Annotated in this window: 51 protein-coding genes (1 of these 51 running past the window's edge); 26 read left to right on the forward strand and 25 right to left on the reverse strand. The window is 59.3% G+C overall.

What is annotated here, in order from left to right; genetic code table 11:
• Window positions 1–154 precede the first annotated feature (154 nt).
• Window positions 155–1,354: a tyrosine--tRNA ligase gene (tyrS, locus tag ACM6IQ_RS15550; protein ID WP_017341083.1), complete on the reverse strand. Its 1,200-nt coding sequence runs from the start codon at window positions 1,352–1,354 to the stop codon at window positions 155–157.
• 211 nt (window positions 1,355–1,565) lie between these two features.
• On the opposite strand from tyrS, the gene ACM6IQ_RS15555 reads away from it, so the two are divergent.
• Both ACM6IQ_RS15555 and ACM6IQ_RS15560 read left to right on the forward strand, forming a co-directional pair.
• Complete coding sequence (locus tag ACM6IQ_RS15555) at window positions 1,566–2,984, forward strand: peptidoglycan DD-metalloendopeptidase family protein (protein WP_017341084.1); 1,419 nt, start codon at window positions 1,566–1,568, stop codon at window positions 2,982–2,984.
• A 3-nt stretch (window positions 2,985–2,987) separates the two neighbouring features.
• Entirely contained in the window at window positions 2,988–4,079 is a 1,092-nt protein-coding gene (locus tag ACM6IQ_RS15560) for an anhydro-N-acetylmuramic acid kinase (protein ID WP_414879254.1), read from the forward strand.
• Between the two features lie 73 nt (window positions 4,080–4,152).
• Here ACM6IQ_RS15560 and erpA read toward each other — a convergent pair whose 3' ends face one another.
• Window positions 4,153–4,503: an iron-sulfur cluster insertion protein ErpA gene (erpA, locus tag ACM6IQ_RS15565; RefSeq protein WP_007906865.1), complete on the reverse strand. Its 351-nt coding sequence runs from the start codon at window positions 4,501–4,503 to the stop codon at window positions 4,153–4,155.
• Window positions 4,504–4,670: 167 nt separating this feature from the next.
• Entirely contained in the window at window positions 4,671–5,705 is a 1,035-nt protein-coding gene (gene argC / locus ACM6IQ_RS15570; protein ID WP_017341086.1) for an N-acetyl-gamma-glutamyl-phosphate reductase, read from the reverse strand.
• A gap of 135 nt (window positions 5,706–5,840) precedes the next feature.
• Between argC and hemJ the strand changes: the two genes are divergently transcribed.
• The 6 genes from hemJ (at window position 5,841) to coq7 (ending at window position 10,519) form a co-directional block, all read left to right on the forward strand.
• Window positions 5,841–6,269: a protoporphyrinogen oxidase HemJ gene (hemJ, locus tag ACM6IQ_RS15575; RefSeq protein ID WP_017341087.1), complete on the forward strand. Its 429-nt coding sequence runs from the start codon at window positions 5,841–5,843 to the stop codon at window positions 6,267–6,269.
• 33 nt (window positions 6,270–6,302) lie between these two features.
• Window positions 6,303–7,271 carry an NAD(P)H-dependent flavin oxidoreductase gene (locus ACM6IQ_RS15580; protein WP_414879255.1) on the forward strand — a complete coding sequence of 323 codons (969 nt, stop codon included), beginning with the start codon at window positions 6,303–6,305 and terminating at the stop codon, window positions 7,269–7,271.
• Between the two features lie 93 nt (window positions 7,272–7,364).
• Window positions 7,365–8,342, forward strand: a complete 978-nt coding sequence (locus ACM6IQ_RS15585) for a DUF805 domain-containing protein (protein ID WP_414879256.1) — start codon at window positions 7,365–7,367, stop codon at window positions 8,340–8,342.
• 62 nt (window positions 8,343–8,404) lie between these two features.
• Window positions 8,405–9,193, forward strand: a complete 789-nt coding sequence (locus tag ACM6IQ_RS15590) for an SDR family NAD(P)-dependent oxidoreductase (RefSeq protein ID WP_017341090.1) — start codon at window positions 8,405–8,407, stop codon at window positions 9,191–9,193.
• A gap of 81 nt (window positions 9,194–9,274) precedes the next feature.
• The gene (locus ACM6IQ_RS15595) at window positions 9,275–9,613 is read left to right on the forward strand and encodes a histidine triad nucleotide-binding protein (RefSeq protein ID WP_017341091.1); all 339 of its coding nucleotides are present in this window, start codon (window positions 9,275–9,277) and stop codon (window positions 9,611–9,613) included.
• 258 nt (window positions 9,614–9,871) lie between these two features.
• Window positions 9,872–10,519 (forward strand): 2-polyprenyl-3-methyl-6-methoxy-1,4-benzoquinone monooxygenase, encoded by a 648-nt coding sequence (gene coq7, locus ACM6IQ_RS15600; protein WP_017341092.1) that lies wholly within the window; start codon window positions 9,872–9,874, stop codon window positions 10,517–10,519.
• Window positions 10,520–10,619: 100 nt separating this feature from the next.
• On the opposite strand, the gene speD is transcribed toward coq7, so the two are convergent.
• Both speD and ACM6IQ_RS15610 read right to left on the reverse strand, forming a co-directional pair.
• Window positions 10,620–11,414: an adenosylmethionine decarboxylase gene (speD, locus tag ACM6IQ_RS15605; protein ID WP_017341093.1), complete on the reverse strand. Its 795-nt coding sequence runs from the start codon at window positions 11,412–11,414 to the stop codon at window positions 10,620–10,622.
• 239 nt (window positions 11,415–11,653) lie between these two features.
• Window positions 11,654–12,076 (reverse strand): OsmC family protein, encoded by a 423-nt coding sequence (locus ACM6IQ_RS15610; protein ID WP_007941657.1) that lies wholly within the window; start codon window positions 12,074–12,076, stop codon window positions 11,654–11,656.
• Window positions 12,077–12,306: 230 nt separating this feature from the next.
• Here ACM6IQ_RS15610 and crp point away from each other — a divergent pair, with 230 nt between their 5' ends.
• A complete protein-coding gene (crp, locus tag ACM6IQ_RS15615; protein WP_017341094.1) occupies window positions 12,307–12,951 on the forward strand; it encodes a cAMP-activated global transcriptional regulator CRP in 645 nt (214 codons plus the stop codon).
• Here crp and ACM6IQ_RS15620 read toward each other — a convergent pair.
• The 14 genes from ACM6IQ_RS15620 to ACM6IQ_RS15685 form a co-directional block, all read right to left on the reverse strand.
• Window positions 12,948–13,649, reverse strand: coding sequence for a biotin/lipoate A/B protein ligase family protein (locus ACM6IQ_RS15620; RefSeq protein ID WP_017341095.1), 702 nt, complete (start codon window positions 13,647–13,649; stop codon window positions 12,948–12,950). The two genes, crp and ACM6IQ_RS15620, sit on opposite strands and share 4 nt — an antisense overlap.
• A 155-nt stretch (window positions 13,650–13,804) precedes the next feature.
• Window positions 13,805–14,641, reverse strand: coding sequence for an indole-3-glycerol phosphate synthase TrpC (trpC, locus tag ACM6IQ_RS15625; protein ID WP_017341096.1), 837 nt, complete (start codon window positions 14,639–14,641; stop codon window positions 13,805–13,807).
• On the reverse strand, window positions 14,638–15,687 hold the full coding sequence (gene trpD / locus ACM6IQ_RS15630) for an anthranilate phosphoribosyltransferase (RefSeq protein WP_017341097.1): 1,050 nt from the start codon (window positions 15,685–15,687) through the stop codon (window positions 14,638–14,640). Before trpD ends, trpC begins: the two co-directional genes overlap by 4 nt.
• 9 nt (window positions 15,688–15,696) lie before the next feature.
• Window positions 15,697–16,290: an aminodeoxychorismate/anthranilate synthase component II gene (locus ACM6IQ_RS15635; RefSeq protein ID WP_150634269.1), complete on the reverse strand. Its 594-nt coding sequence runs from the start codon at window positions 16,288–16,290 to the stop codon at window positions 15,697–15,699.
• Window positions 16,291–16,404: 114 nt separating this feature from the next.
• Window positions 16,405–17,886, reverse strand: coding sequence for an anthranilate synthase component I (gene trpE / locus ACM6IQ_RS15640; protein WP_017341099.1), 1,482 nt, complete (start codon window positions 17,884–17,886; stop codon window positions 16,405–16,407).
• A 71-nt stretch (window positions 17,887–17,957) separates the two neighbouring features.
• Window positions 17,958–18,776, reverse strand: coding sequence for a phosphoglycolate phosphatase (locus tag ACM6IQ_RS15645; protein WP_017341100.1), 819 nt, complete (start codon window positions 18,774–18,776; stop codon window positions 17,958–17,960).
• Window positions 18,773–19,447: a ribulose-phosphate 3-epimerase gene (gene rpe, locus ACM6IQ_RS15650; protein ID WP_008035979.1), complete on the reverse strand. Its 675-nt coding sequence runs from the start codon at window positions 19,445–19,447 to the stop codon at window positions 18,773–18,775. Before rpe ends, ACM6IQ_RS15645 begins: the two co-directional genes overlap by 4 nt.
• A 79-nt stretch (window positions 19,448–19,526) precedes the next feature.
• Window positions 19,527–20,675 carry an iron-containing alcohol dehydrogenase gene (locus ACM6IQ_RS15655; protein WP_414879257.1) on the reverse strand — a complete coding sequence of 383 codons (1,149 nt, stop codon included), beginning with the start codon at window positions 20,673–20,675 and terminating at the stop codon, window positions 19,527–19,529.
• Between the two features lie 203 nt (window positions 20,676–20,878).
• On the reverse strand, window positions 20,879–21,703 hold the full coding sequence (locus tag ACM6IQ_RS15660; RefSeq protein ID WP_253552217.1) for an ABC transporter permease: 825 nt from the start codon (window positions 21,701–21,703) through the stop codon (window positions 20,879–20,881).
• Between the two features lie 12 nt (window positions 21,704–21,715).
• Window positions 21,716–22,963, reverse strand: coding sequence for an ABC transporter permease (locus ACM6IQ_RS15665; RefSeq protein WP_017341103.1), 1,248 nt, complete (start codon window positions 22,961–22,963; stop codon window positions 21,716–21,718).
• Between the two features lie 196 nt (window positions 22,964–23,159).
• The gene (locus tag ACM6IQ_RS15670) at window positions 23,160–24,203 is read right to left on the reverse strand and encodes an ABC transporter substrate-binding protein (RefSeq protein ID WP_017341104.1); all 1,044 of its coding nucleotides are present in this window, start codon (window positions 24,201–24,203) and stop codon (window positions 23,160–23,162) included.
• A gap of 44 nt (window positions 24,204–24,247) precedes the next feature.
• The gene (locus ACM6IQ_RS15675; protein ID WP_017341105.1) at window positions 24,248–25,372 is read right to left on the reverse strand and encodes an ABC transporter ATP-binding protein; all 1,125 of its coding nucleotides are present in this window, start codon (window positions 25,370–25,372) and stop codon (window positions 24,248–24,250) included.
• Window positions 25,373–25,652: 280 nt separating this feature from the next.
• Window positions 25,653–26,282, reverse strand: coding sequence for a response regulator transcription factor (locus ACM6IQ_RS15680; RefSeq protein WP_017341106.1), 630 nt, complete (start codon window positions 26,280–26,282; stop codon window positions 25,653–25,655).
• Between the two features lie 103 nt (window positions 26,283–26,385).
• A complete protein-coding gene (locus ACM6IQ_RS15685; protein WP_414879258.1) occupies window positions 26,386–28,779 on the reverse strand; it encodes a PAS domain S-box protein in 2,394 nt (797 codons plus the stop codon).
• Window positions 28,780–28,852: 73 nt separating this feature from the next.
• On the opposite strand from ACM6IQ_RS15685, the gene ACM6IQ_RS15690 reads away from it, so the two are divergent.
• Window positions 28,853–29,842 (forward strand): alpha/beta hydrolase family protein, encoded by a 990-nt coding sequence (locus ACM6IQ_RS15690; protein WP_017341108.1) that lies wholly within the window; start codon window positions 28,853–28,855, stop codon window positions 29,840–29,842.
• A 71-nt stretch (window positions 29,843–29,913) separates the two neighbouring features.
• Here the strand turns inward: ACM6IQ_RS15690 and ACM6IQ_RS15695 are convergent, their stop codons facing one another.
• Genes ACM6IQ_RS15695 through ACM6IQ_RS15705 form a run of 3 tightly spaced genes read right to left on the reverse strand, consistent with a single transcriptional unit; the run spans window position 29,914 to window position 32,370 of the window.
• Window positions 29,914–30,681 (reverse strand): TerB family tellurite resistance protein, encoded by a 768-nt coding sequence (locus ACM6IQ_RS15695; protein ID WP_414879259.1) that lies wholly within the window; start codon window positions 30,679–30,681, stop codon window positions 29,914–29,916.
• Window position 30,682: 1 nt separating this feature from the next.
• Window positions 30,683–31,354, reverse strand: a complete 672-nt coding sequence (murU, locus tag ACM6IQ_RS15700) for an N-acetylmuramate alpha-1-phosphate uridylyltransferase MurU (RefSeq protein WP_017341110.1) — start codon at window positions 31,352–31,354, stop codon at window positions 30,683–30,685.
• Window positions 31,351–32,370, reverse strand: a complete 1,020-nt coding sequence (locus ACM6IQ_RS15705) for an aminoglycoside phosphotransferase family protein (protein WP_017341111.1) — start codon at window positions 32,368–32,370, stop codon at window positions 31,351–31,353. The genes murU and ACM6IQ_RS15705 overlap by 4 nt, the downstream gene beginning before the upstream one ends.
• A 130-nt stretch (window positions 32,371–32,500) precedes the next feature.
• Here ACM6IQ_RS15705 and ACM6IQ_RS15710 point away from each other — a divergent pair, with 130 nt between their 5' ends.
• From ACM6IQ_RS15710 to ACM6IQ_RS15760, 11 genes are all read left to right on the forward strand, one after another.
• On the forward strand, window positions 32,501–35,299 hold the full coding sequence (locus ACM6IQ_RS15710) for an LPS-assembly protein LptD (RefSeq protein WP_414879260.1): 2,799 nt from the start codon (window positions 32,501–32,503) through the stop codon (window positions 35,297–35,299).
• Entirely contained in the window at window positions 35,280–36,596 is a 1,317-nt protein-coding gene (gene surA / locus ACM6IQ_RS15715) for a peptidylprolyl isomerase SurA (protein ID WP_017341113.1), read from the forward strand. The genes ACM6IQ_RS15710 and surA overlap by 20 nt, the downstream gene beginning before the upstream one ends.
• Entirely contained in the window at window positions 36,593–37,582 is a 990-nt protein-coding gene (gene pdxA / locus ACM6IQ_RS15720; RefSeq protein ID WP_017341114.1) for a 4-hydroxythreonine-4-phosphate dehydrogenase PdxA, read from the forward strand. The genes surA and pdxA overlap by 4 nt, the downstream gene beginning before the upstream one ends.
• Window positions 37,579–38,397, forward strand: coding sequence for a 16S rRNA (adenine(1518)-N(6)/adenine(1519)-N(6))-dimethyltransferase RsmA (gene rsmA, locus ACM6IQ_RS15725; protein WP_017341115.1), 819 nt, complete (start codon window positions 37,579–37,581; stop codon window positions 38,395–38,397). Before pdxA ends, rsmA begins: the two co-directional genes overlap by 4 nt.
• A 121-nt stretch (window positions 38,398–38,518) precedes the next feature.
• Window positions 38,519–38,899: a Co2+/Mg2+ efflux protein ApaG gene (apaG, locus tag ACM6IQ_RS15730; RefSeq protein WP_017341116.1), complete on the forward strand. Its 381-nt coding sequence runs from the start codon at window positions 38,519–38,521 to the stop codon at window positions 38,897–38,899.
• Window positions 38,899–39,780, forward strand: a complete 882-nt coding sequence (locus ACM6IQ_RS15735; protein WP_414879261.1) for a symmetrical bis(5'-nucleosyl)-tetraphosphatase — start codon at window positions 38,899–38,901, stop codon at window positions 39,778–39,780. The genes apaG and ACM6IQ_RS15735 overlap by 1 nt, the downstream gene beginning before the upstream one ends.
• A gap of 33 nt (window positions 39,781–39,813) precedes the next feature.
• Window positions 39,814–40,143: a thiosulfate sulfurtransferase GlpE gene (gene glpE / locus ACM6IQ_RS15740; protein ID WP_017341118.1), complete on the forward strand. Its 330-nt coding sequence runs from the start codon at window positions 39,814–39,816 to the stop codon at window positions 40,141–40,143.
• A gap of 297 nt (window positions 40,144–40,440) precedes the next feature.
• Window positions 40,441–42,363, forward strand: coding sequence for a PrkA family serine protein kinase (locus ACM6IQ_RS15745; protein ID WP_017341119.1), 1,923 nt, complete (start codon window positions 40,441–40,443; stop codon window positions 42,361–42,363).
• A gap of 204 nt (window positions 42,364–42,567) precedes the next feature.
• The gene (locus ACM6IQ_RS15750) at window positions 42,568–43,839 is read left to right on the forward strand and encodes a YeaH/YhbH family protein (protein ID WP_007980218.1); all 1,272 of its coding nucleotides are present in this window, start codon (window positions 42,568–42,570) and stop codon (window positions 43,837–43,839) included.
• Entirely contained in the window at window positions 43,836–45,398 is a 1,563-nt protein-coding gene (locus ACM6IQ_RS15755) for a SpoVR family protein (RefSeq protein ID WP_017341121.1), read from the forward strand. The genes ACM6IQ_RS15750 and ACM6IQ_RS15755 overlap by 4 nt, the downstream gene beginning before the upstream one ends.
• A gap of 63 nt (window positions 45,399–45,461) precedes the next feature.
• Window positions 45,462–46,685, forward strand: a complete 1,224-nt coding sequence (locus ACM6IQ_RS15760; protein ID WP_414879262.1) for a multifunctional CCA addition/repair protein — start codon at window positions 45,462–45,464, stop codon at window positions 46,683–46,685.
• A gap of 89 nt (window positions 46,686–46,774) precedes the next feature.
• On the opposite strand, the gene folK is transcribed toward ACM6IQ_RS15760, so the two are convergent.
• Both folK and folB read right to left on the reverse strand, forming a co-directional pair.
• Entirely contained in the window at window positions 46,775–47,293 is a 519-nt protein-coding gene (gene folK / locus ACM6IQ_RS15765; protein ID WP_017341123.1) for a 2-amino-4-hydroxy-6-hydroxymethyldihydropteridine diphosphokinase, read from the reverse strand.
• Entirely contained in the window at window positions 47,284–47,640 is a 357-nt protein-coding gene (gene folB / locus ACM6IQ_RS15770; RefSeq protein WP_008027044.1) for a dihydroneopterin aldolase, read from the reverse strand. Before folB ends, folK begins: the two co-directional genes overlap by 10 nt.
• A 74-nt stretch (window positions 47,641–47,714) precedes the next feature.
• On the opposite strand from folB, the gene plsY reads away from it, so the two are divergent.
• A complete protein-coding gene (gene plsY, locus ACM6IQ_RS15775) occupies window positions 47,715–48,284 on the forward strand; it encodes a glycerol-3-phosphate 1-O-acyltransferase PlsY (RefSeq protein WP_017341125.1) in 570 nt (189 codons plus the stop codon).
• A gap of 23 nt (window positions 48,285–48,307) precedes the next feature.
• Here plsY and tsaD read toward each other — a convergent pair whose 3' ends face one another.
• Window positions 48,308–49,333, reverse strand: coding sequence for a tRNA (adenosine(37)-N6)-threonylcarbamoyltransferase complex transferase subunit TsaD (gene tsaD / locus ACM6IQ_RS15780; protein ID WP_017341126.1), 1,026 nt, complete (start codon window positions 49,331–49,333; stop codon window positions 48,308–48,310).
• Window positions 49,334–49,532: 199 nt separating this feature from the next.
• On the opposite strand from tsaD, the gene rpsU reads away from it, so the two are divergent.
• The 4 genes from rpsU to ACM6IQ_RS15800 form a co-directional block, all read left to right on the forward strand.
• Window positions 49,533–49,748, forward strand: coding sequence for a 30S ribosomal protein S21 (rpsU, locus tag ACM6IQ_RS15785; protein ID WP_002551877.1), 216 nt, complete (start codon window positions 49,533–49,535; stop codon window positions 49,746–49,748).
• A gap of 481 nt (window positions 49,749–50,229) precedes the next feature.
• Window positions 50,230–52,209 (forward strand): DNA primase, encoded by a 1,980-nt coding sequence (gene dnaG / locus ACM6IQ_RS15790; protein ID WP_017341127.1) that lies wholly within the window; start codon window positions 50,230–50,232, stop codon window positions 52,207–52,209.
• A gap of 67 nt (window positions 52,210–52,276) precedes the next feature.
• Window positions 52,277–54,124, forward strand: coding sequence for an RNA polymerase sigma factor RpoD (rpoD, locus tag ACM6IQ_RS15795; RefSeq protein WP_017341128.1), 1,848 nt, complete (start codon window positions 52,277–52,279; stop codon window positions 54,122–54,124).
• Window positions 54,125–54,245: 121 nt separating this feature from the next.
• Window positions 54,246–57,671: the 5' portion of a bifunctional diguanylate cyclase/phosphodiesterase gene (locus ACM6IQ_RS15800; RefSeq protein WP_414879263.1), read on the forward strand. The gene runs 321 nt beyond the window's last position; only the first 3,426 of its 3,747 coding nucleotides appear in the window; it begins with the start codon at window positions 54,246–54,248; its stop codon lies off the right edge, out of view.

Consider the following 57,671-nt stretch of genomic DNA (forward strand, 5'->3'; position numbering starts at 1 on the left):
CCGACCAACTCCTTCTGGACTTCGATGAACTGAAGCAACTCGCTGTCGAAAACTTCATAACTCGTTGTTTACCAAGGAGTTTTCCGTTTCGACTGCGCCGGAAGTGGGGCGAATTATAGACTTCCAGAATCTGCCGTCAACCCTTATTTCAGCCTTATTCGGATTTAAGCGAAATCCGCGCAAATGCCTTCTTCCCGGCCTGGCAAACATGGGTAGCGCCCAGTACATATATAAAGGTGCGATCGACAACCTCACCATCTATACGAACACCGCCAGAATTCAGGAGATCACGCGCCATCGCCGAGTTCTTCACGAGGCCGGCTTTATTAAGGACAGCCGCGATCGGCATATCTTCGGTAGCAGTCAATTCGATTTCCGGCAGATCGTCCGGCAGCTCCCCGTCCTTCATACGGTTACCCGCCGCACGGTGAGCATTGGCTGCAGCCTCCTCGCCATGGAAGCGTGCAACGATCTCTTCGGCCAGCTTGATCTTGATGTCACGCGGATTGGCACCCACCTCGACATCAGCACGGAATGCATTGATCTCGTCCATAGAGCGGAAGCTGAGCAATTCGAAGTAACGCCACATCAGCGCATCCGGAATGGAAACCAGCTTGCCGTACATCACACCCGGCGCTTCCTGAATACCGACGTAGTTGCCCAACGATTTGGACATCTTCTTTACGCCATCCAGGCCTTCGAGCAACGGCATGGTCAGAATGCACTGAGCTTCCTGACCATAAGCACGTTGCAGCTCACGCCCCATCAGCAGGTTGAACTTCTGGTCGGTGCCGCCCAGCTCGACATCCGCGCGCAAGGCGACCGAGTCGTAACCCTGAACCAGCGGATAAAGGAACTCATGAATGGCAATGGGTTGATTGGTCGTATAGCGCTTATCGAAGTCGTCACGCTCGAGCATGCGCGCAACGGTGTACTGCGATGTCAGGCGAATGAAGTCGGCCGGCCCCATCTGGTCCATCCAGGTGGAGTTGAACGCCACTTCGGTTTTCGCCGGATCAAGAATCTTGAAGACTTGAGTCTTGTAGGTCTCGGCATTCTCGAGAACCTGCTCACGGGTAAGTGGTGGACGCGTTGCGCTCTTGCCGCTTGGATCACCGATCATCCCGGTGAAGTCACCTATAAGGAAGATCACCTGATGCCCCAGCTCCTGGAACTGACGCAGCTTATTAATAAGCACAGTGTGACCCAGGTGCAAATCCGGCGCGGTCGGATCGAAGCCTGCCTTAATACGCAGCGGCTGGCCACGCTTGAGCTTTTCGATCAGCTCGGACTCGACCAACAGTTCTTCCGCACCACGTTTGATCAGCGCTAGCTGCTCTTCAACCGACTTCATAACAGACCCGCAAGGCTCGAATTCAAAGGGAACCAACCATACAAGATCGCGCGTCAAATACAAAGTTTGGCCGGCGCAATGACGCCAATCCGCTGGCAGAGTGACCACGGACTTGCTTCAGAGATGATTTGGTTATATTTTATACAGTTATTTCATCTTCATCATGTCATTCATCTTTTCCAATTCATCTTTTTCAAAGTCAAAATTACCTATGACCAAAGAATCGTCTAAAGCGCCACCGCTTTACCCGAAGACCCACCTGCTCGCAGCAAGTGGCATCGCCGCCCTTCTGAGCCTGGCGCTTCTGGTATTTCCTTCCAGTGATGTAGAAGCCAAAAAGACGACTCTGAGTCTTGAACTGGAAAGCCCTGCTGAACAACTGACACAAGATCAAGACGCCGCCGAAGCGGCCCAAGCCACAAATGAGTCCGCAACGTCCCCTTTCGCGCAAATCGAAAACAGCGCCGAAGATACCCCGGAAACCGCTCAGGCCGAACCTGTGCCAGTGGTCGAGGAAAAGAAGGCACCCAACCACAGGGAAGTGATCGTCGCCAAAGGCGATACGCTTTCTACGCTGTTCGAAAAAGTCGGACTTCCAGCTGCGTCGGTGCATGAAGTACTGGCCAGCGACAAGCAAGCCAAGCAGTTCAGCCAGTTGAAACATGGCCAGAAACTCGAATTCGAATTGAGCCCTGAAGGCCAGCTGACCAACCTGCACAGCAAGGTCAGCGACCTCGAAAGCATCACGCTGACCAAGAATGACAAGGGTTACGTATTCAACAGAATCACCGCCAAGCCTACCGTGCGCTCAGCCTACGTTCATGGTGTGATCAACAGCTCGCTGTCACAATCTGCCGCTCGCGCCGGCCTGTCGCACAGCCTGACCATGGACATGGCCAGCGTGTTTGGCTATGACGTCGACTTCGCCCAGGATATTCGCCAGGGTGACGAGTTCGACGTGATCTACGAACAAAAGGTTGTCAACGGCAAGGCCGTCGGTAACGGGCCGATCCTCTCAGCGCGCTTCACCAACCGCGGCAAGACCTACACCGCCGTGCGCTACACCAACAAACAAGGCAACAGCAGCTACTACACTGCTGACGGCAACAGCATGCGCAAAGCGTTTATTCGTACACCGGTAGATTTCGCTCGCATCAGTTCCAAGTTTTCCATGGGTCGCAAGCACCCGATCCTGAACAAGATCCGCGCCCACAAAGGTGTCGACTACGCAGCTCCTCGCGGTACGCCAATCAAGGCTGCCGGCGACGGCAAAGTGTTGTTGGCCGGTCGACGCGGCGGCTACGGCAACACCGTGATCATTCAGCACGGCAACACCTATCGCACACTGTATGGTCACATGCAGGGATTTGCCAAAGGCGTCCGGACTGGTAGTTCTGTAAAGCAGGGCCAAGTGATTGGATACATCGGTACCACCGGCCTGTCTACTGGCCCTCATTTGCACTATGAGTTCCAGGTCAATGGTGTGCACGTTGATCCGCTGGGTCAAAAGGTGGCGATGGCCGATCCGATTTCCAAAGCGGAACGCGCTCGCTTCCTCGCGCAGAGTCAGCCGCTGATGGCGCGCATGGACCAAGAGAAGTCCACCCAACTGGCTTCGAGCAAGCGCTAAGCCATGACGCTCTATATAGGTGTGATGTCCGGGACCAGCCTCGATGGCCTGGATATCGCGCTGGTCGAGATAGCGCCAGCGATCAAGCTGATCGCCACGCACTACATTCCCATGCCTGACTCCCTGCGCAGCGAGCTGCTTGGCTTGTGCGCCAGTGGCCCGGACGAAATTGCCCGCTCAGCCATTGCCCAGCAGAATTGGGTAAAGCTGGCGGCGCAGGGCATTCATACCCTTCTTGATGAACAGAACCTGAAACCCGAAGACATTCGCGCGATTGGCAGCCACGGCCAGACCATTCGCCACGAACCGTCGCGCGGCTTCACGGTGCAAATCGGCAACCCCGCCCTGCTGACAGAATTGACCGGTATCACGGTAGTCAGCGACTTCCGCAGCCGCGATGTGGCGGCCGGCGGTCAAGGCGCCCCGCTGGTTCCGGCCTTCCACGAAGCCTTGTTTGAAGAACAGGCAGGCAACCGCGCGGTATTGAATGTTGGCGGTTTCAGCAACCTCAGCCTGATCGAGCCCGGCAAACCTGTGGCGGGCTTCGACTGCGGCCCGGGGAATGTGTTGCTGGACGCCTGGATTCATCAGCAACGTGGCGAAAACTTTGATCGCGACGGCCAATGGGCCGCCAGCGGCGAGATCGAACCTGTTCTGCTGAAAGCGCTGCTTGACGATCCGTTCTTCCTGACCAAAGGCCCGAAAAGCACGGGTCGCGAAGTGTTCAACCTGCCTTGGCTGACACAGCATTTATCAAAGCTGCCGCCCTTCGCCGCCGAAGACGTGCAAGCAACGCTGCTTGAACTGACCGCACTGACCATTACCGAATCGCTGCAAAGCGCTCAATCGGATACCCGGGAGTTGCTGGTTTGTGGCGGCGGCGCACACAACACCACATTGATGAAGCGGCTGGCCAGCCTGCTGCCTGACGCGACAGTCAGCAGCACAGCCACTCACGGCGTTGACCCCGACTGGGTAGAGGCCATGGCCTTCGCCTGGCTGGCCCACTGCTGCCTCGAAGGCATCGCCGCCAACCGCCCAAGCGTCACCGGTGCCCGCGGCCTGCGCATACTCGGCGCCATCTACCCCGCCTGAAGCAGAACCCCGGACAGCAAAACGCCGCATGACCCTGAGGTCATGCGGCGTTTGTTCATGCGGTGAAGCGCGATCAGATCGAGAACGAAGAGCCGCAGCCACACGTGGTGGTGGCGTTCGGGTTCTTGATGACGAAACGCGAACCTTCCAGACCTTCCTGGTAATCCACCTCGGCGCCTGCCAGGTACTGGAAGCTCATCGGATCGACGACCAGACTCACACCCTCGCGCTCGACGATGGTGTCGTCATCGGCCACTTCTTCATCGAAGGTAAAGCCGTACTGAAAACCTGAACAACCGCCGCCCGTAACAAATACGCGCAGCTTCAAGCGATCATTCCCCTCTTCATCGACCAGGCTCTTCACCTTGTGCGCGGCACCGTGGGTGAATTGCAAAGCCGTGGGGGTGAAGGATTCGACGCTCATGCTAACTATCTCCCGGCGTTACGCCGCCATAATGCGTGATGACGCGCATTATCCGCTTCTCCTAGAAAATTGGTCAACTATTGTTACGGTATATCAATAAACCCGATTGCCGGCAGGAAATGCAAAAAGGCCCGTTCGACGGGCCTTTTTACTGAGCGGGATAAACCTTACGGCAACATGCCGGCGTGGGACAGGCCCAGACGTTCATCCAGTCCAAACAGGATGTTCAGGTTCTGTACTGCCTGACCCGACGCGCCTTTGACCAGGTTATCGATTACCGACAACACCACCACCAGATCACCGTCCTGCGGACGATGCACGGCGATACGGCAGACGTTGGCACCGCGTACGCTGCGGGTTTCCGGATGGCTGCCTGCCGGCATCACATCAACGAACGGCTCGTTGGCATAACGCTTTTCAAACAGCGCCTGCAGATCCACCGAGCGATCCACGACCGTCGCATAGAGTGTCGAGTGGATGCCGCGAATCATCGGGGTCAGGTGCGGAACGAAAGTCAGCCCGACGTCCTTGCCTGCTGCGCGACGCAGACCCTGGCGAATTTCCGGCAAGTGACGGTGACCTTTGACGGCGTAGGCCTTCATGCTTTCCGATGTCTCGGAGTACAGCGAACCTACGGAAGCGCCACGACCGGCACCGCTGACGCCGGATTTGCAGTCAGCGATCAAGCGAGTGGTATCGGCCAGGCCGGCTTCGAGCAATGGCAGGAAGCCCAGTTGCGTAGCGGTCGGGTAGCAACCTGGCACGGCGATCAGGCGCGCCTGTTTGATTTGCTCGCGATTGACTTCCGGCAAGCCGTAGACCGCTTCTTCCAGCAGCTGCGGCGCACCGTGCGGCTGGCCGTACCACTTGGCCCATTCGTCAGCGTCTTGCAGACGGAAGTCTGCCGACAGGTCGATGACCTTGGTCCCGGCCGCCAGCAGTTCACCGGCCAGCGCATGGGCGACACCGTGAGGCGTGGCGAAGAACACCACGTCGCAGGCGCCCAGGGTCTTGATGTCCGGAACGCTGAACGCCAGGCCATCGTAATGACCGCGCAGGTTCGGGTACATGTCAGCCACGGCCAGACCGGCCTCGGATCGGGAAGTGATCACCACCACTTCTGCCTGCGGATGCTGCGCCAACAGACGCAGCAGTTCGACACCGGTGTAACCCGTGCCGCCGACGATACCGACCTTGACCATAAACCTGCCCTCAACGAACCCACTGGAAAGCCGTCGATAATAGGGCCCGTATCGTCCTGCGACAACCGGCAAGGTGACGTGCGGACGCTCTACCCTCTACTATCTTCGCTACCGTGAACCTGGGAATAACTAAAAATGCTTTATCTGTGGCTCAAAGCGCTTCACATCATCAGCATGGTCTGCTGGTTTGCCGGCCTGTTTTACTTGCCGCGCCTGTTCGTCTATCACGCCCAAAGCGAAGACGCTGTCAGCAAAGAACGCTTCAGCCTGATGGAGCGCAAGCTGTACCGCGGCATCATGGGCCCGGCGATGATCGCCACGCTGATTTTCGGTATTGCACTGATTGCGCTGAACCCAAGCATATTCAGTCAAGGCGCCTGGATTCACGCCAAATTGACGCTGGTGGTCATCCTGATCGGCTACCACCACATGTGCGGCGCGCAGGTGAAACGTTTTGCCCGTGGCGAGAACACCCGCAGCCATGTCTTTTATCGCTGGTTCAATGAAGTGCCGGTTCTGATATTGCTGGCTATCGTAATTCTGGTCGTCGTTCGGCCGTTCTAACTTCAATCGGCACCACTCACCGGGGTACTTCCAATGTCGCTGCCCGCTTTGCTCGAACAACGTTTGCGCCTGCCCGTCGTGGCAGCGCCGATGTTCCTGATTTCCAATCCACAATTGGTACTCGCCTGCTGCCGTAATGGCGTAGTGGGCAGCTTTCCCGCGCTGAACCAGCGCGAGAGCAGCGGTTTCAAAGCCTGGCTGGAAGAAATCGAGGCTGGCCTGGCGACACTGGACAACCCCGCGCCCTATGCCGTGAACCTGATCGTCCACAACAGTAATCCGCGGCTGCAGGCGGACCTGGACATCTGCATCGAGCACAAGGTGCCGATCGTGATCACCAGCCTCGGCGCCGTGAAAGAACTGGTCGATGCCGTCCACAGTTATGGAGGCCTGGTCTTCCATGACGTAACGACCCGACGCCACGCAGAGAAAGCCGCCGAAGCGGGCGTTGATGGCTTGATTGCCGTGGCCGCGGGCGCCGGCGGACACGCGGGAACCTGGAGCCCGTTTTCGCTGATTGCCGAAATCCGCCAGTTCTTCGACAAGACCCTGCTGCTGGCCGGCTGCCTCAATCATGGCCACGAGATACTCGCGGCACAATTGCTCGGTGCGGATCTGGCCTACTTCGGTACACGATTTATCGGCACCGCTGAAAGTCATGCACCTGACGCCTACAAAGAGATGCTGCTGAACGCCAGAGCGGCAGACATCATCCATACACCGGCCGTGTCGGGCGTACCGGCGAGTTTTATGCGTCAGAGCCTGGAAGCGGCCGGTTTCGACATGGCGGCGCTGCAAAACAAGGGCGAGGTCAATTTCGGCTCCAAGCTCAAGCCATTGAGCGATGAAGCCAAGGCCTGGAAAACCGTGTGGTCCGCCGGCCAGGGCGTCGGAGAAATCGATGATTTGCCGAGCGTGGATCAATTGGTCGCCCGGCTGGACGCTGAATACCGCAAGGCGCTGGAACTGGCGGCACAACTGCCGAAACGCTGGCCACGCTGACAGGAAAATTTGGCCAGCCATCCTCGGCTGGCCTTACACTCCGTGATCGCAGCACCTTAACTATTCAAACACTCGCGACAAGGATGCCTCGCAATGAGCGACAACCGTTTCAAGATCGTATTCGACGGCGCTCTGCTGCCGGGCGTTGAGATCACCACCGCCAAACTCAATCTGGCGGCGTTGTACAAAAGCGAAGTGGCGGCCATCGAACGGCTGTTCACCGGGCAGACCGTAACGCTCAAGCAAAACCTGTCGCAGACAGAGGCGCAAACCTACCTTCAGGCGCTGACGAAAACCGGCATCGATGCCCGTATCGAAGCCGAACCCTCGATTGAACTGAACCTGGACGATGTTCAACACCACGCCGCCGTAAGCAGCCAACCAGTATTCGCAGACCCCGATTCTCCCTACGCACCGCCGCGGGCCACCGTTGGTGAAAGCTTGCCGCAGTTCGCCACGCTCAAGCCATTCAGCGTCGAAGGACGCATCGGCCGTTTGCGTTATCTGGCCTGGACCATGGTCCTGACGCTGGTCATGCTCGGTATCGGGTCGGTCGTGGCGATTTTCGCCATCGCCCTGATCAGCAGCGATTCCACCGCAGGCCTGATTGTCGGAGGCCTGGTGGCATTTTTTCTGTGCATCGCCATCGCAGTCGTCAGCATTCAGATCAGCGTTCAACGGCTGCACGACATTGGCTGGTCCGGCTGGCTCTGGTTGCTGAATCTCGTGCCATTCGTGGGCAGTTTCTTTCCGTTCGTGATCATGTGCGTGCCAGGCACCAACATCGCCAATCGCTACGGCCCTCCACCACCGCCGAACACCACGGCAGTCAAAGTGCTGTCTTCGCTGTGGGTCGTGGTCATTGCCCTCGGCTTTGTTGGTCTGTTGGCGGGTGGCTTCAGTGCAATCCAGCAAGAATACGAAACCGCGGCCGAAACCAGCTATGACAGCGGCTCGGTAACCACCGACGAAGTGGAAGCCGAGCCCGCCGAAGAGGCGGAACAAGTACCGGATTCCACAGACGATGAAGCCGAAGAAGCCCCGGCCCCTGTAGACTCTGCGAAAGAATGAACAGCGCTCCCCGCCCGTGACACCTGCGTCGCCGGCGCGGAGCCGTTGCGATGGAGAACTGCATGACCCGTTACGCTCTGATCACTGGCGCTTCCAGCGGCATCGGCCTGGCGATGGCCGAAGCGCTGGCCCGCCGTGGCCGCAGCCTGATTCTGGTGGCCCGACAACGTGATCAGCTGGAAAGTATTGCAATTGAACTGACCCAACGTTTTGGCGTGGAGGTGTTATTCCGCGCCTGCGACCTCGGCGAGCCACTGCGCCTGTCCGGGTTTCTGCTGGAACTGGAAGAAGGTGACCGGCAGATCGACCTGCTGGTGAACTGCGCCGGCATCGGCACCTGCGGCCCTTTCCTGGCGCAGGACTGGATGACCGAGCAAGACCTGATCGAAGTGAACATCCTGGCCCTGACCCGCCTGTGTCATGCCATCGGTAACAGCATGGCGTTGCAGGGTGGCGGACAGATCCTGAATGTCGCTTCGGTCGCGGCCTTCCATCCCGGCCCCTGGATGAGCACTTACTACGCCAGCAAAGCCTATGTGCTGCACTTCTCCGAAGGGTTGCGCGTCGAGCTGAAGAAATGCGCGGTCAAGGTTTCCGTACTCTGCCCCGGTCCGACCCGCACCGCGTTTTTCCGCACCGCGCAGTTGGACAGCGACAAACTGGTCCGAAGCAAACTGTTGATGAGCCCCGAGGAAGTCGCGCTGTATACGGTGCGGGCTCTGGAAAAGAATCGCGCCATCATTATTCCGGGCCGGCTGAACCGCTGGCTCGCTTTCCTGCCACGGCTTGGCTCACGCTGGTTGATCAGGACCCTCACAGGCATGGTCAACAAGGCCTATTGCCCGCGCTGATCAAGCTTCAGGGCAAAAGGCTGGGCGCGGGGATCACCCATGAGTACACTCAGGCCAGACCAAATAACGGAGAAAACAGCTGTGGATACTCTGTTCACCAAGATCATCAACCGGGAAATCCCGGCGAAGATCATTTACGAGGACGACCAGGTACTGGCCTTCCACGACATCGCCCCACAGGCACCGGTGCATTTTCTGGTGATCCCGAAGAAACCGGTGCGCACCCTCAACGACCTCACCGAGGACGACAAGGCATTGGCCGGGCATATCCTGTTCACTGCCCAGCGCCTGGCAAAGGAACTGGGTTGCGAGAAAGGTTTTCGCGTTGTCATGAACTGCAATGAAGAAGGCGGACAGACTGTTTACCACATTCATATGCACGTACTGGGTCAACGCCAGATGCATTGGCCGCCGGGTTGATTGCAGCTCTGCGGGTGTTTGTGGTGAGGGAGCTTTTGCTCCCGCGGGGCTGCGTAGCGGCCCTGAAACCTGAGCCCCCGACTTATCAGGAAAAACAAATCAGCCTTCATTGCGACTGCTTCGCAGTCGGACGGGAGCAAGTTCTCTCGCCACAGAAACCTGTCCCGCCACGCCCTTCATCCCGGCTCATGACCCAGCGCAAACCTTCCCTGGCCGATTGGGGTAAACTGGCCGCCGAGATTCTTCCCGGAGGTCAGCATGACTACCCAACGTCACTACTCGCCGATTGACCGTCTTCTGCTGCAAGCCGATGCTGCGATGCGTACCCTGCTGCCCTTCAGTGGCCAGCCGTACCGTCCGTCTCCCGCGATCGTGCAGCCGGAAACGCAAATGAGCGACGAAGACACCCGGCACGTTGCCGGTTTGATGCGTATCAACCACACCGGCGAAGTCTGCGCCCAGGCGCTGTATCAGGGTCAGGCCCTGACCGCCAAGTTGCCGCAGGTGCGCGCGGCCATGGAACATGCCGCTGAAGAAGAAATTGACCACCTGGTCTGGTGCGAGCAACGCATCAAGCAGTTGGGCAGCCACACCAGCATTCTCAATCCGCTGTTCTATGGCATGTCATTCGGGATTGGTGCGGTAGCCGGGTTGATCAGCGACAAGGTCAGCCTGGGGTTCGTTGCGGCAACGGAGCATCAGGTGTGCAAGCATTTGAATGAACATCTTGAGCAGTTGCCGGCCGAGGACGAAAAATCCCGGGCGATACTTGAGCAAATGCGGATTGATGAAGAGCACCATGCCGAAAGTGCGTTGGAGGCTGGGGGCTTTCGTTTTCCGGCGCCGGTGAAGTTCGGGATGAGCTTGATGGCCAAGGTGATGACCAAGAGTACTTATCGGATCTGATTTCAGATTTTTTGTAGGCGCAAGCTTGCTGCTCCTACAGGGGCAAGACACAAAAAAGGCGACTGCCGTGAGGTAGTCGCCTTTTTTTGTGTTCAAAGTCTTAGGTCGGCATGTTGCGCGCGTAGAAGATTTCGAGCATTTCGTGTTTCACACGGTCGGTCACTTGAGCACGCTGCTCAGGGGACAGGCTGTTGGTCGCATCACCGAACAGGTAGTTATCCAGTTCGAAGTTCTTCAACAGCATTTTGGTGTGGAACAGGTTTTCCTGGTACACGTTCACGTCGGTCATCTGGTACGCGTCGCGGGTGTCGTCGGAGAGGTAGTTCTGAATCGAGTTGATCTCGTGATCGATGAAGTGCTTGTTGCCTTCGACGTCACGGGTGAAACCGCGCACACGATAATCCACGGTCACAATGTCCGAATCGAACTGGTGAATCAGGAAGTTGAGCGCTTTGAGCGGTGAAATGACGCCACAGGTCGACACGTCAATGTCCACACGGAAGGTCGCAATGCCGTCGTCCGGATGGATTTCCGGGTAGGTGTGCACCGTGATGTGGCTCTTGTCGAGGTGGGCCAGGATAATCTCGGGCAACGGGCCCGGGGATTCTTCGATCTGGCTGTCGGTCGGGGTCACCGGCTCTTCAGAGATCAGAATCGTGACGCTGGCGCCTTGCGGATCGTAGTCCTGACTGGCGATGTTCAGGATGTTGGCACCAATGATATCGACAACTTCCGTGAGGATCTGCGTCAGGCGTTTCGCGTTGTACTCTTCATTGATGTACTCGACGTAAGCCTGCTGGTCTTGCGGGGTTTCCGCGTAGCAGATGTCATAGATGTTGAAGCTCAAGGTCTTTGTCAGGTTATTGAACCCGTGGAGCTTGAGTTTGCTTTTCACCGTTAAAAACTCTCTATGTATTGCGGCCCGGGCCGCGTGATCAAGCATGCCCGTCAGATGCGAACGACGCACCTGCGTAGGACGGTTAACACCTCTTCGCGATGGCGATTTTGGTTGTCTGTTCGGGCGAGCGGCCGGTCGGCTGACGGACCACTACCCTGAAAAAAGTGGCGCATTATGCAGACGTCAGCTTGGGATCGCCAGAGTCTGCACTGCTTTTATGATAGTTGAATGTCGATTCAACCGAGTTCGATGATTTCGTAGTCGTGGGTAATCGCAACACCGGCCGCGCCGAGCATGATCGACGCCGAGCAATACTTCTCGGCAGACAACTCGATGGCGCGTTTGACCTGGGCTTCTTTCAGCCCGCGGCCCTTGACCACGAAGTGCATGTGGATCTTGGTGAAGACCTTCGGGTCCTCGGTCGCACGCTCGGCTTCGAGGAAGGCTTCGCAGCTTTCGACGGCCTGACGGGACTTCTTGAGAATGCTGACCACATCGAAATTGCTGCAACCGCCGACACCCAGCAGGAGCATTTCCATCGGCCGGACACCCAGGTTACGACCACCGGCATCGGGCGGACCGTCCATGACCACGACATGACCGCTGCCGGATTCGCCGAGGAACATGGCTTCGCCAGCCCATTGGATGCGTGCCTTCATCGCCAAGACTCCACTGTCTAAAAAAGGGTCGCCAGCTTAGCACAGGGCCTTGGATTGACAGCGTTCGCCGTCCTAAGACATAACCACCGGCTTTGTAGGTAAATTCTCGAATATTGCAGGAAGTGTCTGGTAAGCTGGCGCCAATTCGCTGGCGCATAGCCAGCTTCGCTCCGACGTCAGTGCCTCATAAAAAAACCAAACACACCGTGCAGTCTTTTCGGGATACAACCATGGTTGCTATTGCCCCTACACCCAAAATCAAGAACGTCGACAAGCTGTTGATGCATTGCCAGCGCCGTCGTTATGCGGCCAAGAGCAACATCATTTGCGCCGGTGATCGCTCGGAGACTCTGTTCTTCATCATCAAAGGCTCGGTCACCATTCTGATCGAGGATGACGACGGCCGTGAAATGATCATCGCCTACCTGAACGCCGGGGACTTTTTCGGAGAGCTGGGTCTGTTTGAACAGGCCGGCCTGGAACAGGAGCGCAGCGCCTGGGTGCGCGCCAAGATCGAGTGCGAAGTCGCGGAAATCAGCTACGCGAAATTTCGCGAGTTGTCCCAGCAGGATCCAGACATTCTTTACGTACTCAGCGGACAAATCGCACAGCGCCTGCGCAACACCACACGCAAGGTCGGCGACCTCGCATTTTTCGACGTGACTGGCCGCGTTGCCCGTTGCCTGCTGGAATTGTGCAAACAGCCCGATGCGATGACCCACCCTGATGGCATGCAGATCAAGGTGACTCGTCAGGAAATCGGGCGGATTGTCGGGTGTTCCCGGGAGATGGTCGGTCGCGTGCTCAAGGACCTGGAAGAGCGCAACCTGGTCGACGTCAAAGGCAAGACCATGGTGGTCTTCGGTACGCGCTAAACCTTGAACATGTCTGCCAGCAACTGGCGATAGAGCGCGTCGAGACGTTCCAATGCATCGGGCGCCGCAAACTTTTCATGCAAGGCGATGTGGCTCTCGGCACGAACCCGCTGTTCCAGACCGCACGCCTCGTTGAAGCGATTGACCGCCGCGACCATCGATTCGCGCTCGTTATCCAGCAACAAGGCGCCGTGCACCAACCCGACCGGTCGTGAACCACCCTTGCTCTGGCGCCAGCGCTGTGCGGTGCCGACCATCTTGCGTCCGTCGAGGTTGACGTTGAAGCGTCCGTCGCAAAACGCGCCGTCCACTTCGCCCAACGACGAAACGCCGCCCAGTTCATCCAGCAACTGACAGATCGGGTCGCAGAGTCGGCGATAGGCGCTTTCGATACGATTCTGGTCGCCCTCGCTGCGTGGCGGCGCGTAGACCAGCGCGATGTTGATGGTTGATGCCGATTGCGGCACTGGCTCGCCGCCGGTTTCGCGCAACAGTACTGGCCAGCCTGCAGCGGCAGATACCTCGCAGGCGGCTTCGAAGTTGGGCAGACGATTCAAGCGGCGTGGCATGACCAGCGCTTTGTCACTTGGCTGCCAGAACAGCAGACCGAATTCCGAGTCGCCGGTGCAGACTGAGGCCAATAGATCCTGTTCGGCCAGGAGACCAGCCTCGACAGTCAGTGAAGTCGGTTTGAACATGAACAACTCCTTAAGACATGAAGTCGTGAGGAATTGGAGCTCCCTTCGCGAGCAAGCCCGCTCTCACATTAGATCGGCGTTGTCTGTACCAGCGCGGTCTGATGTGGGGGGCGGGCTTGCTCGCGAAAGGGGCGCCGCGGCTTGTCTATCTGTACTCAGTCGAGTGTAGAACCACTCACCGCCGTACCACGCTCCGGGAAGAACAGACGCTGCAGCTCGGTGCCCGGGCTTTCGGCGCGCATGAACGCTTCGCCCACCAGGAACGCATACACGTCGCTGATTTCCATCAGTTCGACATCGGCCCGATTGAGGATGCCGCTCTCAGTGATCACCAAACGATCGCGCGGAATCCGCGGCAACAGGTCCAGGGTGGTTTCGAGGCTGACGTCGAAGGTGTGCAGGTTGCGGTTGTTCACGCCGACCAGCGGCGTGTCGAGGGTTTTCAAGGCCCGCTCCAGCTCGTCGCCATCGTGGACTTCCACCAGCACATCGAGGCCGACGCTTTTCGCCACCGCCGCCAGCTCGGCCATCTTCACGTCGTCCAGCGCGGAAACGATCAACAGCACGCAGTCAGCGCCCAATGCACGGGCTTCGACGATCTGGTACGGATCGATCATGAAATCCTTGCGGATCACCGGCAGTTTGCACGCCGCCCGGGCCTGCTGCAGATACGCATCGGCGCCCTGGAAATAATCGATATCGGTGAGCACCGAGAGGCAGGTTGCGCCGCCCTTCTCGTAGCTTTTGGCGATGTCGGCAGGAACGAAGTTCTCGCGAATAACGCCTTTGCTTGGCGAAGCTTTCTTGATTTCAGCAATGACCGCCGGCTGTTTCAGCTTGGCCTGCGCGATCAATGCCTTGGCAAAACCACGGGGTGCATCGGCCGCCTTGGCCAGACTTTCCAGCTCCGCCAGACTCACGCGAGCGCTACGCTCGGCGACTTCCTGGACTTTGCGCGCCAGAATGTTTTCCAGAACCGTCGGTACACTCATCCCTCATTCTCCACTTTGAATACCGCGGTAAATGCACCCAACTCCTCAAGTTTTTCCCGGGCGAGGCCTGTGTGCAGCGCATCGTGCGCCAGGGCAACGCCTTCTTTCAAACTACTTGCCAGGTCAGCGGCGTATAGCGCGGCACCGGCATTGAGCACGATCATCTCGGCAGCCTTCTGACCGCTCTCGGTCTTGCGTTTGCCGAGGGCATCGCGAATCAGCTCGAGCGAAGCGGCCGGGCTTTCCACCGCCAGGCCGTGCAGGCTCTGACTCTTCATGCCCAAATCTTCGGGTTCGACCCAATACTCGGTGATCTGGTCATTCTTCAATTCCGCCACGTAGGTCGGCGCGGCCAGGCTGAACTCGTCCAGGCCATCCTTCGAGTGCACCACCAACACGTGCTTGCTGCCCAAACGCTGCAAGACTTCAGCCAACGGCCGGCACAGCGCCTGGCTGAACACGCCCACCACCTGATGTTTCACGCCGGCCGGATTCGTAAGCGGGCCAAGCATGTTGAACAGGGTACGCAAACCAAGATCCTTGCGCGGACCGGCGGCGTACTTCATGGCACTGTGATGAGTCTGGGCAAACATGAAGCCGATGCCGACGTTGTCGATGCAGCGCGCTACCTGAACCGGGGTCAGGTTCAGGTAGATGCCCGCTGCTTCCAGCAGATCGGCGCTGCCGCTTTTGCCCGACACCGCACGGTTACCGTGCTTGGCCACGGTGCAACCGGCCGCGGCCACCACGAAGGAAGACGCCGTCGAGACGTTGAAAATGTTGGCCCCGTCACCGCCGGTGCCGACCACATCGACGACGCCGTCGAGGGTCTTGAGGTCGACCTTGTCCGCCAGCTCGCGCATGACCGACACGGCGCCGACGATCTCGTCGATGCTTTCGCTCTTCATGCGCATGGCCATCATGAACGCGCCAATCTGCGCATCCGAACACTGCCCGGTCATGATTTCGCGCATCACATCGCGCATCTCTTCGGTGCTGAGGTCGAGGTGATCGACGATTCGGCTCAGGGCTGTCTTGATATTCATGGGAAGTCCTTAGCGCGTGCCGCCGGTTTGTTTGAGGAAGTTGGCGAACAGCTCGTGGCCCTGCTCAGTCAGGATAGACTCAGGGTGGAACTGCACACCTTCGATGTTCAACGTCTTGTGACGCAGGCCCATGATTTCGTCGACCGAGCCGTCTTCAAGCTGGGTCCAGGCGGTCAGTTCCAGACAATCCGGCAGGGTTTCGCGCTTGACGATCAACGAGTGATAGCGCGTAACCGTCAGCGGATGATTCAGGCCTTCGAACACACCTTTGTCTTCGTGGAAAACCGGGCTGGTCTTGCCGTGCATCACCTGACGGGCGCGGACTACGTCGCCACCAAACGCCTGGCCGATGGACTGATGGCCGAGGCACACACCCAGAATCGGCAATTTGCCGCCAAAATGCTTGATCACGTCAATCGAGACACCGGCTTCGGTCGGCGTGCAAGGACCCGGTGAAACCACGATCCGCTCAGGATTGAGGGCTTCGATTTCGGCGATGGTGAGTTCATCGTTGCGCACGACTTTGACCTCGGCCCCGAGCTCGCCCAGGTACTGCACAACGTTGTAAGTAAAAGAGTCGTAGTTATCGATCATCAGCAACATGGCTTGAGAACCTCTTGAATTCACTGACTATAAAGACTGCCTTCGAATGAGCGACCCGCAGCGTCCAGCGCTTTGTCAGGCAAAGCGGCATGGCATACGGGGCACGTTCATCGGTCAGCTTTCCGGGGTTTGTTCAGCCAGGGCGACTGCACGGAACATTGCACGGCGCTTGTTCAGGGTTTCTTCCCATTCCAGCGCCGGCACCGAGTCGGCAACGATGCCGCCACCGGCCTGCACGTGCAGTTCGCCGTTCTTGATCACCGCGGTGCGAATGGCAATCGCGGTGTCCATGTTGCCGTTCCAGGCGAAGTAACCGACCGCGCCGCCGTAGACGCCACGCTTGACCGGTTCCAGTTCGTCGATGATTTCCATCGCGCGAATCTTCGGCGCGCCGGACAAGGTGCCCGCCGGCAGGATTGCTCGCAATGCGTCCATCGCCGTCAGCCCGGCCTTCAGTTGGCCAGTGACGTTGGACACGATGTGCATCACGTTGGAATAACGCTCGATGACCATTTTTTCGGTGAGTTTCACAGAACCGATTTCCGAGACGCGACCGGTGTCGTTACGACCCAGGTCGATCAGCATCAAGTGCTCGGCAATTTCCTTGTCGTCGGACAGCAGGTCTTTTTCCAGTGCAAGATCGGCTTCTTCGTTGGCCCCGCGCGGACGCGTGCCGGCGATCGGGCGCACGGTGATCAGGTTGTCCTCGACCCGCACCAGCACTTCCGGCGAACTGCCGACGACGTGGAAGTCGCCGAAGTTGAAGAAGTACATGTAAGGCGTCGGGTTGAAGCAGCGCAGCGCCCGGTACAAATCAATCGGCGCAGCCTTGAAGTCGATCGACATGCGCTGGGACGGCACGACCTGCATGCAGTCACCGGCCAGGATGTATTCCTTGATGGTGTCGACGGCTTTTTCGTAATCGTCCTGGGTGAAACTGGAGCGGAACACTGGATCAGCCGATTGCTGCTTGCTGAAATCCAGGCCGCGGCGTGGGGTGATCGGCTGGCGGAGTTTTTCCAGCAGCTCTTCCAGGCGCGCCTGACCTTGCTCGAAGGCATCGTCCTGCGACGGGTCGGCCAGGACAATCGCGTGCATCTTGCCGGCGAGGTTGTCGAACACCACCACCGCATCGGACACCATCAGCAGAATGTCCGGTACGCCCAGCGGATCCGGGTTCGGGCACTTGCCCAGACGCGTCTCCACATAACGCACGCAGTCGTAGCCGAAGTAACCCACCAGGCCACCGTTGAAGCGCGGCAGGCCGGCGATGGTCGGTACGTTGTAGCGGGCCTTGAACTCTTCAACGAAGGCCAGCGGATCTTCCGCCTCATGGCTTTCGATCTCGACGCCATCATGGGTCACGCTGACGTGATGGTCATGAACCCGCAGCACGGTGCGGCACGGCAGGCCGATGATCGAGTAACGGCCCCATTTCTCCCCGCCCTGCACCGATTCGAGCAGGTAGGAATTGGGTTCGTCAGCCAGTTTCAGGTAGATCGACAGCGGCGTGTCGAAGTCGGCCAGGGTTTCGCAGGCAAGCGGGATGCGGTTATAGCCAGCAGCGGCCAAACGCAGGAATTCTTCGCGGATCATGGGGTAGCCTCGTGGCTTGAGGTGCTAACAGTCAGGTATGCAAACGCGCCGGTAAACCGGCCAGGAACAAGTCAGGCGCGCCAACGCCAGCGGGCCAGGGCCTTGATGACTTTCATCCAGAGTTTGCGAGTGACCACCACGATGGCGTTTCCAGAAGGGGGTTGAACAGCGTCGGCCAACGTTATCTCAGCGGCCGGATCCAGGCAACCGGGAATTAGCTTGCGCAGGTCGTCGATGACCAGCGCCGGTGACTCTTCGGCAATCGGCCGGCCATGGTTGTAGCCGTAACTAAGCGCCACACATTTGACCCCCGCCGCTTTCGCCGCCAGCACATCGCTGCGCGAGTCACCGACGAACAACGATTGCGACGCCGGAATGTTGGCCATTTTCATCACGAAAAACAGCGCGGCCGGGTCGGGTTTCTTCTGCGGCAGGGTGTCGCCGCCGATGATCCATTTGAAATAGCGGCCGATCTTCATCTGATCCAGCAACGGCGCGACGAAGCGCTCCGGCTTGTTGGTGATCAGGGCCATTTCCACGCCTTGTTTGTTCAGCCACTTGAGGGTGTCACGCACGCCGGGGTAAACCACCGTCAGGTCGTGACCGTCCTCATAAAAGCCGTTGAACAATTCCAGGGCATGTTCGGCTTCGACCTCATCGACACCCTCGGCGTCGATGTGATTGGCCAGGGCCCGGCGCACCAGCATCTGCACGCCGTTACCGACCCAGTCACGCACCGATTCGATGCCGACAGGCCGACGCCCGAGATTGAGCAGCATGTTATCCACCGCCGCGGCGAGGTCTGGGACCGAATCGACCAGCGTGCCGTCCAGGTCGAACATCACCAGCCGTGGCAGACGCCCCGGGAACAGCTGCTCAAAGCCGCTCATGGGCGGGCCAGCGCCAGTTCGGAACGCATCTTCTCGATGACTTCCTGGTAGTTCGGCGCATTGAAGATCGCCGAGCCGGCCACGAAGGTGTCAGCGCCAGCCGCCGCGATTTCACGAATGTTGTTCACGTTCACGCCGCCGTCGATTTCCAGGCGGATGTCACGGCCCGAGGCATCGATCAATGCGCGAGCTTCGCGCAGTTTGTCGAGGGTGCCGGGGATGAATTTCTGCCCGCCGAAGCCCGGGTTGACGCTCATCAGCAGAATCATGTCGACCTTGTCCATCACGTACTTGAGCACGTCCAGCGGGGTCGCCGGGTTGAACACCAGGCCCGACTTGCAGCCGCCCTCGCGGATCAGTTGCAGGGAACGGTCGACGTGCTGCGTCGCCTCCGGGTGGAAGGTGATGTAGGTCGCGCCGGCTTCGATGAAGTCACCGACGATGCGGTCCACCGGGCTGACCATCAGGTGCGCGTCGATCGGCGCGGTCACGCCGTACTTGCGCAGTGCGGCGCAGACCATCGGGCCGATGGTCAGGTTCGGCACGTAGTGGTTGTCCATGACATCGAAGTGCACGAAGTCGGCGCCGGCGGCCAGAACGTTGTCCACTTCCTCCCCCAGGCGGGCGAAGTCGGCGGAGAGAATCGACGGAGCAATTACGAAGGGCTGCATGACGCACCTTTTCTGAGCAGAATCACGATGGCGCGCATTGTATACCTCATGCTTTGACGCGCGCACCGTGACGCGATAATCAGTAAGCCGCGCGGTAGATCTTCTCGATATCAATCGCGCTCAATTTGCGCGGATTATTGCGCATCAGCCGCTCGATCCCCGCCGCTTCCACGGCCATGGCCGGGATCGCATCCTCGGGGACGCCGAAACTGCGCAGGCCCGGCGGGATTTCCACGGCGGCGCACAATGCGGTCATCGCCTCGACGGCTTTGTCCGCGGCGTCATTGGCGCTCAGATGAGCGGTCTTCACCCCCATGGCTTCGGCAATATCCTGCATGCGCTCGACGCAGGCCATTTTGTTCCAGGTCATGACATACGGCAGCAACAAGGCGTTACTGACACCGTGGGCGATGTTGAAACGACCGCCCAGCGGATACGCCAGCGCATGCACCGCGCCGACGCCGGCATTGCCGAATGCCATCCCCGCCATCAGGCTGGCGGTGGCCATGTCCTCGCGCGCCTGCAGATTGGAGGGGTTCGCGTAGGCCTTGGGTAACGCTTTGGTGATCAACTTGATCGCGCCGATGGCCAGTGCGTCGGTAATGGCTGAAGCATTGAGGGACAAATAAGACTCGATGGCGTGCACCAGCGCGTCGACGCCACTGGCGGCGGTGACGCTGCGCGGGCATGTCAGGGTCATTTGCGGGCTGACCAGCGCCACGTCCGGCAACAGATAGTCGCTGACGATGCCTTTTTTCAGCTGAGCGACCTTGTCGGAAAGGATCGCGACGTTGGTCACTTCCGAGCCGGTGCCGGCGGTAGTCGGGATGGCGATCAGCGGTGGGCCTTTGCGTGGCACCTGGTCGATGCCGAACAGATCTTCCAGCTCGCCGTGGTAACCGGCGTAGGCCGCGACGCTTTTGGCAATGTCGATCGCACTGCCGCCGCCCAGACCGATCAGCCCGTCATGCCCGCCTTCACGGTAAACGCGCATGCAGTCTTCGACGATGGCGATTTCCGGGTCCGGCAACACACGGTCGAAAATCTCGTAGCTCCGATCACCCAGCTGGGCCAGCGCCAGCGCGACCGTACCGGACTTGACGAGCGCGGCGTCGGTGACGATCAGCGGGTTGTCGATGTCCAGGCGCGTGAGTTCGGCGGACAGTTGCTCGATGGCAGCCGCGCCGGTGATCAGTTTGTGGGCGATTTTGAAAGAGGAAAGACTCATCGTGCGCAGCCTCTTATAGATAGGGGAGCTGGGCACAATAGTAGCTGGGGATTGGGGTTTGTCTGCTATTCAGCAAGTGAATGAATAGAGATCCCGAAAACCACGCAAATCAAACCGTAGGAGCTGCCGCAGGCTGCGATCTTTTGACTTTGATGTTCAAGATCAAAAGATCGCAGTCTGCGGCAGCTCCTACACGGGCCGCGTCAGACCTGCGCGGTACGCAGTTTTTCGCTGCGGCCACGCAGCCATTCCAGGGTCAGCAGCAGGATCACCGAGAACGCAATCAGCAGCGTTGCCGCGGCGGCAATGGTCGGGCTGAGGTTTTCGCGGATACCGCTGAACATCTGCCGTGGCAGGGTCGCCTGCTCGGGACCGGCGAGAAACAGCGTCACCACCACCTCATCGAACGAGGTTGCAAAGGCAAACAGCGCGCCGGAGATCACGCCGGGCGCAATCAGCGGCAAGGTCACGCGACGGAACGCGGTCAGCGGCGACGCCCCCAGACTTGCGGCGGCCCGCACCAGGTTCTGGTTGAAACCCTGCAACGTCGCCGACACCGTGATAATCACGAACGGCACACCCAACACCGCATGCACCACGATCAGCGAGAAGAAGCTGTTGCCCAGACCCAGCGGTGCAAAGAACAAATAGCTGGCCACACCAATGATCACCACCGGCACCACCATCGGCGAAATCACCAGCGCCATCACCAGCGGCTTGCCCGGAAAGTCGCCGCGGGTCAGGCCAATCGCCGCCAGCGTACCGAAGATCATCGCCAGCACGGTCGCTGCCGGGGCGACGATGATGCTGTTCTTCAATGCGCGCATCCATTCCGCCGAGGCGAAGAAATCCTGATACCAGTGCAACGAGAATCCTTGCAGCGGGTACACCAGGAAACTGCCCGAGTTGAACGACAGCGGAATGATCACCAGCACCGGCAGAATCAGGAACAACAGAATCAAGCCGCAGAGAATCCGCAAGCTGTAGAACCACACCCGTTCGATGGGCGACATATAAGGACTCAGCATTTCATTCTCCCCTTAGCTCAGGCGCAGGCGACTGGCGCCCACCAGCCAGCTGTAAATCAGATAAAGCACCACGGTCGCCAACAGCAACAGCCCACCGAGCGCAGTCGCCATGCCCCAGTTGATGCTGGTGTTGGTGTAGAACGCGACGAAATAGCTGACCATCTGATCGTTCGGGCTGCCCAGCAACGCCGGGGTGATGTAGTAGCCGATGGCGAGGATGAACACCAACAGGCAACCGGCACCGACACCCGCATAGGTCTGCGGGAAGTAGACCCGCCAGAAGCTGGCGAACGGGTGGCAGCCGAGGGAAATCGCGGCGCGCATGTAGGTCGGCGAGATGCCTTTCATGACGCTGTAGATCGGCAGAATCATGAACGGCAGCAGGATGTGCACCATCGAGATGTAGACCCCGGTGCGGTTGAACACCAGCTCCAGCGGTTTATCGATGATGCCCATGGCCATCAGGCCGCTATTGATCAAACCGCCTGATTGCAGCAGCACGATCCACGCGGCAACCCGCACCAGAATCGAGGTCCAGAACGGCAGCAGCACCAGGATCATCAGCAGGTTGCTTTGGCGCGATGGCAGGTTTGCCAACAGGTAGGCCAATGGATAGGCCAGTACCAGGCAAATGGTGGTGATGATCAGGCCCATCCAGAAGGTCCGGGCGAAGATGTCGAGGTAGATCGCCTGATCGGGCGTGGCCGGGGCGATTTCGCCGAGGTCGTCGATGCGGTGATCGACCGCTGCCAGCAGGTAGTACGGCGTGATATTGCTGGTGTTGCGACGAACCGCTTGCCAGTAGGCCGGGTCGCCCCAGCGTTCGTCGAGACCTTCCAGCGCTTCTTTATAAGAGGCCGGTTCGGTGGCGAACGGCAAGGCGCGAGCGGTTTTGGTCAGCAGGCTGCGGTAGCCGGCCAACTCCATGTTCAAGCGCTTGGACAGGTCGCCCAAGGTCTGATTCTTGCGCGCTTCAGCGAGGTCTTCGCTGGCCGCTTTGTACACCGGTTCAGCGGGCAGGCCGCGGCCGTCCCAACCGGCAATGGCCGCCACGGTGCGCGGCATGCCGCCGACCACTTCCGGGTTGCCCACGCTTTTGTAGAGCAGCGCCACGATCGGCACCAGGAACACCAGCAACAGAAACAGCACCAGCGGCGCGATCAAGGCCTGGGCCTTCCAGCGATTGATCCGCTCGGCGTGCTTGAGCCGCTGCTTCAAGGTGGGGTCAGTGCCCGCGTTCAGGGGAATGGCGGTGGCCATGGCGTACTCCGGAAATCTTTGATCATTCGTTGAAGTGGGAGCGAACTGGTGTGGCGAGCGAGCTTGCTCGCGCTGGGCTGCGAAGCGGCCCCAAAATTCTGCTGAAAACGGCTAATTCTGTGAGTGCTGCGCACTCAAGCGGGAGCAAGCTCCCTCGCCACAAAAGCTCGCCCTCACAGGAGGGCGAGCCCTCTGCTTACTTCGCAGCCCAGGAATTGAAGCGCTGTTCCAGTTGCTCGCCGTTGTCAGCCCAGAAGCTGACGTCGATCTGCACCTGGTTGGCGATGTTTTCCGGAGTGGTAGGCATGTCTTTCAGGACATCCTTGGCCAGCAACGGAACAGCCTGGGTGTTGGCCGGGCCGTAGGCGATGTTTTCCGAATAGGTCTTCTGCTGCTGTGGTTGTACCGAGAACGCGATGAATTTCTTCGCCGCTTCAGCACGTGCCTTGTCCAGGCCTTTTGGAATCGCCCACGCGTCGAAGTCGTAGATACCGCCGTTCCACACGACTTTCAGATTGCTTTCTTTCTGTACCGCTGCAATCCGCCCGTTGTAGGCCGAGCTCATGACCACGTCACCGGAAGCGAGGTACTGCGGCGGTTGTGCGCCAGCTTCCCACCACTGAATGCTTGGTTTGAGCTCATCGAGCTTTTTGAACGCGCGGTCCTGACCGTCTTTGCCGGCCAGCACTTTGTAGACGTCCTTCGGCGCAACGCCGTCGGCCATCAGAGCAAATTCCAGGGTGTACTTGGCGCCTTTACGCAGGCCACGCTTGCCCGGGAATTTCTTGGTGTCCCAGAAATCCACCCAGCTGGTTGGTGCGCTTTTCAGCTTGTCGGCGTTGTAGGCCAACACGGTCGACCATACGAAGAAACCCACGCCGCAAGGCTGGATAGCGCCTTTGACGTAATCTTCGGTCTTGCCGAACAGCGCCGGGTCGAGTTGCTCGAACATGTCTTCGTCGCAACCACGGGACAATTCTGGCGATTCAACTTCCACCAGGTCCCAGGACACGCTCTTGGTGTCGACCATGGCTTTGACCTTGGCCATCTCGCCGTTGTACTCGCCGGCGACAATCTTGCCGTTACCCGCCGCTTCCCACGGTGCGTAGAAGGCTTTGACCTGCGCAGCCTTGTTCGCCCCGCCAAAGGACACCACGGTCAGGTCCGGGCCCGCCGCCATCGCGTGTGCCGCACCCATCATGCCCATGACCAGGGCGGTGAATTTCAGGGATCTCAACATTTATTGTTCTCTCCACGTGCAGGGTTGGTTGAAGCAGGGGGCGATCAGTTCGCCTCTAAAAGTGGGTCGAGCGCGCGAACGTGTTCGACTTGCCAGCCAAGCGGTACCACGTCGCCAACAGCGAGCGCGGGATCGAGCTCGGCAATCGGTTGTTTCACGAAGAAGTCGGTCTTGCCACAGACTTCCAGGCGAACCCGGACGTGGTCGCCCAGATAGATGAATTCCGCCACCCTCCCTGAGAAGCGGTTGACGCAGGACTCGCTCGAACCATTGAGGCTCACGCGTTCCGGACGAATCGACAGCGTGACGGGTTCGCCGGTCTTGCCGACGTTGACCGCCAGCGCTTCAACCTTTTCACCGCGACCGAGCTCGACCACGCAACGGTCGCCGGTCTGGCTGTGCAGACGGCCATTGAGACGGTTGTTCTCGCCGATGAAGTTGGCGACGAAGGTGTTCTTCGGTTCTTCGTAGAGGCTGCGTGGCGGGGCGATCTGCTGGATTTCGCCCTGATGGAACACGGCCACGCGGTCGGACATGGTCAACGCTTCGCCCTGATCGTGGGTCACGTAGACCACGGTCACGCCGAGGCGCTGGTGCAGGTGTTTGATTTCCATCTGCATGTGTTCGCGCAGTTGTTTGTCGAGTGCGCCGAGGGGTTCGTCCATCAACACCAGTTGCGGCTCGAACACCAGCGCACGGGCCAAAGCCACACGCTGTTGCTGACCGCCGGACAGTTGCGCCGGATAGCGCTGGGCGAAGGTGTCGAGCTGAACCATGCTCAGGACACGTTTGACCCGGTCACTGACATCGCTCTTGTTCAAGCCGCGCACGGTCAGCGGAAACGCGAGGTTCTCGGCGACGGTCATGTGCGGGAACAATGCGTAGTTCTGGAACACCATGCCGATGTCGCGCTTGTGCGGCGGCACGTTGTTGATGGCACGCCCGGCCAGGAGAATTTCGCCAGCGGTTGGCGTTTCGAAACCGGCGAGCATCATCAGGCTGGTGGTCTTGCCCGAGCCGGACGGCCCTAGCAAGGTGAGGAACTCGCCTTTGCGAATATCCAGGTTGAGGTCTTTGACGATCAGGTTCTCGCCGTCGTAGCTCTTCTGCACTCCACGAAAGCTGACCAGAATGTCGCTGGCCCCTGCGTTTGAATCGACCTGGCTCATACCCACACCTTTGTTGTTGATGACTGCTGTGGGCTAAGCCTAGTGGACGCTGGTGACCACGCAAATCGGGGCGCAGGAGAGAATCGCCTCAGCCGGATGGAAGGTTGGGGGTAGGGATTGCCCTACAAGGATGGCGGGGATGGATATGTCGATTCGGGATAGCGACAGGCGGTGAGCTGCAAACCGCAAGAACCGGTAAAAGCGGCGCTGGAGGCATGTCGCAAATGGACATGCCGACATAGTCCCTTCGGCAGCTCCTACGGGTGATCGCGAACAGTTTTCAGAGGAGCTTGTGCTCCATCGCGTACTTCACCAGTTCGGCCAAGGAGGTGATGTTGAGTTTCTGCATCAGCCGCGCCTTGTGGGTGCTGATGGTCTTGCTGCTCAAGGCCAGTTGCTGGGCGATTTCGTTGACGTTGGCGCCCTGGGCCAGGCGTTCGAACACCGAGAATTCACGCTCCGACAACAATGAATGCAGCGGCCGCGAATCGGTCAGGCCGACTTCGAAGACCATGCGGTCGGCCAGCTCCGGGTCGATGTAACGCCCGCCCGCCGCGACTTTGCGGATCGCCGTCAGCAGCAGCGCGGGGTCGCTGTCCTTGGTTGCGTAGCCTGCAGCACCGACCTTCAAGGCCCGCGCAGCCATTTGCGCCTCGTCGTGCATCGACAACACCAGGATTGCGGGAGGATTGTTCAACGCACGGATCCGTGGGATCGCTTCCAGGCCATTGACCCCAGGCATGGAGATATCCAGCAACACCACTTCGCAGGGAACATGGCGCAAGGTCTCGAGCAACTGCTCGCCATTACTCGCCTCCCCCACTACCAGCAAATCCTTGGCCAGGCCGATCAATTGTTTAATGCCTTCGCGAACGATGGTGTGGTCTTCGGCTACCAGTACACGGATCACTTGCCTCTCCTCAATAATTGCCTTGTCGCCAAAAGATCGCAGCCTTCGACAGCTCCTACAGGGGTAGGCGCTCAGCGCAGGAGCTGCCGAAGGCTGCGATCTTTTAGCGGTCCAGCGGCACGCGCACACTCAGGGTCGTGCCCTCACCCGGCTCACTTTCAAGCGACAACTGCCCACCCATGATCAACACCCGCTCGCGCATACCGACAACCCCAAAGGATGTCGGCCTTCCGCTAGCAGGGACAAATCCTACGCCATCATCGCTGACGGTCAGGCACAACTCGTCACCTTCCAGCGCCAACGTCAGTTCGACAGTATGCGCCTGGGCATGGCGCATGACATTGGTCAGCGCCTCCTGAAGGATCCGGAACAGGCCAATCGCCTTGGCATCACTGAGCACCGGCAAGTTGTCCGGCACCTGCACCAGACATGGAATCTGCGTGCGCGCCTCGAAGCGTCGGGCCTGCCATTCGATGGCCGAGGCAATGCCGGCATCGAGAATCGGTGGGCGCAGCGCCGTAGCAACATCGCGCACCAGCTGGAACAGCTGAGCGATCAAGCGCTTCATGCTATTCAATCGTTCGTTCAGACCAGGGTCGAGCTGAGCGTAGGCCAATTCGCACATGGACGTTTCCAGCTTCAACACGGTCAACATCTGACCCAGCTCGTCGTGAACTTCCCGGGCGATGCGGCCCTTTTCCTCTTCCCGCACGCTCTCCAGGTGCGCCGACAACTCACGCAGTTGCTCGCGGGAGCTGGCCAGTTCCAGTTCGATACGCTTACTCTCGCTGATGTCCCAGACGATGCCGTCCCAGACATAGGCGCCATCTTCGAGACGTCGAGTGATGGCTTTGATCTCGGCCCAGCGCTGCTCGCCCTGACGCGTGAGAATCCGCCCCTGCCAGGACCAGTCGCTGTCAGTGTCCAGGGCGTGATCCTGCGTCCGGTGGTAGCTGGCCTTGTCGTCCGGGTGCACCAGGCTGCGCAGCCCCTTGTCGCGATGGGCCAGGGTCGCCGGCGAATAACCCACCAGGCTCTCGCTGCCTTCGCTGATGTAGGCAAAGTCGATTTGCCCCGTCACCGGCGCCCGCTCCAGGCGAAAGACCAATCCCGGCACGTTGGCGGCGATCCCTTGCAGGCGTGCCTCGCTTTCCTGCAACGCGGCCAGGGCGCGACGGCGCTCCGTCACGTCATTGAGGTAGACCACCAGGTATTCGCCGTCGCGAAAACGCAAGAAGCTCAACGACACATCCGTCGGCAAAAGGCTGCCATCGGCCCGCAGGCAATTGGTTTCGAAACTTTGCGGGCCTTCTTCGCTGGCGCGGGCGCGTTTCCACAGGTTCAGCCAGCGGTCCATGTGCAGACCGGGCTCGAAGTCGATCAGCGGTCGGTCAATAATGCCGCCCGCCGGATAGCCGAGCATGGTTTCGGCGGCCCGGTTGGCATAGCGCACATGGCTGTCCCAGTTGACCCAGAGAATGCCGACGGTGCTCTGATCGATGGAAAACTGCGTGAGGCGCAACGCTTCCTCACTGGCGGCTCGCAAGGCAATGTCTTCCCGCGCCGCTAACAGACGATGCTCCAGGCTGTGCTGCTGCCGACGCTGCCAGAACACAATCGCCATACAGCTCAGCATCAGCACCGCCAACAGCAGACTGAGGTTCTGCCAGAAACCCGGGGACTCCGTCAGTCGCGGGTACTTGGGTTGCAGCCATTGATTGTGCAGTTGCTCCAGATCCTTGGCCGGGATCGCTCGCAGCGCGCTTTCGACAATGCCGGCGAGTTCCGGCCAGTCCCGCCGCGTGGCCACGCGCAGCAATTGCGGCAGACCGATGTCGCCGACCACTACCAGACCGGAGAACTCCGGCTCGACAGACAGCCGCCCCAACTGTGCTTCGTCGACCACGGCGTAACTGGCCTGCTGACTCAGCAACAGTTGCAAGGCCTGGCGTTCGATCGGGACGCCCTGGAGGTTCAGGTGCGGGTAATTACTGCGCAGGTAATCGGCGGTGGCGCTGGGCATGCGCACGGCAACGCGGGTCTGGCTGTCGAGTTTTTCCAGCTCCACCCCGCCGGCCGTCTTCTGGTCGCTGACCACCAGTTGCGGCACCCGCATGTAAGGGTCGGAAAACTGCCACAGGCGCAGGCCACCGGGGGTTTGCGCCAGCCCCGGCGCGAGGTCGATTTCACCTTCACGGGCGGCGGCCTCCAGCTGCGCGAGGTCGGGAAAGTTGCGCCAGCTGAGCTCGACCTTGAGCGACTTCGCCAGCCACTTCATCAACTCGACGTTGACCCCGGACAGCCGCTGCAAGCGGCGATCGTATTGCGCATAGGGCACTTGCAACACCAGTCCGACGCGCAATTCACCATGCTGCGCCAACCACTCCTGCTGACGTGCGGACAATTGTGCGACGTGGATCGGTGGCGCAGGCGCCGCCCAGCCCATCAAGGGAAACCACAAACAGCCGATAACCCACAGGCAGCGAAAACGCTTCATCGAAGTCTCACACACTGACAAATACTGACCAACCCATTAGGCTGCCGGAATAACTTCTGGCCTGGAATATCCGATGCCCCCTGTCTACCGCCTGGCACTGCCAGCATTGTGCCTGTCGCTGATCCTGCCTTGCGCCTTTTCCGTCCAGGCCGCCGATCCCGCACCCGCCGCCGCGGAAAAATCCGCAGAGGAAAAACCGGTCGAACGTCAGCCGTTGCTTGAGCGTAGTCAGGAAGAAGCAACAGCACTTGAGCGAAAAATTCCCGCTCAGGAACAACAACAGCTACAGGCCGGCAGCGACACTTTTCTGGCCTTGTGGAAGCCGGCCAATACCGCTGACCCCAAGGGTGCGGTGATTATCATCCCGGGCGCAGGCGAAACCGTTGACTGGCCTCAAGCAATCAGCCCCCTGCGACGCAAACTGCCCGACGCCGAGTGGAGCAGCCTGAGTATCACCTTGCCCGACCTGCAAAGCGATGCCATTGCGCCACGTACCGTCGAAGTCGCGCCAACACCCAAGGCGCCTGACGTCGGCAGCAAGGACTCGACAACCGCCGCCCCTATCGAGCAAGCGGCTGGCGGTGAGGCGGAAGTCGTCGACAAGGCCATCGCCGAAACCGGCGACGAGCAGGCCAAGGCCGACGCCGAGCGAATCTTCGCACGCATTGATGCGGCCATTGCCTACGCCGAACAACAGAGCGCTCGCCGCATTGTGGTGCTCGGGCATGGCACCGGCGCGTACTGGGCCGCACGTTACCTGAGTGAGAAGCAGCCCTCGCAAGTCGAGAAATTCGCGATGGTCGCCGCCCAGACGCCCGTTGCGGCAAAGCCCGAACTGGCTGAATTGACGCCGACCCTTAAATTGCCGACGGCCGACATCTTCTACATGGACAAGCCGCTGGACCGCAACGCGGCGCTGGAACGCTTGCAGGCCAGCAAGCGTCTGAAGGCTTCGGCGTTCAGTCAGGTATCACTCAAGGCGTTGCCGGGGAATAGCAAGGCTGAGCAGGAGCAGTTGGTGCGGCGGGTGCGGGGTTGGTTGAATCCTCAGCCGGCGGACTGATAAACCGCGGTGCGCCTTTCGCGAGCAAGCCCGCGAAGGCGCGTCAGTGCTGTCGATACAGAACTCACCGGCTAGCGAAAATCCCGCCGCTGACGGATCAACGTGTAGGCGGTGTGCAATTCGCGCGTCTTGTCTGTTGCTTCGCGCACCTGCAACGCCGACGCCCCGCTGCCGGCAATCTTGTCTGGATGATGGCGACTCAGCAGACGTCGATAAGCGCGTTTGATCTGCGCCGGCTCGGTGGCGGCGGACACGCCCAGTATCAGCAGCGCTTGCTGATAAGTGATGGCATTGCTGACTTGCGCTTGCTTATGCGGCTCATAATCCGCCGCCAATGCCTGCACCTGATACGACCTCCAGCCCAACCATTTACCCCATTGGGCAATCAGCTCGCGCTCGGCATGACCGGCGTGGCCATCGGCCCAGATCATCCGCCAGCAGGCGCGCAACACACCTTCCGCCGCATGGGGCTGTGCACTCAAGCGTCGCAGATAGCCGCGCAACCGGTCATGCCCCGACTTGCCGCGGTTGAACGCCATAATCGCCCGGCGTTTTGCCACCTCGCTCATTTCCAGCGCCTGCATTTCCTGACGCGCCTGCTGGATATGACCTTCGACTACCCGCCCGTCACACTTGGCCAACCGCCCCAGCAACACGAAAAGCAGTTCATCGTTACGCAGCACCGGACGGCCACCGAGCGCTTCGCGCAAATGCCCCCAGCTTTGCAGTTTCAAACGCCGATCCAGCGCCTGCCCCAACAACGCGCCGAGCATGGCCCCCGGAATGCTGGCGATGGCAAAGCCCGCTCCGGCTCCAATCAGAGTCCCTGGCCACAGCATGTCAGCGACTCGCTTCAATCAGCGTTTCGACTTCAGCCAGACGCTCGTGAGTGCCGACATCCACCCAACGACCATTCAACCGCTCACCCGTCACCTGTCCGTCAGCCATGGCTTTTCGCAACAGCGGTGCAAGCTTGAAAGCGCCGGCCGAGCAGCCGTCGAACAACTGCGGATGCAACACCGCGATGCCGCTGTAAGTCAGGGTCGGTGTTTCAGGCTGGCCATCGTGCACTTGCCCGTCGACCAGAGTGAAATCGCCCGCCGGATGGTGGTTCGGGTTATCCGCCAGCACCAGATGAGCAAGGCCGTTGATAGGCTGATGCAGCACGCTGAAGTCGTAGTCGGTCCAGATGTCACCGTTGACCACCACAAACGCCTCATCACCCAGCAACGGCAACGCACGGAATATCCCGCCACCGGTTTCCAGCGGCTCACCTTCCGGCGAGTACTGAATGCTCACGCCATAGGGCGAGCCATCACCCAGATAGTCTTCGATCTGCTGACCCAACCATGCATGGTTGATCACGATCTCGGTAAAACCGGCGGCGGCCAGCGCACGCAAGTGGTACTCGATCAATGGCACGCCGCCGGCACGAACCAGCGGTTTGGGCGTCGTCAGGGTCAACGGGCGCATGCGTTCGCCCTTGCCCGCGGCCAGAATCATTGCCTTCATGCAGTCGCTCCAGCACGCAGACTGAGGAGCAGCACATCCAGCTCAGCCAACTCAGGGCGGCGGGCGATCACGGCGTCTATATAAGCAAAGAACCGCGGCACGTCGGCCAGGTAACGCGGTTTGCCGTCGCGGTGACAGATGCGCGCGAAGATGCCGATGACTTTCAGGTGACGCTGCACGCCCATCAGGTCACTGGCGCGCAAGAAGTCTTCGAAGTCCGGCTGAACCGGGATGTCCAGGGCGCCCGCTTGCTGCCAGTAATCTTCCAGCCAGCCGCGCACACGTTCCTCGGGCCAGCTCAGGAAAGCGTCCTTGAACAGGCAGGTCACGTCGTAGGTCACCGGGCCGTAGACCGCGTCCTGGAAATCCAGCACACCGGGATTCGGCTCGCTCAGCATCAGGTTGCGCGGCATGTAGTCGCGATGCACCAGCACTTTGGGTTGCGCCAGCGCACTGTCGATCAACAGCTCGGTCACATTCTTCCAGAGTATTTGTTGCGCAGCGTCGAACTCGATGCCCAACTCACGCTTCACGTACCACTCAGGAAACAATTCCAGCTCGCGACGCAACAGCGCCACGTCGTAACTCGGCAGCGGCGCAACCATCGGCAATTGCTGAAAAGCGAGCAGTGCCTGCAAGGCATCCTTGAACAAATCGTCGGCGTTTTCGCTGTCGATGACATCCAGATACGTCTGGTTGCCGAGGTCGTTGAGCAAAAGAAAACCGCGTTCGAGGTCTTCGGCATAAATTTTCGGCACATTTATTCCGGATTTCGCCAGTAAAAAAGCGATATCCACGAAGGGTTTGCAGTTTTCCTGGGGCGGTGGCGCGTCCATTACGACGAAACTTCTGCCTGCGCCTTCCCAGCGAAAATAGCGCCGAAAACTCGCATCACTGCTGGCCGCGGTCAACGTGGCCGGGGGTACGGCGCCCCAACCTTGCTCTGCAAAGAGGGTCGCCAACTGCTCATCGAGCCAAACTTTCAGGTGTTGCAAACGTACATCTTGGTCAGGCATTGCAAGGGTCTCCGACGGCGCTAGCCGTCAAGCGGGTCATGCTTTATTATCCAGCATCTTTTTCAGACCATCGAGAGGCGTGCGGCCCACACCGCGGGCAGATGGCACGCAGGAAGCCCGGACTAATAAGATGGCATTGAAATCCCCCGCGTTTCGTAAAAAATTTCCGTTGTTGGTTACCGGCAGTCTGCTGGCCCTGCAACCTCTAGCCACTTCATTCGTGGTCGCCGCGGAACAGTATGACTGCTCAGTCTCTGCTTCGGGTGCCTGGGACTGTGCGCCAAAGACGCCGGCGGCTGCATTGCCACCGCGTCCCGTCCATGACGGCAGCGCAGTCTCCGCGACCGGTGAAGCACCGGCCGAGAGCGGCGCCAGTGAAGACACTGGCCCCAAGACTGCGCTGGTCACCGAAGCCAAAGGCCGCGGTCTCAAGTCACGTAGCGAAGACTACAGTCACCTCGACTGGGTTCCGCGCGAGAAGCTCACTGCAGCGCAACTGGCCGAAACCGGTCCTTATTGCTCTGGTTCCTATATCGAACCGATTCGTCCTGGCATGAATGACAAGACGAATAAAAGTGACGCTCCGACCTTTGTCGGCGCCAAGGCCTCCCGCTATAAGCAGGACGAGCAGATTGCCACCCTGGCGGGCGACGTGGTCTTGCGTCAGGGCAGCATGCAGGCTGAAGCCGACGAAGCGAACCTCTATCAGGCCGAGAGCCGTGGCGAGCTGGACGGCAACGTACGCATTCGCGACAACGGCGCGCTGATCGTCGGCGACCACGCCGAAGTACAGCTCGACACCGGGGAAGCCAAGGTCGACAACGCCGAATACGTGATGCACAAATCCCGTATCCGCGGTAACGCGCTATACGCCAAACGTGCCGAGAACGCGATCATCCGCCTCAAGGATGGTACGTACACCACGTGCGAACCGAACAGCAACGCCTGGCAGCTCAAGGGCAACAACATCACCTTGAACCCGGCCACCGGTTTCGGTACCGCCACCAACGTGACGCTGCGGGTCAAGGACATTCCGGTTCTGTACACGCCGTACATCTATTTCCCGATCGACGACCGTCGTCAGTCCGGCTTCCTGCCGCCGACCATCGGCACTGGCAGCGATACCGGCTTCCTGCTCGTCACGCCGTACTACTTCAACCTGGCACCGAACTACGATGCCACGTTGTACCCGCGCTACATGAGCAAGCGCGGCCTGTTGATGGAAGGCGAATTCCGTTACCTGACCAAATCCAGCGAAGGTCAGTTCGGCGCCGCGTACCTCAATGATGACAACACCGATCGCAGTCAGCAGACCGACTACGAAAAAACCCGTTACATGTACAACTGGCAGCACAAGGGCGGTCTTGACTCTCGCGTTTTCACCCAGGTCGATTACACCAAGATCAGCGATCCGTATTACTTCCAGGATCTGCAGACCGATCAGATTGGCGTGAAAGCCGACGATTACGTCAACCAGCAAGGTTCCGTCACCTACCGTGGCGGCAGCTACACCGCTCGTTTGAACGCCCAGGCGTATCAGCTAGCAACCGTTTCGAACATCACGCCGTATGATCGTTTGCCGCAGCTCACCTTCAATGGTCAGTTGCCGGTGCATCCGCAAGGCTTGAATTTCGACTACGAAACAGAAATCGTACGGTTTGAGCGGGATCTGGAAACAGGTCAGTTTTCCGATGAAAACGGCGTCCTGTCGCCTCGCCTGGACACCAACGTGGCAGGCCTGGCGCGTGCCAACGGTAATCGTCTGAACCTCAAGCCAGGCGTGAGCCTGCCGCTGGACTGGACGTATGGCTTCGTGAAGCCATCGCTCAAGTATCAGTACACTCAGTACGACCTTGATCTTGATGGCACCGGCAAGAACGATCTCCTGACGAATCGCAATAACGCCTCAGCCCTCGGCGAGTCGTTCAGCAGTTCGCAAAACCGTGGCGTCCCGATCGCGAGCATCGACAGCGGCCTGTATTTCGACCGCAACACCACCTGGTTCGGTAAAAACTATCGCCAGACTCTTGAACCGCGCCTGTTCTACCTTTATGTACCTGAGGAAGACCAGAAGGACATCCCGGTCTTCGACACCGGCGAATACACCTTCAACTATGCGTCTTTGTTCCGCGACAACCGCTTCTCCGGCTCCGACCGCGTCGGCGACGAGAACAAACTGTCGCTGGGCGTGACCAACCGCTGGATCGAGGAAGACGGCTTTGAGCGCCAACGCATCAGCGTCGGCCAGGCCTTGTATTTCAAGGATCGCGAAGTCCAGTTGCCGGGTATCGATGCAAAAACCCGCGACGATGCGAATGCCAATGTTTCACCGTATGCGCTGGAATACGAATACCGCTGGAACCGCGATTGGCGCACGACCGCCGATTACAACTGGGACCCGGACAGCCGCAGCCCTCGCTCGGGCAGCGCGATGTTCCACTACCAGCCTGAAGACAACCCGAACAAGGTCATCAACGCCGGCTATCGCTATCGTAATGACCAGGTCCGTTACGACCAGAACACCGGCAAGTGGTCGGTGGGCGGTGGTGACTACGGCACTCCGGGCACCCCGGGCTACGTGAAGGACTACTACAAGATCCAACAGCACGATTTCTCGGTGATCTGGCCGATCGTGCCGCAGTGGAACGCCATCAGTCGCTGGCAGTATGACTACAACCGCAACCGTACCCTGGAAGCCTTCGGTGGTTTCGAGTACGACAACTGCTGCTGGAAACTGCGCCTGATCAATCGGTACTGGGTGTCGTATGACGAGTTCAGTCAGAACGCCCCGGAAAACGAAAAAGGCGACCATGGCATCTTCCTACAAATCGTTCTGAAAGGTCTCGGCGGCCTCACCGGCGCCAAAGTAGAGAGCTTCCTCGACAAAGGCATCCAAGGTTATCGTGAACGTGAAGACCAAGCTTTCTGATTGTCTGCGCCCGCTCGTGCTGGGCGCGCTGTTCCTGGGTACTGCGGCGAATGCCGCGGTACAGTCCATCGATAGAGTGGTGGCCATTGTCGATAACGACGTGGTCATGCAGAGCCAACTGGACCAGCGCGTTCATGAAGTTCAGCAAACCATCGCCAAACGCGGCGCTTCCGCGCCGCCGGCCAGCGTGCTGGACCAGCAGGTGCTTGAGCGTCTGATCGTCGAGAACCTGCAACTGCAGATCGGCGAACGCTCCGGCATTCGCATTACCGATGAAGAGCTGAACCAGGCCGTCGGCACCATTGCCCAGCGCAATAACATGTCGATTGAACAATTCCGTGCCGCCCTGACTCGCGACGGTCTGTCCTACGACGACGCCCGTGAGCAGATTCGCCGCGAAATGATCATCAGCCGTGTGCGTCAACGCCGTGTGGCCGAACGCATCCAGGTCTCCGAGCAGGAGGTGAAGAACTTCCTCGCTTCCGATCTTGGCAAGATGCAGCTGTCCGAAGAATTCCGTCTGGCCAACATCCTGATTCCTACGCCGGAAAGCGCCAACTCCGAAGCGATTCAGAATGCGGCGAAACAGGCTGATGCGGTTTACCAGCAGCTCAAGCAAGGCGCTGACTTCGGTCAGTTGGCAATCGCCAAATCCGCCAGCGAAACCGCACTGGAAGGCGGCGACATGGGCTGGCGTAAAGCCGCTCAATTGCCGCCTCCGTTCGATCGTATGCTGAGCACCATGGCGGTTGGCGACGTTACCCAGCCAATGCGCACGCCGGGCGGCTTCATCATCCTGAAGATCCTCGACAAGCGTGGTGGCGAGACCCAGACACGTGACGAAGTGCACGTGCGTCATATCCTGGTCAAACCAAGTCCGATCCGCGACGAAGCAAAAACCAAAGCCTTGGCGCAATCGCTCTATAGCCGTATCGAAGCGGGCGAAGATTTCGGCGAACTGGCGAAAAACTACTCGGAAGATCCGGGTTCCGCCCTCAACGGTGGCGACCTGAACTGGATCGATCCGAATGCATTGGTGCCTGAATTCCGCGAAGTGATGGCCAACACCCCGCAAGGTCAGCTGTCCAAGCCGTTCCAGACTCAATATGGCTGGCACGTTCTGGAAGTCCTTGGCCGTCGCGCCACCGACAGCACCACCCAGGCCCGTGAACAGCAAGCCATGACCGTACTGCGTAACCGCAAATACGACGAAGAGCTGCAAACCTGGCTGCGTCAGATCCGTGACGAAGCGTACGTAGAGATCAAACTTCCTGGTGCAGACCAGGCAGCGCAGTGAAACCCAAGCGTTTCGCGCTGACACCCGGTGAACCGGCCGGCATAGGTCCTGACCTGTGCCTGCTGCTCGCCTCGCAAGCCCAGCCACACCCCCTGATTGCCATTACCAGTCGCGACCTGCTCACAGAGCGGGCCGCGCAGCTCGGTGTGGTTGTCGATTTGCTGCCAGTCACGCCTGGTGCCTGGCCGGATGTACCCGCACCAGCCAACAGCCTGTATGTCTGGGATACGCCGCTTAGTGCGCCAGTCATTGCCGGTCAACTCGACAAAGCCAATGCGGCTTTCGTTCTGGAAACCCTGACCCGCGCGGGTCAGGGCTGCCTGGACGGGCATTTTGCCGGGATGATTACCGCCCCTGTGCACAAGGGTGTGATCAATGAATCAGGCATCGCCTTTTCCGGTCATACGGAATTTCTCGCTGACCTGACGCACACCGCGCAAGTGGTGATGATGCTCGCGACTCGCGGATTGCGCGTAGCCCTGGTCACCACTCACCTGCCCCTTCGCGAGATCGCCGATGCAATCACGCCGGAGCGTCTGGAACGGGTCACGCGGATTCTGTACGCCGACCTGCAAGAAAAATTCGGCATCGCCCGGCCACGCATTCTGGTCTGCGGGCTCAACCCGCACGCCGGAGAAGGCGGACACCTGGGCCATGAAGAAATCGACATCATCGAACCTACATTAGAGCGCCTGCGCGGCGAGGGCATGGACCTTCGCGGCCCCCTGCCCGCCGACACTCTGTTTACCCCCAAATATCTGGAGCACTGCGACGCGGTGCTGGCGATGTACCACGACCAGGGCTTGCCCGTGCTGAAATACAAAGGCTTCGGCGCGGCAGTCAACGTGACCCTCGGCTTGCCGATCATCCGCACCTCGGTCGACCACGGCACTGCCCTGGACCTGGCCGGCAGCGGTAAAATCGACACCGGCAGCCTGCAAGTCGCCCTGGAAACCGCCTACCAGATGGCCGAGACCCGTTTATGACCGAGCATTACCAACACCGGGCGCGCAAGCGTTTCGGCCAGAACTTCCTGCATGATGCCGGCGTTATCGACCGCATCCTGCGCTCCATCCATGCCAAACCCGAAGACCGCCTGCTGGAAATCGGCCCTGGCCAGGGTGCGCTGACTCAAGGCCTGCTGAACAGCGGTGCCCAGTTGGACGTGGTGGAGCTGGACAAAGACCTGATCCCGATCCTCAACCAACAATTCGCCGGCAAGAGCAACTTCAACCTGCATCAGGGTGACGCGCTGAAGTTCGACTTCAACAGCCTGAACGCCGCACCGAACAGCCTGCGCGTGGTTGGCAACCTGCCGTACAACATCTCTACGCCGCTGATTTTTCACCTGCTGAACAACGCGGGCATCATCCGCGACATGCACTTCATGCTGCAGAAAGAAGTGGTCGAGCGTCTGGCGGCAGGCCCTGGCGGCGGTGACTGGGGTCGCCTGTCGATCATGGTCCAGTACCACTGCCGCGTAGAGCACCTGTTCAACGTTGGCCCGGGCGCGTTCAACCCGCCGCCTAAAGTCGATTCGGCCATCGTGCGCCTGGTGCCACACGCAGTACTGCCACACCCGGCCAAGGATCACCGCCTGCTGGAGCGCGTCGTGCGCGAAGCCTTCAACCAGCGCCGCAAGACCCTGCGCAACACCCTGAAATTGCTGCTGAGCAACGACGAAATCACCGCCGCCGGTGTCGACGGCAGCCTGCGTCCTGAACAGCTCGATCTGGCCGCCTTTGTGCGCCTGGCCGACAAGCTCAGCGAACAAGTCCTACAGAAGCCCGCCGCCGACTGACAGGCAACAAGCGTTATCGGGTAGGACACCAGCCCCCATGTCTGGTTTACTACCCGATACTTGGCCTAGACTGAGACATCAGCTACGCCCCGCGTCCCGCTTCGTTTTTAAGGCCTCTTGCATGTCCGATTCTCGTTATCAGGTCGACGTCAGCGTCGTCACCCGCTATCTGGCAGAACAATCGCAACCCGAGCAAAACCGCTTTGCCTTCGCTTACACCATTACCGTGCACAACAGTGGCGAGTTACCGGCCAAGCTGTTGTCCCGGCACTGGGTCATCACCGATGGCGACGGACATGTCGAAGAGGTTCGCGGTGCCGGCGTCGTGGGTTTGCAACCGCTGATCCTGGCCGGCGGCGACCACACCTACAGCAGTGGCACAGTGATGACGACCAAGGTCGGCACCATGCAAGGCAGCTATCAAATGATTGCCGAGGACGGTAAGCATTTCGACGCCATCATCGCCCCATTCCGCCTGGCGGTGCCTGGGGCCCTGCACTGATGGCGACGTATGCCGTAGGCGACCTGCAAGGGTGCCTCGCCCCCCTGAAATGCCTGCTTGAGCAAGTCGCATTCGACCCTGCCCGGGACAAACTGTGGCTGGTCGGCGATCTGGTCAACCGTGGTCCGCAATCGCTGGAAACCTTGCGCTTCCTTTATAGCCTGCGCGAGTCACTGGTATGCGTACTGGGCAACCACGACTTGCACTTGCTGGCTGCTGGCCACAACATCGAACGCCTGAAGAAAGCCGACACCCTGCGCGAGATTCTTGAAGCGCCAGATAGCGCGGAACTGCTGGAGTGGGTGCGCCAGCAAAAGCTCATGCATTACGACGAACAGCGCAACATCGCCCTGGTCCACGCCGGCATACCGCCACAATGGTCGCTGCGCAAAGCCTTGAAGTACGCCGCCGAGGTCGAAGAGGCGCTGCGCGACGACAACCGTTTTGCGCCTTACCTCGATGGCATGTACGGCAACGAGCCGTTGAAGTGGGACAGTGATCTCAAAGGCGTAACCCGCCTGCGCGTGATCACCAACTATTTCACCCGCATGCGTTTCTGCACCAGCGAAGGCAAGCTGGACCTCAAGAGCAAGGAAGGTCTCGACACTGCACCGGAGGGTTACAAACCCTGGTTCCAGTTCAAGGAGCGCAAGACCAAGGGCGTGAAGATCATCTTCGGCCACTGGGCAGCACTTGAGGGCCAGTGCAACGAGCCGGGCATCTTAGCCCTCGACACTGGTTGCGTCTGGGGTGGTTCGATGACCCTGATGAACGTCGACACCTTTGAACGCCTGCAGTGCAAATGCGACGAGCATGGCCATGCCCTGCCGCCAGTCGCCTCCCCTATTCCCGAACAAACGTCAGCCAGCGCCCAGCGCTAGACTGCGCTTTCAGCCGAGCCACAGGAGCCCGCCATGAGCGAATTCAAACGCATCCCCCCAGAACAGGCCCAGGCCCTGCGCGAACAAGGCGCGGTGGTGGTCGATGTTCGAGATCCTGCAACATATGCCGCGCTGCATATCGCCGGCTCGAAGCATCTGGACAACGTCTCCATCTCGGATTTCATCCGCGCCGCCGATCTTGATGCACCGACGGTCGTGGTCTGTTATCACGGCAATTCCAGCCAGAGCGCGGCGGCCTACCTGATCAGCCAGGGTTTCTCCGACGTCTACAGCATGGATGGCGGTTTTGAGCTGTGGCGTACGACTTATCCTTCGGAAACAGCACAAGGCTCTTCCGAATAATTTTTTTGTAACGCGCAAGCCCCCGGCTCCCGCGGGCTAGCGCCGTGGCAGACGAACGGTCAGCCACAACTAATTACGTATCCGCCCTTTACCTCCTGAATTCCCAACTATCCTTAAGCGCAGGCCATCCAAAACAGGGGAGAGCCGGTACACCGGCGCGCGGATCATCGGGAGTAGCTTTCGGAGTCGTCAGCTTCGAGAGAGTTCTGGGGGGTAAACAGCAACTGCCTGTTCGGTTGCTGCCAGCATCGACTGAATGATCCGGCGTCGGCTCCACGTATCGAGCGAGGTGACGTCATGAGTATCTTTAGCCACTTCCAACAACGCTTCGAGTCCACACGCCAGGAAGAACTCTCGCTACAAGAGTACCTGGAGCTGTGCAAAAACGACCGCAGCGCCTACGCTTCCGCCGCCGAGCGTCTCTTGCTGGCCATCGGAGAACCGGAGCTGCTCGACACCTCGACCAACTCGAGGCTTTCGCGAATCTTTTCCAACAAGGTAATCCGTCGCTATCCGGCCTTTGAAGACTTCCACGGGATGGAAGAATGCATCGACCAGATCGTCTCGTATTTCCGCCACGCCGCTCAGGGCCTGGAAGAGAAGAAACAGATCCTCTATCTGCTCGGTCCTGTCGGTGGCGGTAAATCGTCCCTGGCCGAGAAGCTGAAACAGCTGATCGAGAAGGTGCCTTTCTACGCGATCAAAGGCTCGCCGGTTTTCGAATCGCCCCTGGGTCTGTTCAACGCCACTGAAGATGGCGCGATCCTTGAGGAAGACTTCGGCATTCCGCGACGCTATCTCAACACCATCATGTCGCCATGGGCCACTAAACGCCTGGCCGAATTCGGTGGCGACATCAGCCAGTTCCGCGTGGTGAAACTCTATCCGTCGATCCTCAACCAGATCGCCGTGGCCAAAACCGAGCCGGGAGATGAAAACAACCAGGACATCTCGGCACTGGTGGGCAAGGTCGATATCCGCAAACTGGAAGAGTTCCCGCAGAACGACGCCGACGCCTACAGCTACTCGGGCGCACTGTGCCGGGCCAACCAGGGCCTGATGGAATTCGTCGAGATGTTCAAGGCACCGATCAAGGTGCTGCACCCATTGCTGACCGCCACCCAGGAAGGCAACTACAACAGTACCGAAGGCCTGGGGGCGATTCCGTTTACCGGGATCCTGCTGGCCCACTCCAACGAATCGGAATGGCACACCTTCCGCAACAACAAGAACAACGAAGCCTTCATCGACCGGATCTACATCGTCAAAGTGCCGTACTGCCTGCGGGTCAGCGACGAAGTGAAGATCTACGACAAGCTTCTGTTCAACAGTTCGCTGGCCAAGGCGCATTGCGCGCCGGACACCCTGAAAATGCTGGCCCAGTTCACCGTGCTTTCACGCCTGAAGGAGCCGGAAAACTCCAACATCTATTCCAAGATGCGGGTGTATGACGGTGAAAACCTCAAGGACACCGATCCAAAGGCCAAGTCGATCCAGGAATACCGCGACAATGCGGGTGTCGACGAAGGCATGAACGGCCTGTCGACGCGCTTCGCGTTCAAGATTCTGTCGAAGGTCTTCAACTTCGATCCGCACGAAATCGCCGCCAACCCGGTGCACTTGCTCTACGTGCTGGAACAACAGATCGAACAGGAGCAATTCCAGGCCGAAACCCGTGAACGCTACCTGCGGTTCCTCAAGGAATACCTGGCGCCGCGTTATATCGAGTTCATCGGCAAGGAAATCCAGACCGCCTACCTCGAGTCTTACAGCGAGTACGGCCAGAACATCTTCGATCGTTACGTGCTGTATGCCGACTTCTGGATCCAGGACCAGGAGTATCGCGACCCGGAAACCGGCGAGATTCTCAACCGCGTGGCACTGAACGAAGAACTGGAGAAAATCGAAAAACCGGCCGGCATCAGCAATCCGAAGGATTTTCGCAACGAAATCGTCAACTTTGTGCTGCGCGCCCGAGCCAACAACAACGGCAAGAACCCGACCTGGCTCAGCTACGAAAAACTGCGGGTGGTCATCGAGAAGAAAATGTTCTCCAACACCGAGGACCTCCTGCCGGTCATCAGCTTCAACGCCAAGGCCAGCAAAGAGGACCAGCAGAAGCACAACGACTTCGTCACACGGATGGTCGAGCGGGGCTACACCGACAAACAGGTACGACTGCTGTCCGAGTGGTACTTGCGGGTCAGAAAATCACAATAACCCGCTGCCGGTCAGACCGGTTGTCGTCAGCCAGAGACCTGTGTGCGCATTTTCTGTTACACAGGCCTCTGGAAGGTGTTCGAAAGTCGGTAGCGAGTTCAGGCAGCATCCAAAGCGCTTGGGGGAGCGTTGAATATCCCTTGGCTCCCGGTCCGATGCTGCATCACCGCTCGCCCCTTTCAGGACAGCTTCTAAGGAGCAGTCATGAGCTATGTGATCGACCGACGTCTCAATGGCAAGAACAAGAGCACGGTAAACCGCCAGCGGTTTCTGCGGCGTTACCGTGATCACATCAAGAAGGCTGTCGAAGAGGCGGTCAGCCGGCGTTCCATTACCGATATGGAACACGGCGAGCAGATCAGCATTCCCGGCCGCGACATCGACGAGCCGGTGCTTCACCACGGTCGCGGTGGCAAGCAGACCGTCGTACACCCGGGCAACAAGGAATTCACCAGCGGCGAGCACATCGCCCGTCCACCCGGAGGCGGCGGTGGCAGAGGCCCGGGCAAGGCCGGCAACTCGGGTGAAGGAATGGACGAATTCGTCTTTCAGATCACCCAGGAAGAATTCCTCGAGTTCATGTTCGAGGACCTTGAGCTGCCGAACCTGGTCAAGCGTAACCTGACCGGCACCGATACCTTCAAGACCGTACGCGCCGGGATCAGTAACGAAGGCAACCCGTCGCGGATCAACATCATCCGCACCTTGCGTTCGGCCCATGCACGGCGCATTGCCCTGTCCGGCAGCAGCCGGGCGAAACTGCGTGAAGCCAAAGAGGAATTGCTGCGGCTGAAGCAGGAAGAACCGGACAACTTCGGCGATATTCAGGAAATCGAGGCAGAAATCGAAAAACTCAGTGCGCGCATTCATCGCGTACCGTTCCTCGATACCTTCGACCTCAAGTACAACCTGCTGATCAAGCAACCCAACCCCAGCTCGAAGGCCGTGATGTTCTGCCTGATGGACGTGTCCGGCTCCATGACCCAGGCAACCAAAGACATCGCCAAGCGCTTCTTTATCCTGCTGTACCTGTTCCTCAAGCGTAACTACGACAAGATCGACGTCGTGTTCATCCGCCATCACACCAGCGCCAGGGAGGTCGATGAGGAAGAGTTTTTCTACTCCCGCGAAACCGGCGGCACCATCGTTTCCAGCGCGTTGAAACTGATGCAGGAGATCATGGCCGAACGCTATCCGAGCAACGAGTGGAACATCTATGCCGCGCAAGCCTCCGACGGCGACAACTGGAATGACGACTCGCCAATCTGCCGTGACATCCTGATCAACCAGATCATGCCGTTTGTGCAGTACTACACTTACGTTGAGATCACCCCGCGCGAACACCAGGCCTTGTGGTTCGAATACGAACGCATCGCCGAAGCCTTTTCTGACACTTTTGCCCAGCAACAACTGGTCTCGGCCGGGGATATCTATCCGGTCTTCCGTGAACTCTTCCAGCGCAGGTTAGTGACATGACCGCCAAAGAGCAGAAGCGCCAACCCATTTCCACCGGCTCAGAATGGACGTTCGAGCTGATCCAGGCCTACGACCGCGAAATCAGCCGTATCGCGGCTCGCTACGCCCTCGATACCTACCCCAACCAGATCGAAGTGATCACAGCCGAGCAGATGATGGACGCCTACGCCTCTGTGGGCATGCCACTGGGGTATCACCACTGGTCATACGGCAAACACTTCCTCAGCACCGAGAAATCCTACTCTCGCGGCCAGATGGGGCTGGCCTACGAGATCGTGATCAACTCTGACCCGTGCATTGCCTATCTGATGGAAGAAAACACCATCTGCATGCAGGCCCTGGTGGTGGCCCATGCCTGCTACGGGCACAACAGCTTCTTCAAAGGCAATTACCTGTTCCGCACCTGGACCGACGCGAGTTCGATCATCGATTATCTGGTGTTCGCCAAGCAGTACATCATGCAATGCGAAGAGCGCCACGGCATCGATGCGGTCGAGGACCTGCTGGACTCCTGCCATGCGCTGATGAACTACGGGGTAGACCGCTACAAACGCCCTTACCCGATATCCGCCGAAGAGGAACGTCGTCGGCAAAAGGATCGGGAAGAGCATTTGCAGAAGCAGATCAACGATCTGTGGCGCACCATTCCAAAAGGCGCGGACAAGTACAGCGACAAGGACAACGCGCGCTTCCCCGCCGAACCTCAGGAAAACATCCTGTACTTCATCGAAAAACATGCGCCGCTGCTGGAACCGTGGCAGCGCGAGATCGTACGCATCGTGCGCAAGATCGCGCAGTACTTCTATCCACAACGCCAGACCCAGGTGATGAACGAAGGCTGGGCCACGTTCTGGCATTACACCTTGATGAACGATCTGTACGACGAAGGCCTGGTCACCGACGGTTTCATGATGGAGTTCCTGACGTCCCACACCAGCGTGGTCTTTCAGCCGGGTTTCGACAGCCCGTACTACAACGGCATCAACCCCTACACCCTGGGCTTTGCGATGTACCGGGACATCCGGCGCATGTGTGAACACCCGACCGAAGAGGATTACCGCTGGTTCCCGGAAATCGCCGGTACCGATTGGCTATCGAGCATCAAGTTCGCCATGAGCAGCTTCAAGGATGAGAGTTTCATCCTGCAGTACCTTTCACCCAAGGTCATCCGCGACCTGAAGTTGTTCAGCATTCTCGATGACGACCAGAAGGACGATCTACTGGTGCCGGCCATTCACGATGAAGACGGCTACCGCACGATCCGTGAAACCCTGGCAGCGCAGTACAACCTGGGCAATCGCGAGCCCAACATCCAGATCTACAGCATCGACCGCCGTGGCGATCGCTCCCTGACCCTTCGTCACCAGCAACACGACCGCAAACCGCTGGGCGAGTCTACCGAGGAAGTGCTCAAGCACTTGCACCGTCTCTGGGGCTTCGACATTCACCTGGAAACCCTGCAAGGGGATCAGGTGATGAAAACCCACCATGTTCCGCCCAGAAGCGAGCACAACGAAGGCGATTACGGCCGGCTGGACCTGGCTGTCATCCATCTTTGATCCTGTTTCTGCCTCCGAAAGTTCGACGCAACGGTTATTCTGTCGAGCTAACGGAGGTTTTTTATGCAGATTTATAAAGTCGGCGGTGCGGTTCGTGATCGGCTGCTGGGCAAGCCTGTCACCGATATCGACTGGGTCGTGGTCGGGGCCACCACTGAAGAAATGCTCGCCAAGGGCTTTCGCCCGGTAGGAGCGGACTTCCCGGTGTTTCTTCATCCGAAAAGCGGTGAGGAATACGCCCTCGCCCGGACCGAACGTAAAAGCGGACGCGGCTATGGCGGCTTCACCTTTCACGCCAGCCCCGAAGTGACGCTTGAAGAAGACCTGATCCGTCGTGACCTGACAATCAACGCCATGGCCGAAGACGATCAGCAGAAGCTGACAGACCCCTATAATGGCCAACGCGACCTCGAGGCTCGCTTGCTTCGTCACGTTTCCCCCGCATTTGCCGAAGATCCCCTCCGTGTTCTGCGTGTTGCGCGCTTCGCCGCACGATATGCCGAGCTCGGCTTTACCGTTGCACCAGAGACGCTGGAGCTGATGCGTGAGCTCAGCGAGTCAGGAGAACTCGAAGCGCTGACAGCAGAACGCAGCTGGAAGGAAATTTCCCGCGCACTGATGGAAGATCAGCCACAAGTGTTCATCCAGGTACTGCGCGACTGCGCCGCGCTGAAGGTGCTGATGCCGGAAGTCGACGCACTGTTCGGTGTCCCGCAGCCCGAAGCCCACCACCCGGAAATCGACACGGGCGCTCACACCTTGAGCGTGCTCGAACAAGCCGCACTGCACAAACAGCCGCTGACTGTGCGCTGGGCCTGCCTGCTGCATGACCTGGGGAAAGGACTGACGCCGGAAGAAGAATGGCCCCGGCACATCGCACACGAACACAAGGGCCTGAAGCTGATCAAAGCAGTCAATGAACGCTTCAAGGCGCCGAAGGACTGTCAGGAGCTGGCGCTGCTGGTGGGCCAATTTCACACTCACGGGCATCGCGCTCTTGAGCTAAAGCCTTCAACCTTGCTGGAGTTGTTGCAGAGTTTCGATGTTTACCGTCGGCCACAGCGGTTTGAAGAGTTTATTGCGGCGTGTGAAATGGACGCACGTGGGCGCAAAGGGCTGGAGCAGAGAAGTTATCCACAGGCGGATTATTTGCGTGGAGCGGCGAATGCTGCGCGAAGCGTGGCGGTTCAGCCGTTGCTGGAGAAGGGATTCAAGGGGCCGGAGCTGGGTGAGGCGATCAAGCGCGAGCGGCTCAAGGCGCTGAAAGCCTACAAGGAACAAATCTAAGCAAGATCAAGAGATCGCAGCCTCCGGCAGCTCCTACACAGGAATATGCGTTTCTCTGTAGGAGCTGCCGGAGGCTGCGATCTTTTGCCTTAAAGGAAACTGGACGGGGTCAGCTGCACGCCGCGCCACTCAAACGCCACTGGTGCCAACACTTGATCAATCTGCGCTTCACTCCACAACGTCGCGAAGCTTTTGCCCACACCCGGATGCACACGATCCGGGGCAATCAGCGACAACGGCCACAGCACAAAGGCATTTTTCAGAATCTCGGCACGCGGCAGAATCAAACCATCGAAGTTGCCCACCAGGTCGCCGAACAGCAACACGTCGATATCCAGTGGCAAACCCTTGCGGTCCGGCGCATAGCGGCCATTGTCCGCCTCAATGAATTTCAACCGGCGGTCCAACTCCATCAGCGGCAGATCGGTGTAAGCCGAAACCACAAAATTGAAGAACGGCCCGCTCTTGATCCCCACGGGCTGGCTTTCGAACACCGCCGAGCAGCGTATATCCACCAGAAAACCCGCCAGGGCTTCCAGGCCAGCCTGCAAATGGGTTTCGCGCTCGATATTGCTACCGAGCCCGAGATACACCTGAGTCAGCGACATCCGCGCTCGATCTCCACGCCCACACCACCGGTGGCCGCCGGGACGGCGCCTGGCTTGGTCAACTTGAGGCGCATCCAGGTGATGTTGAATTCGCTCATCAGCACTTCCACCAGTCGCTCGGCAAAGGTCTCGACCAGCTGGAACTGCGCCTGCTCGGCAAAGGCCTGGATGCGCGACGAAACGCTCGCGTAATCGAGCGCCAGGGTCAGGTCGTCACCGGCCGCGGCCGGGCGATTATCCCAGGCGAAGCTCAGATCAAGACGCAGGCACTGTCGGATGCCACGCTCCCAGTCGTAGGCACCAATCACGGTGTCGACTTCCAGGCCCTCGATAAACACTCTGTCCAAGCACTCTTCTCCGCTGCACGACAAGGGCGCAATGCGCCGTTAGAATCAGGGCGTCCTCGCCCGGAATAGTTAGCATGTTTTGGTTACTGGCGACCTTCGCCTACCTGCTCGGCTCTCTGTCCTTCGCCATTTTGCTCAGCCGCCTGACCGGTAACCCCGATCCGCGAATGAGTGGCTCGGGCAATGCCGGCGCCACCAACATGTTGCGCCTGGCCGGCAAGAAACTCGCCATCCTGACCCTCATCGGCGACCTCTGCAAAGGCCTGCTGCCGGTGTTGATCGCAGGCATTGCGGGCCTTTCGCTGCAAGAACAGGCCTGGATCGGCGTTTGCGCCGTCATCGGTCACCTGTTCCCCCTGTACTTTCGCTTTCGCGGCGGCAAGGGCGTCGCCACCGCCGCTGGCATGTTGCTGGGCCTTTACCCGCCTGCGGCCCTGCTGGCAGTCTGCGCGTGGCTGCTGACGTTCTTCCTGACCCGCACCAGCTCACTCGCCGCCCTGATCGCCACACCACTTACCCTGCCGCTGCTGGCCTGGCAAGAACCGGCGGCATTGCTGCCCATGAGCGCACTTACGGGGCTGATCGTCTGGCGTCATCGCGGCAATCTACGCGACCTGTTTGCCGGGCGCGAACGGCATTTTTAGATACCGCACGTGAGCGCCGCTCATCACAGCCCCGACAATTGCTCCATCGGCCAGCGCGCCTGAACGCTGATCGCCAGGCTTTCATGCTGACCGGCCTGCAAACGCTGGCAGCCAGCGAACGCGATCATCGCGCCATTGTCGGTGCAGAACTCCGGACGGGCGTAAAAGACGTCGCCCTTCAGGTCGCCGAGCATTTTCTCCAGAGAAGAACGCAGCGCCTTGTTCGCGCTGACGCCGCCAGCGATCACCAGACGCTTCATACCCGCCTGTTTCAGGGCACGCTTGCACTTGATGGTCAAAGTCTCCACCACGGCCTGCTGGAACGCCAGCGCGATGTCGCAACGGGCTTGCTCGCTGTCGTCCCCGGCGTTGACGCTCTGCTGCCAGGTGTTCAGGGCAAATGTCTTCAGGCCGCTGAAGCTGAATGCCAGCCCCGGGCGGTCGCACATCGGACGCGGAAAGGTGAAACGCCCTGCAACGCCCTGTTCCGCCAGGCGAGCGATTTCCGGACCGCCCGGATAATTCAGCCCCATCATCTTTGCCGTCTTGTCGAACGCTTCACCGGCCGCATCATCAAGGGTCTCGCCCAAGAGCGTGTATTGACCGATCCCGTCGACCTGAACCAGCTGCGTATGACCGCCGGACACCAACAAAGCGACGAACGGGAACTCTGGTGGTTTCGACTCCAGCATTGGTGCCAGCAAGTGGCCTTCCATGTGGTGCACGCCAAGGGCCGGAATGCCCCAGGCAAAGGCCAGCGCCTGAGCGCACGAAGCCCCCACCAGCAGCGCACCAACCAGCCCGGGACCCGCGGTGTAAGCAATCGCATCGATCTCGGTCGGCACGCAGTCAGCTTCAGCCAACACCTGACGAATCAAGGGCAGCATGCGTTTGACGTGATCGCGCGACGCCAGCTCCGGCACCACGCCACCATAGGCGCGATGCAGGTCGATCTGGCTGAACAACGCATCGGCCAGCAGGCCGCGTTCACTGTCGTATAATGCGACACCTGTCTCGTCGCAAGAGGTTTCTAAGCCCAGTACTAGCATGGGTTTGCGCCCTGTTTAGGCTGAATTCGAAGGCGCGCATAATAGTCGCCACGGGATGCGCCGACTAGCGGTTTTCGATCAGAGGCTTTGCATTCCGGTCGATGAGGGGTTAACATCCGCAACCCTTAAAAACCGACGTCTTCAAGTGCTCTTTTGCCGCGAGGATGTTGACCCCGGTAATGAATGAAGGTAGCTCTGGATGCCAGCCGTCAAAGTAAAAGAGAACGAACCCTTCGACGTAGCTCTGCGTCGTTTCAAGCGCTCCTGCGAAAAAGCCGGTGTACTGGCTGAAGTTCGTAGCCGCGAATTTTACGAGAAGCCAACTTCTGAGCGTAAGCGCAAAGCAGCAGCCGCTGTTAAGCGTCACGCCAAGAAAGTTCAGCGCGAACAGCGCCGCGCCGTTCGTCTGTACTAATACACAGACGATCGTAGCAAGCTTCTGCCAAGCCCGGCCCTCAGCCGGGCTTATGGCATTTGCGGAAATCGCTTGATGCTTCACCGTCAAAGCCGCACATGCGACCGAGACAAACCCGCTTCACAGCGTCAGACCTGGCTCTTTTGCCAGCGGTGCACGTCTTTTCTGACGAGCCTTCCAAGGCTACTGACGAGCACACCCACTGATTCCTCTCACGACGATCAGCCCAAGGCACCTTCTTGCGTGCCCGCTTATGAGCTATCCGAGGCCATCGACTGGCCGCAGCGGATTCAGCGAAACACTTTCAAATAGTCGAATACTGATTGGCATTAACGTCAGTGGATTTTCGGCAGATACACTTCCCGACAGCGATTACGCAGACGACACTGGTCGAGCCGCACATTTTGCGCGCCTCAAACTACGACCTGTATTCGGCCGCCCTTCGTTTCGGGTCCATTTCAGCGCAGATGACGAGAACGCCATGGCCGGGCTAATTCCCCAGAGCTTCATTGACGACCTTCTGAACCGCACCGACATCGTCGATGTGGTCAGCTCGCGCCTGCAACTGAAAAAGGCCGGCAAGAACTACACTGCCTGCTGCCCGTTCCACAAAGAGAAAACCCCCTCCTTCAGCGTCAGTCCCGACAAGCAGTTCTATTACTGCTTCGGCTGCGGCGCTGGCGGAAACGCCCTCGGCTTCATGATGGACCACGACAACCTGGACTTCATCCAGGCTGTCGAAGAACTGGCCAAAGCCGCCGGCATGGAAATCCCCCGCGAAGAAAGCGGCCGGCCGCACAAACCGCGGCAGCCGACCGATTCGCCGCTATACCCGCTTCTCACCGCCGCAGCCGATTTCTACCGCCAGGCACTGAAAAGCCATCCATCGCGTAAAGCCGCTGTGGATTACCTGAAGGGTCGCGGACTGACCGGCGAGATTGCCCGGGATTTTGGCCTCGGTTTCGCCCCGCCTGGCTGGGACAATCTGTTCAAGCACTTGAGCAGCGACACCCTGCAACAGAAAGCCATGGTCGATGCCGGCCTGCTGATCGAAAACGCCGAAACCGGAAAACGCTATGACCGCTTCCGCGATCGCGTGATGTTTCCGATCCGCGACAGCCGCGGGCGCATCATCGCTTTCGGCGGCCGGGTACTGGGCGATGACAAACCGAAATACCTGAACTCACCGGAAACCCCGGTATTCCATAAGGGCCAGGAACTCTACGGCCTTTATGAAGCACGCAAAAACAACCGCAATCTCGATGAAATCATCGTCGTCGAAGGCTACATGGATGTCATAGCCCTCGCCCAACAAGGCTTGCGCAATGCCGTCGCCACGCTGGGCACCGCCACCAGCGAAGAGCATTTGAAACGACTGTTTCGCGTTGTGCCCAACGTGTTGTTCTGCTTCGACGGCGACCAGGCTGGCCGCAACGCCGCGTGGCGAGCGCTGGAGGCCACCCTGCCCTGCCTGCAAGACGGGCGCCGTGCACGTTTCCTGTTCCTGCCTGAGGGCGAGGACCCGGACACGCTGGTCCGCTCCGAAGGCACTGACGCGTTCCGCGCGCGAATCAATCAGCACGCACAGCCACTGGCAGATTATTTCTTTCAGCAGCTGACCGAGGAATCCGATCCGCGCTCGCTCGAAGGCAAGGCCCACATGGCCACCCTCGCCGCGCCGCTGATCGACAAGGTCCCGGGTGCGAACCTGCGCATCCTGATGCGTCAGCGCCTGACCGAAATCACCGGCCTCAGCGGCGAGGCCGTGAGCCAACTGGTACAAAGCGCGCCTCAAGACGCGCCACCGGCCTACGACCCGGGCATCGATTACGACGCCATGCCGGACTACAGCGACTACCATCAGCCGCAGGCACAAGAGATGTATGTGCCGCAGCAGGAATGGACGCCGAAGAAACCCGGTGCCGGCGGCAAGAAATGGGACAAGAAACCCTGGGACAAGAATGGCAAGCGTGGCGGTGATCGCGATCAACCGAGCGCTCCGCGCACACCGATTGCCGTGGAAGCCCCGACACTGATTGCACTTCGCACGCTCATTCATCACCCGGAACTGGCCGGCAAGGTAGAAACCGCCGATCACTTCGCCAATGAGAGCAACACCTACGCACAACTGCTGGTGGCCCTCATCGAGGCGGTGCAAAAAAATCCTAAGCTAAACTCAATTCAGTTAATGGCCCGCTGGCACGGGACAGAACAGGGACGTCTGCTCAAAGCATTGGCGGAAAAGGAATGGCTGATTAAGGGCGATAACCTTGAACAACAGTTTTTAGACACCATTACTAGGCTATCAGCCGGTCAACACACCGATAGCCTTGAAGCACTTATCAGAAAAGCAAGGCAGCCAGGATTGACCGCAGAGGAAGCAAATCAGATCGCAAATCAGATGCGCGACCTATTAAAACGCAATATGGCTACACCAAACCCGACCTCAACTGGCGCGTGAGGTCATAGCTCAGGTATAATCCTCGGCTTGTTTTTTGCCCGCCAAGACCTTCAGTGGATAGGGTGTTATGTCCGGAAAAGCGCAACAGCAGTCTCGTATCAAAGAGTTGATCACACTTGGTCGTGAGCAGGGCTACCTGACTTACGCGGAGGTCAACGACCACCTGCCGGAGGATATTTCAGATCCGGAACAGGTGGAAGACATCATCCGCATGATCAATGACATGGGGATCAACGTATTCGAGGTTGCGCCAGATAAGGATTCCCTTATGCTGGCCGACGCCGATACCGACGAAGCCGCGGCCGAAGAGGCAGCAGCAGCGTTGGCAGCGGTCGAGACCGACATTGGTCGCACCACCGACCCAGTGCGCATGTACATGCGTGAAATGGGTACGGTAGAGCTCCTCACACGTGAAGGCGAAATCGAAATCGCCAAACGTATTGAAGAGGGCATCCGCGAAGTGATGGGCGCAATCGCGCACTTCCCTGGCACGGTTGACCATATTCTCTCCGAGTACACTCGCGTCACCACCGAAGGTGGCCGCCTGTCCGACGTCCTGAGCGGTTATATCGACCCGGACGACGGCATTGCGCCGCCTGCTGCAGAAGTGCCGCCGCCAGTCGATCCGAAAGCCGTGAAAGCGGACGACGACACCGACGACGATGACGCCGAAGCAACGGATGACGAAGAAGAAGCCGAAAGCGGCCCGGATCCGGTCATCGCGGCACAGCGTTTTGGCGCTGTCTCCGATCAGATGGAAATCACCCGCAAGGCGCTGAAAAAGCACGGTCGCAACAACAAGGCGGCGATTGCCGAACTGTTGCTGCTGGCTGAGCTGTTCATGCCGATCAAACTGGTGCCGAAGCAATTCGAAGGCCTGGTCGAGCGTGTTCGCAGTGCCCTGGATCGTCTGCGTCAGCAAGAGCGCGCGATCATGCAACTGTGCGTTCGTGATGCCCGCATGCCGCGTGCCGATTTCCTGCGCCAGTTCCCGGGCAATGAAGTCGACGAAAGCTGGACCGATGCACTGGCCAAAGGCAAAAGCAAATACGCTGAAGCCATTGGTCGCCTGCAACCGGACATCATTCGTTGCCAGCAGAAGCTGACCGCGCTGGAAACCGAAACCGGTTTGACGATCGCCGAGATCAAGGACATCAACCGTCGCATGTCGATCGGTGAGGCCAAGGCCCGCCGCGCGAAGAAAGAGATGGTTGAAGCGAACTTGCGTCTGGTGATCTCCATCGCCAAGAAGTACACCAACCGTGGCCTGCAATTCCTCGATCTGATCCAGGAAGGCAACATCGGTCTGATGAAAGCGGTAGACAAGTTCGAATACCGCCGCGGCTACAAATTCTCGACTTATGCCACCTGGTGGATCCGTCAGGCGATCACTCGCTCGATCGCCGACCAGGCCCGCACCATCCGTATTCCGGTGCACATGATCGAGACGATCAACAAGCTCAACCGTATTTCCCGGCAGATGTTGCAGGAAATGGGTCGCGAACCGACCCCGGAAGAGCTGGGCGAACGCATGGAAATGCCTGAGGACAAGATCCGCAAGGTATTGAAGATCGCTAAAGAGCCGATCTCCATGGAAACCCCGATCGGTGATGACGAAGACTCCCATCTGGGTGACTTCATCGAAGACTCGACCATGCAGTCGCCAATCGATGTTGCTACCGTTGAGAGCCTTAAAGAAGCGACTCGCGAAGTCCTGTCCGGCCTCACTGCCCGTGAAGCCAAGGTTCTGCGCATGCGCTTCGGTATCGATATGAATACCGACCACACCCTCGAGGAGGTTGGTAAACAGTTCGACGTGACCCGTGAACGGATTCGCCAGATCGAAGCCAAGGCGCTGCGCAAGCTGCGCCACCCGACGAGAAGCGAGCATTTGCGCTCCTTCCTCGACGAGTGATCACAAAACCCCCGGCCCAGGCCGGGGGTTTTGCTTTGTGCAGATAAAATCCCTCGCACCTCCCTCCCGCCGAATAGCCCGTCTACACTCGAAGCATTCCCCGAGCCATAACGAGACCGTTATGCCCAGACTGCCGACCGTGCTTTTTTTGCTGTCGCTGATGACCTGGACCGCAACGGCTGGCGCGCTGACTCTGACCGACGAAGAACGTAGCTGGCTGGCGGCCCACCCGGACTTGCGCCTGGGTGTGGATGCGTCATGGCCACCCTTCGAGTTTCGCGATGATCAGGGCCGCTATCAGGGCCTTGCGGCGGACTACATCGACCTGATCCGCCAACGCCTGGCTATCAAGCTCACGCCCATCGAACCCGTGAGCTGGACGGTTGTTCTCGAACAGGCCAAGCAAGCCAAACTGGACCTGTTACCGGGCATCATGTCGACCCCGGAACGCCAGGCATACCTGTCATTTACGCGTCCCTACCTCGACTTTCCAATTGTCATACTTGCCCACGTCGGCGGCGCGCAACCGCGCAAACTCGAAGACCTGTACGGCCTGAAAATCGCCGTGGTGGAAAACTACGCGCCCCATGAACTGCTGCGCACTCAGCATCCCGATCTGAACCTGGTCGGATTGCCCAACGTCAGCTCAGCCTTGCAGGCACTGGCGACCGATGAAGTGGACGCGGTGGTCGGCGATCTCGCCTCCAGTGTCTGGAGCCTGCGACAGCTCAAACTCGACGGACTGTATGTCAGCGGCGAAACGCCCTATCGCTATCAACTGGCCATGGGTGTGCCCCGGGAAAACAAGATTCTGGTCGGCATCCTCGACAAAGTCCTGGCAGACATGACCCCGGCTGAAATCAGCTCCATTCAGGAGCATTGGGTCGGCAATGTTCTCGATCATCGAACATTCTGGTCCGATCTGCTGGTGTACGGCCTGCCGGGACTGCTGCTACTGATGACGGTGCTGGCGGTCGTGATTCGGATCAACCGCCGCCTCAGTTCGGAAATCGCCCGCCGCGTCGACCTGGAACAGGAGCTGCGCAGCAGCGAATACCATTACCGCGGGCTGGTGGAGAGTCTTTCGGCCATTGCCTGGGAGGCGCGGATCACCGATTTCACCTACAGCTATGTGTCGCCCCACGCCGAAGAATTGCTCGGCTACCCCTTGGCCCATTGGCTGATTCCAGGCTTCTGGCGCAATATCATCCACCCCGCCGACCTGACCCGCGCCCAGACGTTCTGCGATCAGGAAGTGCTGGCCGGGCGCGATCACAGCCTCGATTACCGGGTCATCACTGCCGATGGACGCTGCATATGGGTACGCGACATCGTCAGCCTGATCGAGCACGGTCATGAGCCGGTGATGCGCGGCCTGATGATCGACATCAGCGAGGCCAAGCGCACCGAAGAGGCGCTGCGCCTGTCGGAACAGAAGTTCGCCTCGGTCTTCCAGCAATGCCCGGACATCCTGGTCATTGCGCGTCTTTCCGACGGCTGCCTGCTGGAGGTCAACGAAGCGTTTGAAGAACAGATCGGCCTCAAGGCAGAAGACGTCATCGGCCAGACGGCCACCGACCTCAATATCTGGGGCGTCCCCGGCGTCGGGCCGGGCTTGCTGCAACGCTTGCAGGCCGGCAGCATCCGTAACCTGGAAATGCCCTTTCGCCGCAACAATGGCCAGGTTTTTACCGGCCTGATCTCTGCCGAACCCTTCGACCTCGACACCACCCCGGCGCTGGTGGTGGTCGTGCGGGATATCAGCCAGCTCAAGGAAACCCAGCAACAGCTGCAAACCTCCGAAGAAAAATTCGCCAAGGCTTTCCACGCCTCGCCTGACGGTTTGTTGCTGTCCCGGCAGAGCGACGGTTTGCTGCTGGAGGTCAACGAGGGTTTCAGCCGCATTACCGGCTTCAATAGCGCGATGTCCGTGGACCGCTCGGCGTTGGAGTTGGGAATCTGGGTCAATCTCAACGAACGTAAACAGATGCTCGACCTGCTGCATCGGGACGGTTTTGTCCGCGACTTCAGTTGCCATATCCGTCGCAGCGACGGGCAGATCCGCCTCTGCGAAGTGTCGAGCCGTCCGCTGCCGATTGGCGACGAAGATTGCATGCTGACCATCGCGAGGGACATCACCGAGCGCCACCTGATGCAGGAAAAACTGCAACAGGCGGCGACCGTGTTCGAGAGCACCGCCGAGGGTGTGTTGATCACCGACACCCAGCAGCACATCAGCGCGGTCAACCGCGCGTTTACCGAAATCACCGGTTACAGCGAAAGCGAGGCCCTCGGCCACACCCCGCGCCTGCTCGCCTCGGGCCTGCATGACAGCGCTTTCTACGCGGCCATGTGGCATCAACTGACGGCCGAAGGCCATTGGCAGGGCGAGATTTCCAACCGGCGCAAGAACGGAGAGCTCTATCCAAGCTGGCTGACCATCAGCGCCGTGCGCAACCGCGACAAGTTCATCACCCACTTTGTCGCCGTATTCGCGGACATTTCCAGCCTCAAGCACGCGCAGGCCAAACTCGATTACCAGGCGCACCACGACCCGCTGACGGGCTTGCCGAACCGCACGCTGTTCGAGAGCCGACTGCTGACTGCACTCAACAATCAGCAGGAAAACGGCGGCCAGGGCGCCGTGTTGTTCCTCGATCTTGACCGCTTCAAACACATCAACGACAGCCTCGGCCACCCGGTCGGCGACCTGCTGCTCAAGGGCATCGCCGTGCGCCTCAAGGACCAGTTGCGCGACATCGATACCGTGGCGCGCCTCGGTGGTGACGAATTCATCATCCTGCTGCCCGGCCTGCAACAGTCGAGCGACGCCGACAACATCGCAACCAAGTTGCTCAACTGCTTCTCTGCGCCATTCCAGGCGGGCGAGCACGAGTTCTTCATCAGCGCCAGCATTGGCACCAGCCTCTACCCCAAGGACGGTTGCGACGTCGCCACACTGGTCAAGAACGCCGACGCGGCGATGTACCGCTCCAAGGCCAAGGGCCGCAACCGGGTCGAGAGCTATACCCGTGACCTGACCGCTCAGGCCAGCGAGCGGGTCGCACTGGAACACGAACTGCGCCGTGCCATCGAGCGCAATGAACTGTCGCTGCATTACCAGCCGAAAATCAGCCTGGACGACAATCGCCTGGTGGGTGCAGAAGCCCTCATCCGCTGGCATCACCCGACTTTCGGCGCCGTGCCGCCGGAGCACTTCATTCCCTTGGCCGAAGAGAACGGGATGATTCTGCAGATCGGCGACTGGGTGCTCGAGACCGCATGCCGGCAGATGTACGAATGGAACCTGACTTATGAATGCCTCGGCCCATTGTCAGTCAACCTCGCCGGCGCGCAACTGCGCCAGCCCAACCTGCTCGGCCGGATCGAACAACTGCTCAAGGACAACCGTCTTCAGCCCGGATTATTGCAACTGGAAATTACCGAAAACTTCATCATGAGCCAGGCCGAGGAAGCGCTGGCGGTGCTGCATCAACTCAAACACCTGGGCGTGCAACTGGCCATCGATGACTTCGGAACCGGCTAT

This window comes from Pseudomonas sp. IT-P100 (genome assembly GCF_949767185.1).
Taxonomy (GTDB): domain Bacteria; phylum Pseudomonadota; class Gammaproteobacteria; order Pseudomonadales; family Pseudomonadaceae; genus Aquipseudomonas; species Aquipseudomonas fluorescens_B.

Excerpts from the sequence above, each read along its gene's own strand:
- tyrS (WP_017341083.1), bottom strand. The coding sequence starts at position 1,354 with ATGAAGTCGGTTGAAGAGCAGCTAGCGCTGATCAAACGTGGTGCGGAA.
- ACM6IQ_RS15555 (WP_017341084.1), top strand. The coding sequence starts at position 1,566 with ATGACCAAAGAATCGTCTAAAGCGCCACCGCTTTACCCGAAGACCCAC.
- ACM6IQ_RS15560 (WP_414879254.1), top strand. The coding sequence starts at position 2,988 with ATGACGCTCTATATAGGTGTGATGTCCGGGACCAGCCTCGATGGCCTG.
- erpA (WP_007906865.1), bottom strand. The coding sequence starts at position 4,503 with ATGAGCGTCGAATCCTTCACCCCCACGGCTTTGCAATTCACCCACGGT.
- argC (WP_017341086.1), bottom strand. The coding sequence starts at position 5,705 with ATGGTCAAGGTCGGTATCGTCGGCGGCACGGGTTACACCGGTGTCGAA.
- hemJ (WP_017341087.1), top strand. The coding sequence starts at position 5,841 with ATGCTTTATCTGTGGCTCAAAGCGCTTCACATCATCAGCATGGTCTGC.
- ACM6IQ_RS15580 (WP_414879255.1), top strand. The coding sequence starts at position 6,303 with ATGTCGCTGCCCGCTTTGCTCGAACAACGTTTGCGCCTGCCCGTCGTG.
- ACM6IQ_RS15585 (WP_414879256.1), top strand. The coding sequence starts at position 7,365 with ATGAGCGACAACCGTTTCAAGATCGTATTCGACGGCGCTCTGCTGCCG.
- ACM6IQ_RS15590 (WP_017341090.1), top strand. The coding sequence starts at position 8,405 with ATGACCCGTTACGCTCTGATCACTGGCGCTTCCAGCGGCATCGGCCTG.
- coq7 (WP_017341092.1), top strand. The coding sequence starts at position 9,872 with ATGACTACCCAACGTCACTACTCGCCGATTGACCGTCTTCTGCTGCAA.
- ACM6IQ_RS15610 (WP_007941657.1), bottom strand. The coding sequence starts at position 12,076 with ATGAAGGCACGCATCCAATGGGCTGGCGAAGCCATGTTCCTCGGCGAA.
- crp (WP_017341094.1), top strand. The coding sequence starts at position 12,307 with ATGGTTGCTATTGCCCCTACACCCAAAATCAAGAACGTCGACAAGCTG.
- ACM6IQ_RS15620 (WP_017341095.1), bottom strand. The coding sequence starts at position 13,649 with ATGTTCAAACCGACTTCACTGACTGTCGAGGCTGGTCTCCTGGCCGAA.
- trpC (WP_017341096.1), bottom strand. The coding sequence starts at position 14,641 with ATGAGTGTACCGACGGTTCTGGAAAACATTCTGGCGCGCAAAGTCCAG.
- trpD (WP_017341097.1), bottom strand. The coding sequence starts at position 15,687 with ATGAATATCAAGACAGCCCTGAGCCGAATCGTCGATCACCTCGACCTC.
- ACM6IQ_RS15635 (WP_150634269.1), bottom strand. The coding sequence starts at position 16,290 with ATGTTGCTGATGATCGATAACTACGACTCTTTTACTTACAACGTTGTG.
- trpE (WP_017341099.1), bottom strand. The coding sequence starts at position 17,886 with ATGATCCGCGAAGAATTCCTGCGTTTGGCCGCTGCTGGCTATAACCGC.
- ACM6IQ_RS15645 (WP_017341100.1), bottom strand. The coding sequence starts at position 18,776 with ATGAGCGGCTTTGAGCAGCTGTTCCCGGGGCGTCTGCCACGGCTGGTG.
- rpe (WP_008035979.1), bottom strand. The coding sequence starts at position 19,447 with ATGCAGCCCTTCGTAATTGCTCCGTCGATTCTCTCCGCCGACTTCGCC.
- ACM6IQ_RS15655 (WP_414879257.1), bottom strand. The coding sequence starts at position 20,675 with ATGAGTCTTTCCTCTTTCAAAATCGCCCACAAACTGATCACCGGCGCG.
- ACM6IQ_RS15660 (WP_253552217.1), bottom strand. The coding sequence starts at position 21,703 with ATGCTGAGTCCTTATATGTCGCCCATCGAACGGGTGTGGTTCTACAGC.
- ACM6IQ_RS15665 (WP_017341103.1), bottom strand. The coding sequence starts at position 22,963 with ATGGCCACCGCCATTCCCCTGAACGCGGGCACTGACCCCACCTTGAAG.
- ACM6IQ_RS15670 (WP_017341104.1), bottom strand. The coding sequence starts at position 24,203 with ATGTTGAGATCCCTGAAATTCACCGCCCTGGTCATGGGCATGATGGGT.
- ACM6IQ_RS15675 (WP_017341105.1), bottom strand. The coding sequence starts at position 25,372 with ATGAGCCAGGTCGATTCAAACGCAGGGGCCAGCGACATTCTGGTCAGC.
- ACM6IQ_RS15685 (WP_414879258.1), bottom strand. The coding sequence starts at position 28,779 with ATGAAGCGTTTTCGCTGCCTGTGGGTTATCGGCTGTTTGTGGTTTCCC.
- ACM6IQ_RS15690 (WP_017341108.1), top strand. The coding sequence starts at position 28,853 with ATGCCCCCTGTCTACCGCCTGGCACTGCCAGCATTGTGCCTGTCGCTG.
- ACM6IQ_RS15695 (WP_414879259.1), bottom strand. The coding sequence starts at position 30,681 with ATGCTGTGGCCAGGGACTCTGATTGGAGCCGGAGCGGGCTTTGCCATC.
- murU (WP_017341110.1), bottom strand. The coding sequence starts at position 31,354 with ATGAAGGCAATGATTCTGGCCGCGGGCAAGGGCGAACGCATGCGCCCG.
- ACM6IQ_RS15705 (WP_017341111.1), bottom strand. The coding sequence starts at position 32,370 with ATGCCTGACCAAGATGTACGTTTGCAACACCTGAAAGTTTGGCTCGAT.
- ACM6IQ_RS15710 (WP_414879260.1), top strand. The coding sequence starts at position 32,501 with ATGGCATTGAAATCCCCCGCGTTTCGTAAAAAATTTCCGTTGTTGGTT.
- rsmA (WP_017341115.1), top strand. The coding sequence starts at position 37,579 with ATGACCGAGCATTACCAACACCGGGCGCGCAAGCGTTTCGGCCAGAAC.
- apaG (WP_017341116.1), top strand. The coding sequence starts at position 38,519 with ATGTCCGATTCTCGTTATCAGGTCGACGTCAGCGTCGTCACCCGCTAT.
- ACM6IQ_RS15735 (WP_414879261.1), top strand. The coding sequence starts at position 38,899 with ATGGCGACGTATGCCGTAGGCGACCTGCAAGGGTGCCTCGCCCCCCTG.
- glpE (WP_017341118.1), top strand. The coding sequence starts at position 39,814 with ATGAGCGAATTCAAACGCATCCCCCCAGAACAGGCCCAGGCCCTGCGC.
- ACM6IQ_RS15745 (WP_017341119.1), top strand. The coding sequence starts at position 40,441 with ATGAGTATCTTTAGCCACTTCCAACAACGCTTCGAGTCCACACGCCAG.
- ACM6IQ_RS15750 (WP_007980218.1), top strand. The coding sequence starts at position 42,568 with ATGAGCTATGTGATCGACCGACGTCTCAATGGCAAGAACAAGAGCACG.
- ACM6IQ_RS15755 (WP_017341121.1), top strand. The coding sequence starts at position 43,836 with ATGACCGCCAAAGAGCAGAAGCGCCAACCCATTTCCACCGGCTCAGAA.
- ACM6IQ_RS15760 (WP_414879262.1), top strand. The coding sequence starts at position 45,462 with ATGCAGATTTATAAAGTCGGCGGTGCGGTTCGTGATCGGCTGCTGGGC.
- folK (WP_017341123.1), bottom strand. The coding sequence starts at position 47,293 with ATGTCGCTGACTCAGGTGTATCTCGGGCTCGGTAGCAATATCGAGCGC.
- plsY (WP_017341125.1), top strand. The coding sequence starts at position 47,715 with ATGTTTTGGTTACTGGCGACCTTCGCCTACCTGCTCGGCTCTCTGTCC.
- tsaD (WP_017341126.1), bottom strand. The coding sequence starts at position 49,333 with ATGCTAGTACTGGGCTTAGAAACCTCTTGCGACGAGACAGGTGTCGCA.
- rpsU (WP_002551877.1), top strand. The coding sequence starts at position 49,533 with ATGCCAGCCGTCAAAGTAAAAGAGAACGAACCCTTCGACGTAGCTCTG.
- dnaG (WP_017341127.1), top strand. The coding sequence starts at position 50,230 with ATGGCCGGGCTAATTCCCCAGAGCTTCATTGACGACCTTCTGAACCGC.
- rpoD (WP_017341128.1), top strand. The coding sequence starts at position 52,277 with ATGTCCGGAAAAGCGCAACAGCAGTCTCGTATCAAAGAGTTGATCACA.